49 protein-coding genes and 4 tRNA genes (1 of these 53 only partly in view) are annotated in these 56,652 nt (G+C 66.6%); 23 read left to right on the plus strand and 30 right to left on the minus strand.

Going from position 1 to position 56,652, the window contains the following annotated elements:
* From NGK62_RS31215 to NGK62_RS31225, 3 genes are all read right to left on the minus strand, one after another.
* On the minus strand, positions 1 to 413 hold the 5' portion of the coding sequence (locus NGK62_RS31215; RefSeq protein WP_059372039.1) for a UDP-2,3-diacylglucosamine diphosphatase. It extends 361 nt beyond the left edge of the window; only the first 413 of its 774 coding nucleotides appear in the window; it begins with the start codon at positions 411 to 413; the stop codon falls past the left edge of the window.
* Entirely contained in the window at positions 406 to 915 is a 510-nt protein-coding gene (locus tag NGK62_RS31220) for a peptidylprolyl isomerase (protein ID WP_059372043.1), read from the minus strand. Before NGK62_RS31220 ends, NGK62_RS31215 begins: the two co-directional genes overlap by 8 nt.
* 134 nt (positions 916 to 1,049) lie before the next feature.
* Entirely contained in the window at positions 1,050 to 1,733 is a 684-nt protein-coding gene (locus NGK62_RS31225; protein ID WP_059372045.1) for a tetratricopeptide repeat protein, read from the minus strand.
* A 351-nt stretch (positions 1,734 to 2,084) separates the two neighbouring features.
* On the opposite strand from NGK62_RS31225, the gene cysS reads away from it, so the two are divergent.
* The 9 genes from cysS to NGK62_RS31270 all read left to right on the plus strand — a co-directional run bounded on the left by cysS (position 2,085) and on the right by NGK62_RS31270 (position 9,526).
* Positions 2,085 to 3,539, plus strand: a complete 1,455-nt coding sequence (gene cysS, locus NGK62_RS31230) for a cysteine--tRNA ligase (protein ID WP_251881975.1) — start codon at positions 2,085 to 2,087, stop codon at positions 3,537 to 3,539.
* Between the two features lie 20 nt (positions 3,540 to 3,559).
* Positions 3,560 to 4,204: a DNA-3-methyladenine glycosylase family protein gene (locus tag NGK62_RS31235; RefSeq protein ID WP_059372813.1), complete on the plus strand. Its 645-nt coding sequence runs from the start codon at positions 3,560 to 3,562 to the stop codon at positions 4,202 to 4,204.
* A gap of 36 nt (positions 4,205 to 4,240) precedes the next feature.
* On the plus strand, positions 4,241 to 5,206 hold the full coding sequence (locus NGK62_RS31240) for an acetyl-CoA carboxylase carboxyltransferase subunit alpha (protein WP_059372051.1): 966 nt from the start codon (positions 4,241 to 4,243) through the stop codon (positions 5,204 to 5,206).
* A 151-nt stretch (positions 5,207 to 5,357) separates the two neighbouring features.
* Entirely contained in the window at positions 5,358 to 6,332 is a 975-nt protein-coding gene (gene tilS, locus NGK62_RS31245; protein ID WP_251882089.1) for a tRNA lysidine(34) synthetase TilS, read from the plus strand.
* Positions 6,333 to 6,473: 141 nt separating this feature from the next.
* Positions 6,474 to 7,739 (plus strand): aspartate kinase, encoded by a 1,266-nt coding sequence (locus NGK62_RS31250; RefSeq protein WP_059372055.1) that lies wholly within the window; start codon positions 6,474 to 6,476, stop codon positions 7,737 to 7,739.
* Positions 7,740 to 7,825: 86 nt separating this feature from the next.
* Positions 7,826 to 7,918, plus strand: a tRNA-Ser gene (locus NGK62_RS31255).
* Between the two features lie 152 nt (positions 7,919 to 8,070).
* The gene (gene mnmH, locus NGK62_RS31260) at positions 8,071 to 9,135 is read left to right on the plus strand and encodes a tRNA 2-selenouridine(34) synthase MnmH (RefSeq protein ID WP_251881977.1); all 1,065 of its coding nucleotides are present in this window, start codon (positions 8,071 to 8,073) and stop codon (positions 9,133 to 9,135) included.
* A gap of 100 nt (positions 9,136 to 9,235) precedes the next feature.
* Positions 9,236 to 9,312, plus strand: a tRNA-Arg gene (locus NGK62_RS31265).
* Between the two features lie 137 nt (positions 9,313 to 9,449).
* Positions 9,450 to 9,526, plus strand: a tRNA-Arg gene (locus tag NGK62_RS31270).
* 80 nt (positions 9,527 to 9,606) lie between these two features.
* Here the strand turns inward: NGK62_RS31270 and NGK62_RS31275 are convergent.
* From NGK62_RS31275 to NGK62_RS31285, 3 genes are all read right to left on the minus strand, one after another.
* A complete protein-coding gene (locus tag NGK62_RS31275) occupies positions 9,607 to 10,383 on the minus strand; it encodes a hypothetical protein (protein ID WP_059372074.1) in 777 nt (258 codons plus the stop codon).
* Between the two features lie 98 nt (positions 10,384 to 10,481).
* A complete protein-coding gene (locus tag NGK62_RS31280; protein ID WP_251881979.1) occupies positions 10,482 to 11,924 on the minus strand; it encodes a DUF1254 domain-containing protein in 1,443 nt (480 codons plus the stop codon).
* Between the two features lie 81 nt (positions 11,925 to 12,005).
* Positions 12,006 to 12,695, minus strand: a complete 690-nt coding sequence (locus NGK62_RS31285) for a DUF3313 domain-containing protein (protein ID WP_251881980.1) — start codon at positions 12,693 to 12,695, stop codon at positions 12,006 to 12,008.
* Between the two features lie 335 nt (positions 12,696 to 13,030).
* Between NGK62_RS31285 and NGK62_RS31290 the strand changes: the two genes are divergently transcribed.
* A tRNA-Arg gene (locus NGK62_RS31290) sits at positions 13,031 to 13,107 on the plus strand.
* A 102-nt stretch (positions 13,108 to 13,209) separates the two neighbouring features.
* Here NGK62_RS31290 and NGK62_RS31295 read toward each other — a convergent pair.
* From NGK62_RS31295 to NGK62_RS31310, 4 genes are all read right to left on the minus strand, one after another.
* Positions 13,210 to 13,440 carry a DUF3079 domain-containing protein gene (locus tag NGK62_RS31295; RefSeq protein ID WP_251881982.1) on the minus strand — a complete coding sequence of 77 codons (231 nt, stop codon included), beginning with the start codon at positions 13,438 to 13,440 and terminating at the stop codon, positions 13,210 to 13,212.
* 212 nt (positions 13,441 to 13,652) lie between these two features.
* Positions 13,653 to 13,880 carry a hypothetical protein gene (locus tag NGK62_RS31300; protein WP_054453154.1) on the minus strand — a complete coding sequence of 76 codons (228 nt, stop codon included), beginning with the start codon at positions 13,878 to 13,880 and terminating at the stop codon, positions 13,653 to 13,655.
* A 120-nt stretch (positions 13,881 to 14,000) separates the two neighbouring features.
* Complete coding sequence (locus NGK62_RS31305; protein WP_118933702.1) at positions 14,001 to 14,603, minus strand: helix-turn-helix domain-containing protein; 603 nt, start codon at positions 14,601 to 14,603, stop codon at positions 14,001 to 14,003.
* Positions 14,604 to 14,712: 109 nt separating this feature from the next.
* Positions 14,713 to 15,525, minus strand: a complete 813-nt coding sequence (locus NGK62_RS31310; protein WP_251881984.1) for an SIR2 family NAD-dependent protein deacylase — start codon at positions 15,523 to 15,525, stop codon at positions 14,713 to 14,715.
* A gap of 167 nt (positions 15,526 to 15,692) precedes the next feature.
* On the opposite strand from NGK62_RS31310, the gene NGK62_RS31315 reads away from it, so the two are divergent.
* On the plus strand, positions 15,693 to 16,319 hold the full coding sequence (locus tag NGK62_RS31315; protein ID WP_251881986.1) for a cysteine dioxygenase family protein: 627 nt from the start codon (positions 15,693 to 15,695) through the stop codon (positions 16,317 to 16,319).
* A gap of 61 nt (positions 16,320 to 16,380) precedes the next feature.
* The gene (locus NGK62_RS31320; RefSeq protein WP_118933688.1) at positions 16,381 to 17,145 is read left to right on the plus strand and encodes an IclR family transcriptional regulator; all 765 of its coding nucleotides are present in this window, start codon (positions 16,381 to 16,383) and stop codon (positions 17,143 to 17,145) included.
* Here the strand turns inward: NGK62_RS31320 and NGK62_RS31325 are convergent.
* Positions 17,054 to 18,694 (minus strand): FAD/NAD(P)-binding protein, encoded by a 1,641-nt coding sequence (locus tag NGK62_RS31325; RefSeq protein WP_251881988.1) that lies wholly within the window; start codon positions 18,692 to 18,694, stop codon positions 17,054 to 17,056. The two genes, NGK62_RS31320 and NGK62_RS31325, sit on opposite strands and share 92 nt — an antisense overlap.
* Complete coding sequence (locus tag NGK62_RS31330; RefSeq protein WP_118933703.1) at positions 18,691 to 19,659, minus strand: tripartite tricarboxylate transporter substrate binding protein; 969 nt, start codon at positions 19,657 to 19,659, stop codon at positions 18,691 to 18,693. Before NGK62_RS31330 ends, NGK62_RS31325 begins: the two co-directional genes overlap by 4 nt.
* A gap of 284 nt (positions 19,660 to 19,943) precedes the next feature.
* On the opposite strand from NGK62_RS31330, the gene NGK62_RS31335 reads away from it, so the two are divergent.
* Genes NGK62_RS31335 through NGK62_RS31355 form a run of 5 tightly spaced genes read left to right on the plus strand, consistent with a single transcriptional unit; the run spans position 19,944 to position 24,930 of the window.
* Positions 19,944 to 21,113 carry a CaiB/BaiF CoA transferase family protein gene (locus NGK62_RS31335; protein WP_059372117.1) on the plus strand — a complete coding sequence of 390 codons (1,170 nt, stop codon included), beginning with the start codon at positions 19,944 to 19,946 and terminating at the stop codon, positions 21,111 to 21,113.
* A complete protein-coding gene (locus NGK62_RS31340; RefSeq protein WP_251881990.1) occupies positions 21,110 to 21,832 on the plus strand; it encodes an enoyl-CoA hydratase/isomerase family protein in 723 nt (240 codons plus the stop codon). Before NGK62_RS31335 ends, NGK62_RS31340 begins: the two co-directional genes overlap by 4 nt.
* A gap of 31 nt (positions 21,833 to 21,863) precedes the next feature.
* Positions 21,864 to 22,697, plus strand: coding sequence for a CoA transferase subunit A (locus tag NGK62_RS31345; protein ID WP_251881992.1), 834 nt, complete (start codon positions 21,864 to 21,866; stop codon positions 22,695 to 22,697).
* Positions 22,690 to 23,424 (plus strand): CoA-transferase subunit beta, encoded by a 735-nt coding sequence (locus tag NGK62_RS31350; RefSeq protein WP_118933691.1) that lies wholly within the window; start codon positions 22,690 to 22,692, stop codon positions 23,422 to 23,424. Before NGK62_RS31345 ends, NGK62_RS31350 begins: the two co-directional genes overlap by 8 nt.
* A 9-nt stretch (positions 23,425 to 23,433) precedes the next feature.
* A complete protein-coding gene (locus tag NGK62_RS31355) occupies positions 23,434 to 24,930 on the plus strand; it encodes a class I adenylate-forming enzyme family protein (protein WP_251881994.1) in 1,497 nt (498 codons plus the stop codon).
* 39 nt (positions 24,931 to 24,969) lie between these two features.
* Here the strand turns inward: NGK62_RS31355 and NGK62_RS31360 are convergent, their stop codons facing one another.
* Both NGK62_RS31360 and NGK62_RS31365 read right to left on the minus strand, forming a co-directional pair.
* Positions 24,970 to 25,941 carry a tripartite tricarboxylate transporter substrate binding protein gene (locus tag NGK62_RS31360; RefSeq protein ID WP_251881996.1) on the minus strand — a complete coding sequence of 324 codons (972 nt, stop codon included), beginning with the start codon at positions 25,939 to 25,941 and terminating at the stop codon, positions 24,970 to 24,972.
* A gap of 59 nt (positions 25,942 to 26,000) precedes the next feature.
* Positions 26,001 to 26,870 (minus strand): fumarylacetoacetate hydrolase family protein, encoded by an 870-nt coding sequence (locus NGK62_RS31365; protein WP_059372132.1) that lies wholly within the window; start codon positions 26,868 to 26,870, stop codon positions 26,001 to 26,003.
* Between the two features lie 188 nt (positions 26,871 to 27,058).
* On the opposite strand from NGK62_RS31365, the gene NGK62_RS31370 reads away from it, so the two are divergent.
* Positions 27,059 to 27,727: a FadR/GntR family transcriptional regulator gene (locus tag NGK62_RS31370; RefSeq protein ID WP_059372134.1), complete on the plus strand. Its 669-nt coding sequence runs from the start codon at positions 27,059 to 27,061 to the stop codon at positions 27,725 to 27,727.
* A gap of 64 nt (positions 27,728 to 27,791) precedes the next feature.
* Here NGK62_RS31370 and NGK62_RS31375 read toward each other — a convergent pair whose 3' ends face one another.
* From NGK62_RS31375 to NGK62_RS31400, 6 genes are all read right to left on the minus strand, one after another.
* Positions 27,792 to 28,682, minus strand: coding sequence for a GntR family transcriptional regulator (locus NGK62_RS31375; protein WP_251881998.1), 891 nt, complete (start codon positions 28,680 to 28,682; stop codon positions 27,792 to 27,794).
* Between the two features lie 5 nt (positions 28,683 to 28,687).
* On the minus strand, positions 28,688 to 29,740 hold the full coding sequence (gene pdxA / locus NGK62_RS31380) for a 4-hydroxythreonine-4-phosphate dehydrogenase PdxA (protein WP_059372138.1): 1,053 nt from the start codon (positions 29,738 to 29,740) through the stop codon (positions 28,688 to 28,690).
* Positions 29,737 to 30,954, minus strand: coding sequence for a D-threonate kinase (gene dtnK / locus NGK62_RS31385; RefSeq protein WP_251882000.1), 1,218 nt, complete (start codon positions 30,952 to 30,954; stop codon positions 29,737 to 29,739). Before dtnK ends, pdxA begins: the two co-directional genes overlap by 4 nt.
* On the minus strand, positions 30,951 to 31,976 hold the full coding sequence (locus NGK62_RS31390; protein WP_082400881.1) for a 2-keto-3-deoxygluconate permease: 1,026 nt from the start codon (positions 31,974 to 31,976) through the stop codon (positions 30,951 to 30,953). The genes dtnK and NGK62_RS31390 overlap by 4 nt, the downstream gene beginning before the upstream one ends.
* A gap of 147 nt (positions 31,977 to 32,123) precedes the next feature.
* Positions 32,124 to 34,169 carry a TonB-dependent siderophore receptor gene (locus NGK62_RS31395; protein ID WP_223283453.1) on the minus strand — a complete coding sequence of 682 codons (2,046 nt, stop codon included), beginning with the start codon at positions 34,167 to 34,169 and terminating at the stop codon, positions 32,124 to 32,126.
* A 321-nt stretch (positions 34,170 to 34,490) separates the two neighbouring features.
* Positions 34,491 to 35,015, minus strand: a complete 525-nt coding sequence (locus NGK62_RS31400) for a MarR family winged helix-turn-helix transcriptional regulator (protein WP_059372141.1) — start codon at positions 35,013 to 35,015, stop codon at positions 34,491 to 34,493.
* A gap of 166 nt (positions 35,016 to 35,181) precedes the next feature.
* On the opposite strand from NGK62_RS31400, the gene NGK62_RS31405 reads away from it, so the two are divergent.
* Both NGK62_RS31405 and NGK62_RS31410 read left to right on the plus strand, forming a co-directional pair.
* Entirely contained in the window at positions 35,182 to 36,156 is a 975-nt protein-coding gene (locus tag NGK62_RS31405) for a Bug family tripartite tricarboxylate transporter substrate binding protein (RefSeq protein ID WP_251882002.1), read from the plus strand.
* A 10-nt stretch (positions 36,157 to 36,166) separates the two neighbouring features.
* Positions 36,167 to 37,735, plus strand: a complete 1,569-nt coding sequence (locus NGK62_RS31410; protein WP_059372145.1) for a sulfatase-like hydrolase/transferase — start codon at positions 36,167 to 36,169, stop codon at positions 37,733 to 37,735.
* Between the two features lie 57 nt (positions 37,736 to 37,792).
* On the opposite strand, the gene NGK62_RS31415 is transcribed toward NGK62_RS31410, so the two are convergent.
* The 10 genes from NGK62_RS31415 to NGK62_RS31460 all read right to left on the minus strand — a co-directional run bounded on the left by NGK62_RS31415 (position 37,793) and on the right by NGK62_RS31460 (position 52,179).
* A complete protein-coding gene (locus NGK62_RS31415; RefSeq protein WP_118933698.1) occupies positions 37,793 to 39,490 on the minus strand; it encodes an AMP-binding protein in 1,698 nt (565 codons plus the stop codon).
* Positions 39,491 to 39,537: 47 nt separating this feature from the next.
* Complete coding sequence (locus tag NGK62_RS31420) at positions 39,538 to 40,128, minus strand: chalcone isomerase family protein (RefSeq protein ID WP_251882004.1); 591 nt, start codon at positions 40,126 to 40,128, stop codon at positions 39,538 to 39,540.
* Positions 40,092 to 40,637 carry a PaaI family thioesterase gene (locus NGK62_RS31425; RefSeq protein WP_059372151.1) on the minus strand — a complete coding sequence of 182 codons (546 nt, stop codon included), beginning with the start codon at positions 40,635 to 40,637 and terminating at the stop codon, positions 40,092 to 40,094. Before NGK62_RS31425 ends, NGK62_RS31420 begins: the two co-directional genes overlap by 37 nt.
* A gap of 17 nt (positions 40,638 to 40,654) precedes the next feature.
* Positions 40,655 to 41,854, minus strand: coding sequence for an acetyl-CoA C-acyltransferase (locus tag NGK62_RS31430; RefSeq protein ID WP_059372152.1), 1,200 nt, complete (start codon positions 41,852 to 41,854; stop codon positions 40,655 to 40,657).
* 140 nt (positions 41,855 to 41,994) lie between these two features.
* Positions 41,995 to 44,385, minus strand: coding sequence for a 3-hydroxyacyl-CoA dehydrogenase/enoyl-CoA hydratase family protein (locus tag NGK62_RS31435; RefSeq protein WP_059372154.1), 2,391 nt, complete (start codon positions 44,383 to 44,385; stop codon positions 41,995 to 41,997).
* Between the two features lie 67 nt (positions 44,386 to 44,452).
* The gene (locus tag NGK62_RS31440; protein ID WP_059372156.1) at positions 44,453 to 45,775 is read right to left on the minus strand and encodes an OmpP1/FadL family transporter; all 1,323 of its coding nucleotides are present in this window, start codon (positions 45,773 to 45,775) and stop codon (positions 44,453 to 44,455) included.
* Between the two features lie 77 nt (positions 45,776 to 45,852).
* Positions 45,853 to 47,811, minus strand: a complete 1,959-nt coding sequence (locus NGK62_RS31445) for a 3-hydroxyacyl-CoA dehydrogenase NAD-binding domain-containing protein (protein ID WP_251882006.1) — start codon at positions 47,809 to 47,811, stop codon at positions 45,853 to 45,855.
* A complete protein-coding gene (locus NGK62_RS31450) occupies positions 47,808 to 49,103 on the minus strand; it encodes an acetyl-CoA C-acetyltransferase (protein ID WP_251882008.1) in 1,296 nt (431 codons plus the stop codon). Before NGK62_RS31450 ends, NGK62_RS31445 begins: the two co-directional genes overlap by 4 nt.
* Before the next feature lie 14 nt (positions 49,104 to 49,117).
* A complete protein-coding gene (locus NGK62_RS31455; protein WP_118933842.1) occupies positions 49,118 to 51,466 on the minus strand; it encodes an acyl-CoA dehydrogenase in 2,349 nt (782 codons plus the stop codon).
* A 47-nt stretch (positions 51,467 to 51,513) separates the two neighbouring features.
* Positions 51,514 to 52,179 carry a TetR/AcrR family transcriptional regulator gene (locus tag NGK62_RS31460; protein WP_059372165.1) on the minus strand — a complete coding sequence of 222 codons (666 nt, stop codon included), beginning with the start codon at positions 52,177 to 52,179 and terminating at the stop codon, positions 51,514 to 51,516.
* 381 nt (positions 52,180 to 52,560) lie between these two features.
* Between NGK62_RS31460 and NGK62_RS31465 the strand changes: the two genes are divergently transcribed.
* The 3 genes from NGK62_RS31465 to NGK62_RS31475 all read left to right on the plus strand — a co-directional run bounded on the left by NGK62_RS31465 (position 52,561) and on the right by NGK62_RS31475 (position 56,508).
* Complete coding sequence (locus NGK62_RS31465; protein ID WP_251882010.1) at positions 52,561 to 54,165, plus strand: glucosamine inositolphosphorylceramide transferase family protein; 1,605 nt, start codon at positions 52,561 to 52,563, stop codon at positions 54,163 to 54,165.
* Positions 54,166 to 54,729: 564 nt separating this feature from the next.
* Positions 54,730 to 55,482, plus strand: coding sequence for a response regulator transcription factor (locus tag NGK62_RS31470; RefSeq protein ID WP_059372168.1), 753 nt, complete (start codon positions 54,730 to 54,732; stop codon positions 55,480 to 55,482).
* A 360-nt stretch (positions 55,483 to 55,842) separates the two neighbouring features.
* Entirely contained in the window at positions 55,843 to 56,508 is a 666-nt protein-coding gene (locus tag NGK62_RS31475) for a response regulator transcription factor (protein ID WP_059372171.1), read from the plus strand.
* The last annotated feature ends 144 nt before the right edge of the window (positions 56,509 to 56,652 follow it).

Below are 56,652 nucleotides of genomic sequence, written 5' to 3' on the forward strand. Positions count from 1 at the left end.
CGGAACTGCTGGTAGGCGGCATCGTCCGTACAGAACTCGTCGCCGTGGGTCAGCAGGATTTGCCCATAGTCCGTTTCCAGCAGCGCCGGTTCGGGCAGCAGCTTGGCGCCCAGGGCCTGGGCCAGTTCTTCCCCGATGAGGAAGTCACGGTTGCCGCGGCCCAGCCAGACCGGAATCCGGCTGGCGGTGTCGCGCAGCGCCGTCAGCGCCGTGGCCAGCCACGGCGGCGCGGCGCGGATCACATCGTCGCCGATCCAGGCATCGAAGATGTCGCCCGGCAGCAGCAGGGCGCCGGCTTCCTCCCGCGCGGCCTCCAGGAAGGCCAGGAAGGCCTCCGAGGTGGCCGGCGTGGCCGGTCCCAGATGCAGGTCGGACGCCAGCCAGATGGGGCCGGACAGCGTGATCTTATTCAAGAACTTCGGCCTTCTCGATGATCACGTCGTCGTTCGGCACGTTCTGGTGGAAGCCCTTGTTGCCGGTCTTCACGCCCTTGATCTTGTCGACCACGTCCGTGCCTTCGGTCACGGTGCCGAACACGGCATAGCCCCAGCCATTGGGCGTGGGCGCGGTGAAGTTCAGGAAGTCATTGTTGGACACGTTGATGAAGAACTGCGCCGTGGCCGAGTGCGGATCGCTGGTGCGGGCCATGGCCAGGGTGTACTTGTCGTTCTTCAGGCCGTTGTTGGCCTCGTTTTCGATGGGGGCATGGGTCTGCTTCTGCTTCATGCCGGGCTCAAAGCCGCCGCCCTGGATCATGAAGCCATCGATCACGCGATGGAACACCGTGCCGTTGTAGAAACCTTCCTTGACGTAGGTCAGGAAGTTTTCGACGGTCTTGGGAGCCTTGGCGGCATCCAGGGTGATGACCATGTCGCCTTGGTTCGTTTGAAGCTTGACGCGGGGGTTGGTGCTCATGGCTTTTGTGCCTTCAGAGGTGGAGGTGGAGGAATTGGCCGCAGGGGCGGCGCTGACGAGCGCTGGGGCGAATGCAGCCAGCGCGAACGAGCACGCCGTCAGGCGCAGCAGGTGTAGGGGGGAGTAGCGGGACATCATTTGCCGTGTTTATCCTTCAGCATGGTTTCGACTTCTCGGACCTTTTCCTGCATGCCGGGCACGCCGTCGGCGGCGGCCTTCTTGTAGGTGTTCAAGGCCTGCAGAAGCTGCAAATCGCCCATATTGGCGCGGGCGGCGGCATAGTTGGGGTCGGCGCGCAGGGCCATCGACAGGGCGTCCTGTGCGCGGTCGAGTTCGCCGCGCCCTGCATATAGAGCGCCCAGGTTGTTCCAAGGTTCCGGCAGCTCCGGAAAGCGGTTGGTCATCTCGGTGTAGACGTCGATGGCTTCGCTGGTGCGGTTCAGGGCCGCCAGCGCGCGGGCGTGCTGGAACATCAGCTGCACGTCGGTGCCGCGCTGGTCCTTGATCTGCTCCTGGCGCTTTTCGATCATGGCAAGCGCTTCCGCGTTGTCGCCGTGGTTCAGCAGGCGCTCGATGTGCGTCGTGATCTGCGAGGCCGAGGGCGTCAGGCGGGTGTCGACGCTGGGCTTGGCGGCTTCCAGCAGCTTGGCCAGACTATCCCAGCCGCCCTCGGGCGGGATGGGATCCAGGGTGGTGCGGTTGGCGTTGGGGTTGGTTCCACCGCCGCCGGCCATCGACTGGGCCAGAGAGGCTCCAACCGGCGCGCCCGCAAGGGCCAGGGCGAGCAGGGCGACGCGAAAGCGCGGCTTGATAGTCACTTGGGCATCCGTTAAAAGTCTTGGCAGGCCGACGCTTACGCGCGCGACCGGGCCGCTTGCTATACTTGACGACCGCCATTTTAGCCCCGGTTGAGTTTTGGCTCGACATCGGGGACGAAGCCCCAGGATATCGTTGATGGAATGCGGGCTCGAAATGCGGGTTCGGAACGGCCGGCGCCAGTGAGATTATGGCCCGAAGCCGAGATCGGGATCGAAACCGCGGGATCGAAATCGCAGGATCGAAATCGGCGGGATCGACATCCGACCCGGCGGCACGCGCCGAAGGTATTTTCCTTCGGCAGCAACTTTCCGCAACCGCCACGGAAAACTTAGATAAAGCCTATAAGCGCCATGCTGCAAATCTACAACACGTTGTCGCGTACCAAAGAACCGTTCAAGCCGGCCCAGGCTGGTCAGGTGCGCATGTACGTGTGTGGCATGACCGTCTATGACTTCTGCCATCTGGGCCACGCCCGCATGCTGGTGTCGTTCGACATCGTGCAGCGCTGGCTGCGCGCCAGCGGCCTGGCGGTCGATTATGTGCGCAATATCACGGACATCGACGACAAGATCATCCGCCGCGCCGTCGAGACCGGCCGCCGCATCGGCGAAGTCACCGAGTTCTACATCGACGCCATGCACGCCGACGAGCGCGCGCTGGGCGTCCAGACGCCGGACCGCGAACCGCGCGCGACCGAGTACGTCGGCGAGATGCTGGACATCATCGGCAAGCTCGAGCAGAACGGCCTGGCCTACCAGGCCGACGATGGCGATGTGAACTACGCTGTGCGCGGCTTTCCCGGCTACGGCAAGCTGTCCGGCAAGACGCTGGACGACCTGCGCGCCGGCGAGCGCGTGGCGGTGGGTTCGGCCAAGCGCGATCCGCTGGATTTCGTGCTGTGGAAGTCCGCCAAGGCGGACGAGCCGGCCGACACCAAGTGGGAATCGCCGTACGGCCTGGGCCGTCCGGGCTGGCACATCGAGTGCTCGGCCATGAGCAAGTCGCTGCTGGGCCTGCCGCTGGACATCCACGGCGGTGGTCCGGACCTGAAGTTCCCGCACCATGAAAACGAGATCGCCCAGACCGAGGGTGCTTTCGGCGGCGTGCTGGCCAACATCTGGATGCATTGCGGCCCGCTCATGGTCGACTCGGACAAGATGTCCAAGTCCCTGGGCAATTTCCGCACCATCCGCCAGACCATCGCCCGGCAAGAGCCGACCGCCGACCAGGCCGTCTATGACGTCAACCCGCGCGAAGCGGAAATGGTGCGTTTCTTCATTGTGCGCAACCATTACCGCAGCCCGCAGAACTACACGCCGGACAATCTGATCGACGCGCAGAACGCGCTCGACCGCCTGTACCAGGCGCTGCAGAACGTGCCTGCCGACACCCAGGGCATCGATTGGAGCGAGCCGCAGGCCCAGGCCTTCAAGGCGGCCATGGATGACGACTTCAACAGCTCGGGCGCGGTCGCGGCCTTGTTCGAGCTGGCCTCCGACGCCAATCGCAACAAGAGCGCGCGCAGCGCCGGCCAGTTGAAGGCGCTGGCGTCCCTGTTGGGCCTGCTGCAGCAGGATCCCGCAGCCTATTTCCAATCGCCCACCCGCTATTCGGCGGCAGCCATGGAGCAGGGCGAGCGCCGCGCGCTGGACGCCGAGGCGATCCAGTCCCTGATCGACGCGCGTGCGGCCGCCAAGGCGGCCCGCAACTTCGCCGAAGCCGACCGCATCCGCGTGGAGCTGCGCGAAGCCGGCATCGAGCTCGACGACAAGCCGGGCGGCGTGACGCAATGGCGTCGCGCTTGAACCCGCAGGACCCGCCCGCCATGTCCACCGCCGACCTCGACATTCCCAAGCCCGAGTATTGGGAAGCCGCCGTAGCCCATCTGATGCGGCGCGACCGCATCCTGAAGAAGGTCATCCCCCAGCATCCCGAAGTCTGGCTGACTTCGCGCGGCACGCCATTCGTGACGCTGGCGCGGGCGATCATCGGGCAGCAGGTGTCCAGCAAGGCGGCCGACACCGTCTGGACCCAGTTCATCGAGGCCGTGGGCAAGCGCCCCACGCCCGTCGCCGTGCTGCGCGTCGGCCTGGAAGGCTTGCGCGCGGCCGGGCTGTCGCAGCGCAAGGCCGAGTACGTGCTGGACCTGGCCGTGCATTTCGGCGAGCGCCGGGTCCATCCCGAGAAATGGGCGGCAATGGACGACGAAGCCGTCATTTCCGAATTGACCGCCATCCGGGGCATAGGCCGCTGGACGGCGGAGATGTTTTTGATTTTCAATCTGCAGCGGCCTGATGTTCTGCCGCTGGATGATCCTGGGTTGCTCAAGGCAATCTCGCTACACTATTTCAGCGGCGAGCCTGTCTCTCGCTTCGAGGCTCGCGAAGTCTCGTTGGCGTGGCAACCCTGGCGTACCGTGGCCACCTGGTATCTGTGGCGCAGTCTGGATCCGACTCCGGTCCAATACTGACGCAAGCCAGGCAGCCCATCTACGGAACCACACTACATGCGCAATACATTTCTGGAATTCGAACAACCGCTCGCCGAGCTTGAGAACAAGATCGAGCAGCTGCGCTACGTGCAGGCCGATTCGGCGGTAGACATCTCCGACGAGATCGGACGTCTGCAGCAGAAGAGCCAGACCTTGGCCAAGGAAATCTACGCCAAGCTCACGCCCTGGCAGACGGCCCTGGTCGCCCGCCATCCCCAGCGTCCCTACACGCTGGACTACGTGCGCGAAATGTTCACCGACTTCCATGAGCTGCACGGCGACCGCATGTACGCCGATGACCAGTCCATCATCGGTGGCCTGGCGCGCTTCAACGGCACGCCCTGCATGGTCATCGGCCACCAGAAGGGACGCGACACCAAGGAACGCGCCGCCCGCAATTTCGGCATGCCGCGTCCGGAAGGCTATCGCAAGGCCCTGCGCCTGATGCGCCTGGCCGAGAAGTTCGGCATTCCCGTGTTCACGTTCGTGGACACTCCGGGCGCCTATCCCGGCATCGGCGCCGAAGAGCGCGGCCAGTCCGAAGCCATCGGCCACAACCTCTATGCCATGGCCGAGCTCAAGGTCCCCGTGATCTGCACCATCATCGGCGAAGGCGGCTCGGGCGGCGCCCTGGCCATCGCCGTGGGCAATGCCGTGCTGATGCTGCAATACGCGACCTACGCCGTGATTTCCCCGGAAGGCTGCGCCTCGATCCTGTGGCGCAGCGCCGACAAGGCGCCTGAAGCCGCCGAGGCCCTGGCCATCATCGCGCCGCGCCTGAAGGACCTGGGCCTGGTGGACCGCGTGGTCAACGAACCCGTGGGCGGCGCCCATCGCGATCCGCGCGTCATGGCCCGCCTGCTGCGCCGCGCGCTGGGCGACGCCCTGCGCCAGCTCCAGGGCATGACGCCCGAGCAGCTCGTGGAGCAGCGCGTCCAGCGCCTGCTGTCCTACGGCGCCTACCAGGAAGTGCGCGCCTGAAGCAGGCAGGGCGCCGGCGTGCCTGCCGGCGCCGCGGCCTAGCGCCACGCGCCATCCCGCCATGAACGCCCGCCCAGCGTCCGATACTCCGCATCGGGCCGTGGCGGGCGTAGTTCATTCCCTTCCCGTGTCGGCCGAGCTGGCCGCGGCCTTGCGCCGCGCCTTGCAGGCCTTGCCCGAACGTCCGGCGCGCATCGCCGTGGCGTTGAGCGGCGGCGCCGATTCGGCCATGCTGGCCGTGCACGCGGCCGCCGTGGCGCGCGAGCTGGGCATGGATCTGGCGCTGTTCCATGTGCACCACGGCTTGCAGGACGCGGCCGACGCATGGACGCAGCATGCGCGTGCGCTGGCGGACATGCTCGCGCTGCCTCTGTCGGTCGCGCGCGTGCAGGTGGCGCAGGCGGCGGGCAAGGGCATCGAGGCGGCCGCGCGCGACGCCCGCTACGCGGCGCTGGCGCAATTGGCGCAAGAGCAGGGCGTGACGCATATCCTGTTGGCCCATCATCGCAACGACCAGGCGGAAACGGTCCTGCTGCGTCTGCTGCGCGGCACCGGGCTGGTTGGCATGGCTGCCATGGCGCCGCTGTCCCGGCGCGATGGACTGGTCTACCTGCGACCCTGGCTGGAAATCGGCCGCGAGGCGATCCTGCATGCGGCGGACGCGGTGGCGCAAGCCAGCGGCTGGCGTCCGGTGCAGGACCCCACCAACACCGATCCCCACTACACCCGCGCCGCCCTGCGCGAATTGCTGGCGCCGGCGCTCGATGCCCGCTGGCCCGGGTGGCGCGCCATCGTCGCGCGCCATGCGCGGCACATGGGCGAGGCGGCCGAGATCCTGGACGAGGTGGCGCGCGACGACTTCGCCACGCTCGATCCTTCCGCGGACGGCGCCAGCTTTTCGCTGCAGGCGTGGCGCGGGCTGTCCGAGGCGCGCCAGGCGCACGTGCTGCGCCATTGGCTGGAACGAAATGGCGCCCGCATGCCGACGGATGCCAGGATGCGCGATCTGCTGCGGCAGCTGCGCGGGCTGCATAGCCTGGGCCATGACCGCCAGTTGCGGGTGGAGCAGGCCGGCCACGTCATCCGCTGCCACCGGGGCAGGGTCTGGGTCGAACCCCGGGAATAGGCGGATCAGCGCCGCCGATGTCCCCAAAAAATCGCGGCGTGGACAGAATTTTGCGCAAGCTGCGCAAATTTTTACCGCCGCGCTAGAATATACGGCTTTGCCCGTCAACCTTTTGCGGCGGGTTCCCAGCCAGAGTACGAGATGTCCCTGATCGTTCACAAATATGGCGGTACTTCGATGGGCTCGGTCGAGCGCATCAAGAACGTGGCGCGTCGCGTCGCGAAGTGGCACGCTGCCGGCCACCAGGTTGTCGTTGTTCCGTCGGCGATGGCGGGCGAGACCAATCGCCTGCTCGGCTTGGCGCGCGAGATTACGCCGCAGCCCGACAGCCGCGAGCTCGACATGATCGCCGCCACCGGCGAACAGGCCAGCAGCGGCCTGCTGGCCATCGCGCTGCAGGCCGAAGGCGTGCCGGCGCGCAGCTATGCCGGTTGGCAAGTGCCCGTGCGCACCGATTCGTCGTTCACCAAGGCGCGCATCACGTCGATCGACGACGAGCGCATCCGCGGCGATCTGGACGCCGGCCGCGTGGTCATCGTTACGGGCTTCCAGGGCGTCGACCCGGAAGGCCACATCACCACGCTGGGCCGCGGCGGTTCCGATACCTCGGCCGTGGCCGTGGCGGCCGCCATCAAGGCCGACGAGTGCCTGATCTACACCGACGTGGACGGCGTCTATACGACCGATCCGCGCGTGGTGCCCGAAGCGCGCCGCATGGCCGTCGTTTCCTTCGAGGAAATGCTGGAAATGGCATCGCTGGGCTCCAAGGTCCTGCAGATCCGTTCGGTTGAATTCGCCGGCAAATACCGTGTGCCGGTCCGGGTCCTGTCCTCGCTGACCGACCCGCTTATCCCGCTCGCAGAAGAAATGGTCTCGGGCACGCTGATTACTTTTGAGGAAGACGAAAAAATGGAAGCCGCCGTTGTCTCCGGCATCGCCTTCAGCCGCGACGAAGCCAAAATCACCTTGCTGGCCGTTCCGGACAAGCCCGGCATCGCCTTCTCCATCCTGGGTCCGGTCGCCGCCGCCAACATCGACGTCGACATGATCGTGCAGAACCAGTCCGTGGCTGGCACGACCGACTTCTCGTTCACGGTCAACCGCAACGAGTTCGCCCGCGCCGTCGATCTGCTCAAGCGCGAAGTCATCCCCGCCGTGGGCGCGCGTGAACTGTCCACCGACGAGAAGGTCGCCAAGGTCTCCATCGTCGGCATCGGCATGCGCTCGCACGTGGGCGTGGCCAGCCTGATGTTCCAGACGCTTTCGCAAGAAGGCATCAACATCCAGATGATCAGCACCAGCGAGATCAAGACCTCGGTGATCATCGACGACAAGTACATGGAACTGGGCGTGCGCGCGCTGCACAAGGCCTTCGGCCTGGACCAGGCGCCTGCCGAAAAGGCCTGATTCAAGACTCCGGCACGATTTTTTTTCAATAAGTGCCCGATAACGGGCAAGAGTGAAAAAAGTCGTGCTAGAATCTCGTTCTCTTCGGAGATGTGCCCGAGAGGCTGAAGGGGCTCCCCTGCTAAGGGAGTATGTGGCTAAAAACTGCATCGTGGGTTCGAATCCCACCATCTCCGCCAGATTCTCTCCGATCTGGCTTCGGTCAGCACCGGAGATAAAAAACCCGCAATCACGCAAGTGATTGCGGGTTTTTTCATGGGCGCCAAGCGCGCTCGTGAGCGAGCCTGCGTCGCATGAGAAAATTCCCGATTCCCTTTGTGGCGCAGATCCCTTGAAGCACCTGCTTGCTCCCCTTGACCGGCTGAACGACTTCGATGAAGTCATCGACGTGCGCACGCCGCTCGAATTCGCCGATGACCACATTCCCGGCGCGATCAACGCGCCTGTGCTGAGCAATGAAGAGCGCGTGGTGGTGGGTACGCTGTACAAGCAGGTCTCGCCCTTCGAGGCTTCGCGCGTCGGCGCGGCGCTGGTGGCGCGCAACATCGCAGCGCATCTGGACACGACCTTCGCCGACCGGCGCCAGGGTTGGCGGCCGTTGATCTATTGCTGGCGCGGCGGCACGCGCTCCGGCTCCATGACGACGATGTTCAACATGATAGGGTGGCGCGCGCGGCAGCTGGACGGCGGCTACAAGACCTATCGCCAGGCCACGCTGGACGCGCTGGATAGCCTGCCGGCGGGCTTGCGCTACATCGTGCTGGCCGGGCCCACCGGCAGCGGCAAGACGCGCTTGTTGAACGCGTTGGAGCAGGCCGGCGCGCAGACGCTGGACCTGGAGCGACTGGCCGCGCATCGCGGGTCATTGCTGGGCGCCTGGGCTGGTGTCGCGCAGCCCTCGCAAAAGGGCTTCGACACGCGGCTGGCGCAGCGCCTGCGCGCGTTCGACGCGTCGCGGCCTGTGTTTGTTGAAGCGGAGAGCCGCAAGATCGGCGCGGTCGCCTTGCCCGCCGCGTTATTGGCTGCTGTGCACGCCAGTCCGTGTGTCGAGGTCCGCTCCAGTCGCGAGGATCGCGCTGCCTTTCTGCAGCAGGATTACGCGCATCTGTTCGACGATCCCGAATCGCTCAAGGCGCAGCTGCAGCGCATGATAGGCCTGCACAGCCGCGAGCGCGTGAACGGCTGGCTGGCCTTGGTCGACAGCGGCGCGCGCGCCGAGCTGGCGCAGGAGCTCATAGACCGGCACTACGATCCGGCCTACGCGCGCAGCTGCCATGCGCACTTCACGCAACTGCCGCAGGCGCTGCGCTTGGAATTCAGGCCCAATGACGGCGACGTGGTGGAGCAGGCGAGGGCGTTGCTGGCGAGGCTGGGTGCGAGCGATGGCGCGGCCTGAGCATTCTTCATCGTGAATGCTGTGATCGCATGAATCAGTGCTTCACTTGCACGCTTCGCGAAATAACGCTATTATTCAAGGCTTGCTTTTAAACGCAAATGCGCCCGTAGCTCAGCTGGATAGAGTACCTGGCTACGAACCAGGGGGTCGTAGGTTCGAATCCTGCCGGGCGCGCCAAGTTTGATTCCGCATTGGTTTTAATCAACCGGTGTTGAGTTGAACAACGAGACTGAATGTCCCGTCTGAATTGCAAAAGCAGCAAGAGTAGTAAAAACGGCAAGATTTTTCTGATATAATTTTGCCTCTTTGCCGGAGCGCCCGTAGCTCAGCTGGATAGAGTACCTGGCTACGAACCAGGGGGTCGTAGGTTCGAATCCTGCCGGGCGCGCCAAGTTCACTTGGCCAATACAGCAAAGAAAATGGAAAGGCCTTTGATCTTCGATCGAAGGCCTTTTTGTTTTGCGCCGCCATCTAGAAGCGGATCGTCAGGCCCGCCATGGGGCCTTGCAGCACGGCGTCGAACTTGAAGCCGCCGCTGCTGTAGTCCACGCCCAGTGCGCGATAGCCTATCGCCGCCGAGACATTCTTGCTGAAGTTGTAGCCGAGGCCCAGGCCCACATCCCAATCCGCCTCGGCGCCGCCCGCGCCGATCAGGCCCCAGCCGGTGATGTAGTACTTCGAACTCAGCATGTAGTTTCCGCGCACGCCCACCAGGCCGTCGACCCACGTGGCGCCGTCGCTGCGCGTTCTGCCGTCCAGGTGCGCGCCCTTGAGCGTGATGTCGGTGTCGACTGACCAGACGCGCAAGCCTGCGACGACGTCGAGTTGATGCGGTGAGTTTTCCAGCAAGGAATAACCGACCCCGAGCAGTCCCGCGAACGTGGAGGCTTTCACGTCCGCGCTGGAGGCCAGGATGCCGCGCGGCGTATCCCCCTGCGTGCCGATCTTGGTGTAGATCAGGTCGCCGAACACGCTGTAGCGTCCTTTGCGCGCATCGCCGATGAGCATGGCGCCGAAGTCGAGGTTGTCGAACAATTTGTCGAAGCCCGCGTGGATATCGATGACGGGCGACCGTGATTGGGATGTCTTGCCGGACAGACCGGCAGCCCAGAAGTAGGGCGTGACCGAGAACTGCCATTCGTTCGAAGGCAGGGTCCCCGCTGCGGGAGCAGGCTCCGCTTCGGCGCCCAGCGCGGTCCCGGCTTGCAGCAGTCCGCAGACCAGGCAGCCCGTGATTTTCTTTTTCATTGCAAACCCTCCCCAAACTGCAGGCGTGACGAAGCGCATCCATCACGCCTGCGGTGAGCGCAAAGCCGGCCAGGGGCCGGTGCGACGCAACCCAGGTGTCAGGTGACCCGCCTTACCGGAGGGATGGTCCAGGAGCCGTCGATGATGGACGGGTTGCTTTCGTTGGGCCAGTAAAGACGCATCATCAGGATGAATGGGCCCTTGGGCGCAGGCAGCCAGTTCGACTCCATGTCGGCGCCGGGCGATTCATTCTGTATGAGCAGGTCGATCGAGCCGTCGGGCTTGGCCTTCAGGGGCTGGCGCGCGCTGATCGAGTAGCGGTTCAGCGGGTTGTCGACGAAGAAGTAGCGCGCGTCATACATCGTCAGCGACCAGAAGCCGGAGACTGGCGGCGTAAGCCCTTTCTTGAAGGTCAGCACGTACTTCTCCGAGCCGTTGTAGGTGCGTCTGACGGCGCCGGTGTCTGACTTCAGGGATGTGGGATAAATGGCGTCCTGCGGGCGGTTGGCGCCCAGGCCGATCGCGGTGATCAGGGCGCGCTGGACGTAGTTGATGCCGTAGATGCCCGTCTTGGTCGTGTAGCCCCAGCCATCGACGTCCTGGATGTCGCCGCCGCTGGACTTGAAGTGCGTCATGATGCGTCCGAAGCCCACCTGCGGGATCCGCTTCGCGATGTCGGGGTCGAGCTGGCTCTTGTCGAAGTCCTGCCCCGGCACGATGCCTATCGCGGCCATCTTCGCGACGATGGCTGCGTCGGCGGCGTTGGGCGGATTGCGCTTGAGCAACTGCGCGAACAAGGTGAAGTACTCGACCGCGTCCATGTTGTTGACCTGCTCGCGTACCGCGGTCTTCATGTCTATGGCGGGGTCGACCTTGCCCGCGGGCGGGGTCCAGTCCTTGCCCCAAGCGCTCAAGGGACAGAGCTTCACTTCGTCCTGCAGCTTGTGCACTTGCGCATAATCTTCCGGCGTGCCGGTGCAGTAGATGCGGCCCAGCAGCCAGACGATGCTGGTGGGGGATTTGTACTGGACCATGCCTTGCGGAATCGAGCCCTCCCATCCGGGGCCGCTGACCATGAAGGTTTGCGCTCCCGTGCCGGTGGTGCGCTTGCCGGGCACGTCGAACACCGTCGTCCAGCCGTCCAGCATCGGAAACAGGGCATAGCGTCCGTTCATGTCGGGCAGGCTGACGACCCAGGGCTCGTCGCCAACATCAAAGAAGGACGTGGTGTAGAGCGTGTCGGCGTTAGGCGCGGTCACGTCGCGGAACTTGGCGTCGGGGTACTGGCGCAGCTTGATGAGATTCCCCATTGGCGCCCGCGTGCCCTTGGGTTCCGCGACGTTGGTGATGACTCTTCTGGTCATCTCCATGGTCACCAGGGGGTAGGCGTAGATGTAGACATCGGTTGCCAAGCCGAACTGCTCGTCGCCTTCGGGCAGATCGGCGATCAGGCCATCGGCGGCCCGGGCGACTGCGCCCAGGGCGCTGGTGGCGAGCAGAGCAAGGCCACCTGCGTTCAATGTGCGGCGTGTTAGCTTCATGGGATCGCTCCAACGGACTCATGGGTTGAAAAGCACGAAGTGCCGCGGCACAGGCCAGGCCGTGCCGCGTGATGCCTTGCTCTAGCGTGGTCGGACGTACTTGCCGATTTCCCGGGCCGCGCCGGCGGTCCATTCATCGATCAGGGGTTGCAGCTTGGACAGGCGAACGCCGCCCGCGCCTTGGGTGGCGTTGGCGACTTTCTCGCCCGTGCCGCCCCGCACGGACGCATGTAGCAATTCGTCCGACATGCTGTCCGTGACCCGGGACTCGATGGCGACGCTGGCGTTGCGCGCCATGCCTCCTTCCAGGGCGGCGCGGGCTTCGGTCATTACCAACGCGACGGGGATGTATTGATAGGCCCGCAGCGCCTGCTCCGAGGTTCCCACCGCGGTGATGGCGATGCGTATATGGGCGACGCCAGGCCCGGCGCGATCGACCAGCCTCACCTGTTCGCCGACCTTGCGCCGCAGCGTTTCGTCGACCGCTACGCGTATCTCCGTGAGGGTTTCCATGGAAACGTCCGCGGTTGGCCGAGGTTCCGGGTAATACTCGATGGGATCGAGCCAGACTGCCGTATAGCGCGATGGGTTGAAGTCGGGATTCAGGTAGACCAGGCGGGTCCCGCCATCGGGGGCGGGGGCCTGGTGCAGCATCGAGTAATCCGGCAGAAAACCGGACTCTGTCGTTTTGGGAGCGGTGGAACAGCCTGTGGCCAGGATCGCGGCAGCGAGGCTCAGAACAAGCGCGCCCGAGGAATTCTTGATGTCCATGCAAGTTCCTTCTGACAGACAGGGGGCAGGAGAGCCCCGACTGCAGGCGTCGGCGAGAGGTCCCGTGCAAGAGCTGCTTTCCGCTCGTGGGCGCATTTTTTGACCTATATGCACAGGAAACCAATTATTTTTCCAAGCGTGAAATTTCGCAACGCGGACGAGTGAACCGGGTTTTCTGAACTATTCCCTTTGTGCGCGTTTTGTGGAAGGAATCGCGTGGCCGAGGTGGGGCACGCGGCCCGGGATCGCGATTCGGGCGCAGCGCGGGTGCGGGCTTCGGGCGGCCTGATTTGCGCACCCTTTATTTTTCATGGTATAAACACGCCTCTTTCGGAGCGCCCGTAGCTCAGCTGGATAGAGTACCTGGCTACGAACCAGGGGGTCGTAGGTTCGAATCCTGCCGGGCGCGCCAAGCTTCTTGCTTGGATGAAATCGAAAGAAAACGGAAAGGCCTTTGATCTTCGATCGAAGGCCTTTTTGTTTTGCGGCGCGGATTGCGCCGGTGCGTCGCGCTTCAGTGCGTCGGGGCTGGCTCCGCGGCTCGGACCTGGTCCCGGGTCTTGTCATCTTCGTCGTCGAATCCCCAGTCTCCGACCGTGTACCAATCGTCTCCCAGCGTCTCTGCGGGGTGCATGGTGCGGCCGGAGCCGTTGCCGCAGGCCATCGAGTCGGTGGCGCAATAGCGGTCGCAGCCCCAGCATATGCGTTCGGGGTGCTTCGGGTGCAAGGGAAACTTCTTGGCCATGCTGGATGCCTGCTGACGGAGGACGCCGCGACGGCAGCGCCATTCTTTTCAGATATGTGTCCAGCGTACTGCCGGGCGCGCGCGGAATTCCTTGATCTGGCGCAAGCGCCACGCCCGCGGCCCGACGCGCGCAGTGTCGCGCGTCGGGCCGCGGCTTTGAGGAATGCGGGAGGAGAGAGCGCCGCCCGGCCAGGCGCGGCGGCCCCGTGCGCCTAGTGGCGTCGTCGGTCCACCGCCGTCAAGGAGGTGCCGCTCTTGAGCAGCTGGTAGGTCTGTCCGCCCAGCCACGCGACTTTTTCGCCTGTGCTGGTGCGGCATACGCAATGCGTCTTCGGATCGAAGCGCGAGGTACCCAGCGCGGAATACGCGTCGGGGTCCGAGACGAAGCGTTCAATGCGGTAGAGCGTGCCGTCCGGCGCGGTGGCGAGGACGTCGGTCAATCGTCTTGCGGTGCCGAGCATATGCGATACCTCCATGCGCGGGCCATTGGATATACGGCGCCAAAGTCGTTCGGGCATTTCAGTATGCCAGGGCGGGAAGCTTGATGTTCCCGCGTCAGGCTAGTGAAGGTGCCCTCCAAACAATGAATCGTCGAGCTGGTCGGGAGTGACGCCCAGGGCTTCGGATACGCGGTCCAGGATAACCTGCCTGGGCCGCGGGCGCGGCCGTTCCAGTTCGATATAGATGGAGTGGTCCACTCCTAGCCGTGCAGCCATATCAGCGGTGCTGATATTGAGATGCTCGCGCCAGGCGCGTATCAGGCTCCAGTCGTTGCCGGTTTTTAGATTGACGACAGCTAATGGTAAATGACTCTGCCCCTGCGCGGGTGTTCTGCGCGGGGCGGATTTTCTGCGGGGGTCGTGCAGGCTGCTCTTGGCGGCAGCGCTCTTGCGGGAATCGGCCCGAGGCGTGGTGGTGGCGGCTTCGGCGGTGAAAATGGCGCCGCCATTCAATTGGCGATATTGGTTGTCGCCGATCCAGTGCAGGGCTTCGCCGTTGTCGAGCATGCACTCGCAGTCCAGGTGATAGTTGCTGGGCATGCTCTCGAGTTGGGCGATGGTTTCCGCGGTCGTGGCGTGGCGCACCACACGGTGCAAGACACCGTCCGGCGAGCGCACAAAGACGTCGGGAAGTCTCCAGGAAAACGGAATGATAATCTCCACGGCCAAACCTATCCCGCCAATGTATCCCGGGGTGCGGGTGGTGGGATTTGGGGTTTCCCCTCGCCTGACTTGAGTCGATGATTGTGCGCCACATCAGCCCCCGACATCTTCACGAATCTTCACTGCGCGCAGGGCTGTAATCGGTGGGGCCGAAGCCCGCGTCCGCAAGCAACCTGGGCATGATCGCTGCGGCCGCGCCGCGCACGTTGTGGTGTGCGTGCGCGTCCAGCGGCGTGGCGGCCGGATTGATCTGCGCCACGGTTGCGCCGTGGCGCAGTGCGCGTTGCGGCAGTTCTGCCGCGGGGTAGACCAGCGCCGATGTGCCTATGCTCAGCAGCAGGTCGCATTGCTCGACGGCCCGCATGGCTTTGTCCCACTCATCATGCGGCAGGCTTTCTCCGAACCACACGACGCCGGGCCGTACCGGCGCACCGCAATGCGTGCACGCTGGCGGATCGATGCGCCTTCCTTGCCCGGGTTCGTCGGGGAACGCCTGCGCAAAGGCATGAGCGGCGCCGCAGGCCGAGCAGCGCGGCGCGTGCAGGCTGCCGTGCAGGTGCGCGACATGGAGGCTGCCGGCGCGTTCATGCAGATCGTCGACGTTCTGCGTGACCACGAGCAGCTCGGGCACGTGCCGCGCCAGTTCCGCGATGGCGCGATGCGCGGCGTTCGGCGCGGCGCGCAGGGCCTGCGCGCGGCGCCATTCGTACCAGCCCCAAACGAGGTCGGGGTGGGAGCGGAACGCTTCGGGCGTGGCGAGAGCCTGTGCGTCGAAGCGCGACCACAGGCCTGTCAGCGCATCTCGGAAGGTGGCGATGCCGCTTTCGGCGGAGACGCCGGCGCCCGTGAAGACGACGACGCGCCGCGCCTGGCGCAGCGTCTGCGCCAGCGCGGGGGGAATATCGTGATGCGTGTTTTTCATTTTCAATCTTGAAGCCAGTCCGATACGCTGTACGCGCGGGCCTGGGCCTGTCAAGAAAAGCCAGGCGCGATTACCCGGGCGGAAGCAGGGGCAAGGATGCGTGTCCATCCTGAATCGTGGGTACTGTTTTTTCAATCTGGGATTTCCAGAGTTCACGGAGAGACGCAATGCCCGAATCTCAAGGCGGCCTGGACAGGCTGCGCCGCTTCATCGCCGCCGCGACCCGGCTGGCCACGCCCACGGGCCTGGCGCAGACGCCGGAGCTGCAGGCCGCATTCACAGACCTGGTGCGCCATGACGATTGGCTGCCCGAGGCCTGTACCGCGCCCCATCCTCAGTACTACCAGCAATATCTGCTGCACTGCGATCCGCTGGAGCGCTTTTCGCTGGTGAGTTTCGTGTGGGGGCCGGGCCAGTTCACGCCGGTGCATGATCACGAGGTCTGGGGTTATGTGGGCATGCTGCGCGGGGCGGAGGTCAACCAGCGCTATGTTCGCGGCGAGGACGGCAGCGTTACGCCGGCGGGCGCCCCGAGCACCTTGCAGCCGGGCGACGTGGAGCGCCTGTCGCCGGCCGAAGGCGACATCCACCGCGTGTCCAACGCCCACGCCGACCGCGTATCGATCAGCGTGCATCTCTACGGCGGCAACATCGGCGCCGTGTCGCGCCACGTATATGACCCGGCGACGGGGCAGGCCAAGCCTTTCGTGTCCGGCTATTCATCGCCCAGCCTGCCCAACCTGTGGGACCGCTCGGAAGCCGTGCGCGCGGCCATTGCCGGGGGCGCACGCTAGGGTCTGTTCGCGCGCGGCGTCCCATGCTATTTTCTTGTCCTAAATATTAGGAAAATAAACAATGGACAAGACGCTGCTCAAAGGTCTGATGGTGCTGGAGGCGGTGACCGACGTGGATAATCCGCCGCGCACCATCGACGCGCTCGCCGCCCGCGTCGGGCTGACCCGCAGCAACACGCACCGCACCTTGCAGACGCTGATCCATGCGGGCTACGTGACCAAGGACGATGACGGCGGCGGCTATCGCGGCGCGGTACGGCTGTTCGAGCTGGCGGCGCGTCAGCTGGCCCAGCTGGACGTGCGCAAGCTGGCCGCGCCCTACATGCGCACGCTGGCCGACCAGACCGGCGAAACCGTGCACCTGTCGGTGCTCGACGGCTTCGACGTGGTCTACGTGGACAAGATCGACAGCCCCCAGCCCATACGCGCCTATTCCATGGTGGGCGGACGCGCGCCGGCCTATGCCGTCGCCACCGGCAAGGCCTTGCTCGCCTACCAGGCGGAAGGCTATGTCGAGCGCTATGCCGACAAGCTCGTGCGCCACACGTCCTCGACCATCGTGTCCATGCCGCTTTTGAAGGACGAACTGCGCAAGATCGCCCGCACCGGCTACGCGGTCAACCGGGGCGAATGGCGCGAAGGCGTGGGCGGGCTGGCCGTGACCTTGTTCAACAGCCTGGACCAGCCTGTGGCCGCGATAGGCATCTCCGGCCCGCTGGACCGCCTGAGCGCCGCTAGGATGAAGCAGCTGGCGCCGGACGTGGCTGCCTGTGCCCAGTCCATCTCGCAAGGGATGGGCTATCGCCGGGGCTATCTGGATCAGTAGCGGACCGCGCCAGCGCCGCGCCGATGCGCTGCGCCTGGCCGCGAGCCAGCCGCGCATTCACGTCCATGGACGTGGTCCAGAAATACGTGCCGCCCGCCAAGCTGCCCAGCACCGAGATATCCGGCTCGATCCCGCCTGCGGCGTTCTTGAGGCATCCCGTGGCATAGTCCAGCGCCAGGCCGCCATGGGGATCGGGCTGCGCGTGGCCCTCGCGCAATAGCGCGGACACCAGCGGATCTTGCGTGCTTGCGGTGTCCACCGAGAAGCTGGTGGCATTGATCAGATAGCGGCTGGCGTGGGTGGACACGGCGCCCGCCGCGTCGCGCAAGCGCGTGTGGAACAGGCCGCTGGCGCTGTCGTGGCGGCTGTCCAGATAACCGCCGCTGACCTGCAACTGGCCGTTCTGGAGCAGGGCTTGCAGCTTCAGCGCGTTGCGCATCGGAAAGGTGGCGCGCCGCGCCATCCATAGCGAACGCCATTGCGACTGGAAGCGGCCGCGTTCGGCGTCCGGCATGAGATGCCAGATCAGGTCCACGGCGGCATTGGTTGCGGCCGCCACCGCCTGCCAGGGGCGCGCGGCTTGTTCGGACCGCCGTATCTCGTCGTCCAGCGCGGCGCGGGCCTCGCCGTCCAGCCCGAACACGTCTGCGGCTGCCAGACTGCCGTCCAGCGCCTGCACTTCTTCCCGCAGCGCCGCGGCAATGACCTCGAGCGAGAGGGCCCCGCCGTGCGTGGCGGCCAGGCGCGCAACGCCCTCCGGACTCAAGCGGCGCAGTGCGTCCGGAGCGCGATTGTGCGGACTGCGCACCGACGGCAGCCGGCCATTGCGCGACGCGCACAGGATGGGGCCGCGATGCGCCGCTTGCCGCAAGGCTGCGATGGCGTCCACGGCGCTCAGGCTGGTGCCGATGATGCAGACCGGGGCGTCGGCGGCGATACCGCGCGTCAGCGCCTGGACCGGGTAAGGGCTGTTGAAGTAGCCGGGCGCATCGCGCAATTCCGGAAAGGCCTGCGAGGGCAGGTTGCCGTTGCACAGCACGGCGTAACGCGCCAGGCAGGGCTGACCCGATTCCGGTTCGACCCGCGCGCCGCAGCCAGGCAGCGGCGCCACGCGTCGGACACGGCTGCGCACGTGTGTGAGCGTGACGCCCTGTGCGCGCGCGAGCTCGCAAGCTCGCGCATAGACTGCGCGCATGTAGGCGCCGAACAATGGCCGCGGCAGGAAGTCCGCCGGCGATATCGAGTCCGCGCCTTGCGCGCGCAGCCAGGCGGGATCCTGGGCGCGCAGCCAGTCCACGAAATCCATCCTGTGGTCGGCCCGCGCCGACATGTTGCCGGCGGGGATATTGAGCAGGTTGCTGGGCAGATCCTCCTGGTAGGCCTCGCCCGCGCCCGGCTCGGCCTGCGGCTCGAACAGCGCGATCGTCAGCGCCCGGCCGCCGCCCGGTTCCAGGGATAGCAGGAATTGATACAGGAAGCTGACGGCCACCGAGCCGCCGCCGACGATGGCCAGGTCCGCCGCGGGCGGTGTCGTGCCGGGCGCCGTCATTTGGCCGCCGACAAACGCACGACGTCGGCCCAGCGGGCGACTTCCTGTTTGAGCACGCGGCTGGTGTCGGCAGGAGTGGTGGCCACGGCGTCGGCGCCCAGCTTCTGCGCGGCTTGCTGCACGGAAGCCATGGCAGCCGCCTTCTGCATGCCGGCCGAGAGCTTGTCCACCACGGCGGGCGGCGTGCCCGCGGGAGCCAGCAGCGCGTAGGTGGTCGCGACCGAGTAGTCCTTTACGCCCTGCTCGGCGAGCGTGGGGAGGTCTGGCAGCGCCGTGGCGCGCGTGGCGGTGGTGACGCCGAGCAGACGGATCTTGCCGGTTGCGACCTGCGGCAGCAGCGCCGGCAGCGTTTCGATCACCATGTCGATCTGGCCGCCCAGCAGATCGGTGATGGCGGGCCCGCTGCCACGGTACGGCACATGCATGAGCCGCGTGCCGGTCACGACCTGGAAGAGTTCGCCCGCCATGTGTTGGGACGTGCCGGGGCCGGCCGAGCCGAAGGTGATGGTGCCGGGCTTGCTCTTGGCCAGGGCGATCAGCTCCTGCACGTTCTTCGCGGGAATCTTGTTGCTGTTCACCGCCACGGCCATGGGCATGCTGGTCGCCATGGACACGCCGACGAAGGCGGTGCCGAAGTCGTAGCCGGGCTTGTCCGGCATGGCCGCGTGGATCGCGTGGCTACCCACGGCGCCCATCAGCAGGGTGTAGCCGTCGGCGGCCGACTTGGCCACATACTCAGCGCCGATTTCGCCGCCCGCACCCGCCTTGTTTTCCACCACCACGCTCTGCCCCAGGTAGTCGCCCAGGTGCTGCGCGTAGATGCGCGCGGCCGCGTCCGTCGCGCCGCCGGGCGGGAAGGGGACCACCATGCGCACGGGTTTCGCCGGCCAGTTGTCGGCCGCGGCCGCGCCGCCTGCCAAAGCCAGCACCATGCCTGTCAGGGCAATGCGCCACATTTTCTTCATGGAAGTCTCCTTGGTGTCGGTGCGGGCCGTCATATGCCGCGTCGCGGCCCTTTATAAAAATCCTAAAATATAGGACTAGAGTTTCAATAAATGGTTTACTTAGAATTCCACACGGTGCTATGCTGGTCAACAATTAAGCACGCTACTTAGGGAATGCACTAGGATTCGCGCTAAAAATCGCAAACAAACGCTAGAGATGGGCTGGATGATGCCAGTCTTGAAGGCCAACTCTTATAATGTTTTCTTTGTCCCAAATATTGAATTTTCATAACGAGAGGTCAGACATGACACCCAGTTCGGCGCTGGCCGGCATCACGGTGCTGGAGATTTGCAATGTTGCGGCGGGGCCTTTTTGCGGCATGCTGTTGGCGGACATGGGCGCCGACGTGATCAAGATCGAGAACCCCGAAGGCGGCGATACGCTGCGCAGCTGGCCGCCCATTTCCGACGGCTACAGCGAGAACTTCGCGTCCCTCAACCGCAACAAGCGTTCGGTGACGTTGAACCTGAAGGACCCCGGCGACCTGGCTCTGGCGCGCGAACTCGCGCTGTCCGCCGACGTGCTGATCGAGAACAACCGGCCGGGCGTGATGGACCGCCTGGGCCTGGGCTATGCGCAGCTGCGCGAGGCCAATCCCAGACTGGTCTATTGCTCGATCTCGGCCTACGGCCAGTCGGGGCCCCGTTCGCAGGAAGGCGGCTTCGACCTGACCATCCAGGCCATGAGCGGCATCATGAGCGTGACCGGCGAAGCGGGCGGCGAACCCGTGAAGTGCGGCGTGCCGGTGGCGGACTTTTCGGCCGGCCTGTACGGCGCCTTCGCCATTGCGTCGGCCTTGCGCGCGGCCCAGGCCAGCGGGCAGGGTACGCATATCGACGTACCCATGCTGGGCGCCACCCTGGGCATCGCGGCTCTGCAGACTTCGGAGTTCTTCGGCAGCGGCAAGGATCCCGTCAAGCTGGGATCGGCCCATCCGCGCAATGCGCCCTACCAGGCGTTCCGCTGCAAGGGCGGCTACTTCGGCATGGCGGCGGGCAACCAGGCCTTGTGGAAGGGCGTATGCGCAACGGTAGGCCGCGAGGATCTGTTGGCCGACCCGCGCTTCACCGACACCAGCGCCCGCGCCCGCAACCAGACAGCGCTGCGCGAGATCCTGGAAGCGATCTTCGAAGCCGAGGACGCGCAGACCTGGCTGGCGCGTTTCCGTGCGGCCGGCGTGCCGTGCGCGCCCATCAACACCTATTCAGAGGTGCTGGCCGACCCGCAGGTTGAGCACATGGGCTGGGTGCAGCCCGTGGACCTGCCCAACGGCGTGCGCACGCGCACGTTCGGCCTGCCGGTGCGCTTCGACGGCCAGACCACGGCCTTGCGCCGCCGTCCGCCCGCCCTGGGCGAACACAACGATGAAGTACTGGGCGCGCTGCGCGCCGCCAGGAAGGGGACGGCGGCATGAGCGAGGTCCTGCGCATCGACAAACAGGGCGCGGCGCACGTGTTGACGCTGGCGCGGCCCGACAAGATGAATGCGCTGTCGGCGCCGCTGGTGGAGGCGCTGATTGCCGCATTGGATGCGGCCGAGGCTGGCGGCGCCCAGCTCATCGTCTTGAAGGGCGAGGGCAGGAACTTCAGCGCGGGCTTCGACTTCGGCGGCTGGCAGGAGCAGAGCGAAGGCGATCTGCTGCTGCGCTTCGTGCGCATCGAGATGCTGCTGCAGCGGCTGGCGGCCTCGCCGTGCCTCACGCTGGGGCTGGCGCATGGCCGTAACTTCGGCGCGGGCGTGGACCTGTTCGGCGCCTGCAAGTGGCGCGTCAGCGCGCCTGACGCCACGTTCCGCATGCCAGGTCTGAAGTTCGGCCTGGTGCTGGGCACGCGCCGTTACGCAGCCCTGGTGGGCGCGGAGCGGGCGCGCGCGGTATTGGAGCAGGCGGCCACGTTCAGCGCGCAAGAGGCCTTGAGCGACGGCTTTGCGAGCCGCCTTGCCGACGCGCAGGACTGGCCGGCCATCGAGCGCGAGGCGCTGGACGCCGCATCGGCGCTCAGCGGCGCGAGCCGCGTCCAGCTATATGCGGCGCTGTCGTCAGAGGCGCCGGATACCGATCTTGCCCGCCTGGTGCGTTCTGCCGCACTGCCGGGCCTGAAGGACCGGGTAGCGGCCTATCTGCAGGCGCGTTGATCGAAGAAGAACACGCAGGGAAGGAGACATCATGGCATCGGGTTTCAATCAGAAGAACAAGCAGTGCTCGCTGGCGGAGCTGGCGGCGCTGGTGCCCAACGGCGCGTCGATCGCATTGGGCGGCAGCTTCCTGCACCGCGGACCGTTCGCCTTCGTGCGCGAACTGATCCGGCAGGGCCGGCGCGACCTGGAACTGGTCAAGCAGTCGCCGGGCTACGACGTGGACATCCTGTGCCGCGCGGGCGCGCTGCGCCGCGTGCGCGCGGGCATCGTCGCCATGGAAGGGAACTTCGGCCTGGCGCCCTGGTACCGCAAGGCGGTCGAGCGGCGCGAGATCGAGCTGGAAGAACACGCCTGCGCCAGCCTCACGGCCGGCCTGCGGGCGGCGGCGTTTGGCGTGCCGTTCCAGCCTTGCGGCGGCCTGCATGGTAGCGGCCTGCCGGAGCTGAACGGCTGGAAGTGCCTGGACGATCCGTATGGCAGCGGGCAGAAGACCTGGGTGGTGCCGGCGATCCGGCCGGACTTCGCCGTGATTCATGCTTCGGAGGTGGACGCGCTGGGCAATGTGCGCGTGCACGGCACGGCGCATTGGGACCGCATCATGTCGCGCGCCGCGGGCAGCGTGCTGGTGGTGGCCGAGAAGGTGGTCGACAGCGCGGTGTTCGAGGCCAATCCGGAATCCACGCTGGTGCCGTTCTTCATGGTGCAGGCCTATGCCGTCGCGCCGCAGGGCGCATGGCCGGGATCCTGCTGGCCGGACTACGCCATCGATTATCCGGCGGTGGAAGCGTACATGGACAAACACAGCGATCTGCAGGCGCACCTGGCTGCGGCGCCCGAAGCGCGGGAGGTGCAGCATGGCTGAGCAATGGTCGGGCTTTTCGTACATCGTCACCAATCTGGCGCGCTTCATCCGGCCGGACGAGATCACTTTCAGTGGCGTGAATTCCACCCTGCCGATGCTGGCCTGCCTGCTGGCCAAGCGCGCCTACGATTGGGACTTCGTCTACATCAACGTCGCCGGCGGCGTGAACCCGCTGCCCTCGCATGTGCCGATCTCCAGTTCCGATCCGGTGCTGGCCGAGCGCACCGCGTCGATCTTCTCCAACGAAGACTTCTACGATCTGTGCACGCGCGGCCGCATGGACCTGACCTTCCTGGGCGCGGCGCAGATCGACGGCGAAGGCTGCGCCAACAATTCCTGCATCGGCGACTGGCACGAGCCCAAGGTGCGTTTGCCGGGCGGCGGGGGCGGCGCGGTGATGCTGCCCACCGCCAGGCGCGCCTGCACCTGGCGCACCGAGCACTCGCGGCGCACCTTCGTGCCCAAGCTGGACTTCATGACGTCCTGGGGCGGATTTCATGGCGTGGTCACGCCGATCGCCGTGTTCGTCAAGCGCGACGGACGGCTGGCTTTGCAGTCATGGCACCCGGAATCCAGCCTGTCTGAAGTGCGCGAGCGCACGGGTTTCGAATTCGACGCCAGCGGCGCCGAGCCGTCCGCGCTGCCGACGGCGGCCGAGATGCGCGCCTTGCGCGAGCTGGATCCCGATGGGCAGTTTGAACGCGACGCTGCCGTCGCGCTGCGCTAGGAGCTTGCCATGACGCTTGTCGACGCCACCTTGGTGGCTGCCTTCGCGCGCCTGTGGGCCCTGCCGCAATGGGCCGAACGGCCGGCTATCCTGACCGCGGACGGCATGCTGACGTATGCCGGCCTGCGCCAGGAGGTCGGGCGCATCGCGGGCGGCCTGCGCGCCGCCGGGGTGCGGCGCGGCAGTCATGTGGCCATCGCGATGGAGCGGTCGCAGGCCCAGGTGCTGGCGATCCTGGGCGTGATGGCGGCGGGCGCCTGCCCATGTCCGTTGGAGCCGCGCCTGTCGGATGCCGAGACTGCCAGGCGCGTGGCGGCGGTGGGGCTGGGCTGGATACTGCACGATGCGGCGAACGCGGCGACGGCCCGTGCCAGCGGCTTGGCGCCGCAATGCCTGCTGGACGCCGCTGCCGTGGCCCAAGGCCCGCTGGACTGGACGGGCAGCGGCGAGGCCGCGCCCGGCGACGCGGGCCTGCTGCTGTTCACCTCCGGCAGCACCGGCAATCCCAAGGGCGTGCTGTTGAGCCACCGCGGGCTGACGAACAATGCGCGCGGGGTGCTGGCGCACACCGGCTTGACGCCGGCAGACCGGCTCTTGCACGTGATGCCGCTGCATCACACCAATGCGCTCAACAACCAGATTTTCGCGCCGCTGCTGGCGGGGGCCTGCGTGGCGCTGGCGGGGCGCTTCCGGGCCGAAGACATGCCGGGCTTGCTGCGTGAGTTCCGGCCCAGCCTGATCACGGGCGTGCCGACCATGTACGCGCGCATGCTGGAACTGGAGTTCGATCCGGCCAGCCTGGCTGCGTTGCGCTTTGCGCGCTGCGGCTCGGCGCCGATCACCGAAGCGCTGCACCGGCGCATCGAAGCCTTCCTGGGCTGCCCGCTGGTGGTGTCCTATGGCCTGTCGGAAGCCACTTGCACCTCGACCATGAACCCGCCTGCCGCGCGCCGCGTGGGGTCTGTGGGTACCGTGCTGGCCGGCCAGAGCGTGACCTTGCGCCTGCCGGACGGCAGCGAGGCCGCGCCGGGCGGCGAAGGCGAGATCTGCATCGCGGGCGACAGCCTGATGCTGGGCTATGTGGGCGTGGACAGCGCCGACACCGGCGCGCCGCAGCTGTTGCGCACTGGGGACCTGGGGCGTTTCGACGAGCAGGGCTATCTGAGCATCACCGGCCGCATCAAGGACGTGATCATCCGCGGCGGCGAGAACATCTCGCCAGCGCTGATCGAGGGGGTGGTGACGGGCCTGCCGGGCGTGGCCGCCTGCTGCGTGGTGGGCGCGCCCGACGAGGACCTGGGCGAAGTGCCGGTGATCTTCGTGCAGCGCGCGGGCGCGGCCGCGCCGGATGCGTCCGGCATACAGGCGGAGGTGCTGGCGCGCCTGGGCCGCATCTACGTGCCGCGCGAGGTGTTGTGGATCGAGCGCCTGCCCGAGAACGCGGTGGGCAAGGTCGACCGCAAGGCGCTGGCGCGGCAGTTTGCGCCCGCCAGCCTGCGTTCATGAACCGGCGGGACGCCTCGGAATCCCGGGCGTCCCGTTGGGCTATTCGACCTTGCCGATCCGGTTGACCGCGACCTCCAGCGAGGCCGAGTCCTTCTTCCAGTACTCGTCGAAGGCCGGCGCGTCCAGGTATTGCACCGGACTGCCGGTGCCGGCGATGCGGGCCTGGACCTCGGGGTTGGTGGCGACGTCCTTGACTGCCTGGCGCAGCTTCTCCACGACAGCCGGCGGCGTGCCGGCCAGGGCGAATACGCCCGACCACTGCACGAAGGTGATGTCATAGCCTTGCGATTTGAAGGACGGCACGTCCGGCAGGCTGTCGAGCTTGCCGTCGCCCCAATGCGCCAGCGCCTTGACGCGCCCCGCCTGGATCAGCTGCATGACGCTGGACGGCCCGGTGGCAAGGGCATCGACCTGGCCGCCCACCAGCGCCTGCACCGCGGGGCCGGCGCCGGTGAAGGGCACGTGCATCATCTTGATGCCAGCGGCGTTCTGCAGCATTTCCATCGGCACGTGCATGGTGCCGTAGATGCCGGAAGAGCCGTAGCTGAACTTGCCGGACTGCTTCTTCGCCGCGTCGACGAATTCCTGCAGCGTCTTGTACGGCGCGTCGGCGCGCACCACCAGCACGGTCGGATCGGCGGTGATGCGCGCGATCGGCACGAACTGGTCCAGCTGATAGGCCGGCTTGCGTTCCAGCAGGCGGTCGGCTGCGGGCAGGATGGAAATCGACGACAGGCTCATCAGCAGCGTATAGCCGTCGGGTTTGGCGCGGCCGGCCTGGCCGATGCCGATGGCGCCGCCCGCGCCGCCCTTGTTTTCGATGACGACGGCCTGGCCCAGCTTGTCGCCCATGGCCTGGGCCAGCGGCCGCGCGATCGTGTCGGCGACGCCGCCAGGCGGGAAGGGCACCACCATGGTCACGGGGCGTTCAGGGTAGCCGGCGGCCAGCGCATTCGCGGCTCCCAGCCATAGCAAGGCAGCCGCGGCCGCCCGGTAGCAACGCAGATTCATGTCTCACTCCTTGTGCTTCTTATTGCCGAGCCGCCCCGTGTTCATTCCGGGGCTTGTCCTCAGACGAAGCGGTTTTCTATGTGGCCGATGCCGTCGATCTCCACCCGCACCACGTCGCCGTGCTTGAGGAATTGCGGCGGGTTCAGGCCCTGGCCGACGCCGGCCGGCGTGCCGGTGGCGATGACGTCGCCCGGATACAGCGTGATGCCGCGCGAGCAGGTTTCGATCAGCGTGGGGATGTCGAAGATCAGGTCTTCGGTGTTGCCGTCCTGGCGCAGCTCGCCGTTGACCCAGCAGCGCACGCGCGTCTTCTGGCCGTCCAGCTCGTCGGCCGTCACCAGCCAGGGGCCCATGGGGCAGAAGGTGTCGAAGGACTTGCCCAGGTCCCACTGCTGGTGGCGCATCTGCACGTCGCGCGCGGTAACGTCGTTGACCACCGTGTAGCCAATCACGTGGCTCATGGCCTCGGCGCGGGAAATGTTGCGGCCGCCCTTGCCGATCACCACCGCCAGCTCGGCTTCGTAGTCGATCTTGTCGGAGACGCCCACGGGCAGATGCACGTCGGCCCAGGGGCCGACCACGGTCTGCGGCACCTTGGTGAACACGATGGGCCAGGATTCGGGATTGGCGTCGTTGTCCTTGAAGACGGAGTCGCGCAGTTCTTTGGCATGGGCGTGGTAGTTGCGGCCCACGCAGAACAGGTTGCGCCGCTGCGCTGGCAGGGGCGCCTCATGCTCGACCTGGTCCCAGCGGTAGGACGAGCCGACCTTGGCCGGCAGGGCGCGGCCCTCGGCCAGCCATTCCACGGCGGTCAGCGCGCCCGCGGCCGCGAGTTCGCGCGGGAAGTCCAGGGCGGTCACGCTGCCACCGTCGTCGGACACCACGCCGATGCGGCGCTCGCCCTGGATCCGGAATACTGCAATCTTCATGCTTGCTCCCTGAGCGGTCCGGCCGCTCTTGTTTAATACCAAAAAATACCAATTGGGCGAATATCAAGGCCCAATTTCGGGAGAGGATATACCAAATAAATCAACTTTCCTAACGGAATCTCCAGGTTTTTCTTGGTTTATTGGTCTGTTTTGGTATCATCTGGCCGCTAGCTATTCTGGGACGGTCCATGGACAAAGCTTCCGCCTTGCGCGCGGTCATCATCGAGAATCTGCAATCCGGCGCCTGGCCTGCTGGCCATCGCCTGCCCACGGAACGCGCCCTGAGCGAACAATTCGGCATCAGCCGTTCAACGGTGCGCCGCACCCTGGCCGACTTGAAGAACGAAGGCCTGATTTCGCAGCGCGTGGGCAGCGGCACCTACGCCAATCCCTCCTCGGCGCTGGCGCAAACGGAAGGGCTGCTGCGCACCGAAGTGCTGTCCACCAGCCCGGCCGAACTGATGGCGGCGCGGCTGGTGCTGGAGCCGGCCATCGCGGCCCTGGTGGTGCAGCATGGCAGCCCTGCCGATTTCGCCGCGATGCAGGACGCCTGCGCGCGCGCAGAGGCCGCCGACAGCTTCGAAGCGTTCGAGATCTGGGACGCTAAATTGCACGAATTGATGGCGACGGCCACGCACAATCTCTTCATCGAAAAAGTGTTCGCGCTGATGACGGCGGCGCGCTCGCAAGCGACCTGGGGCGCCTTGAAGCGCAGGAGCCTGACGCCCGAGCGGCGCCAGGCCTATCAGGTGGAGCATCGCGAGATCGTTGATGCGCTGCATGACCGGGACGCGGAACGGGCCATGGAGGCCGTGCGGCGGCATCTGCTGCACGTGAGGGACAACCTGCTGGGCTAGGGGCTGCCGCGTCCGCAGGCTGCGGCGCGGCCGGGGCAAGATCGGCCGCCGCGGGAAGCGCGCCTCAGGGCTGCGCGCGCAGCCTGGCCAGTTCGGCGGAAAGCTCGGCCACCAGGGCTTGGGCGCGCGCCAGCGGGTCGTGGCCCTCGGGCGAGGGCTCTGCGGGCGCGTCGGGCGTCTGCAGCCGTGGCTGCACGCTTTCATGGCCCATGCTGACGTCCACGTCGAACACCAGTTGCTCGGCGCGGTGCCAGGTGGTGAACCACTCCAGGGGGCGGCCATGCTGGTCCATGCCTTGGCCTTGCAGCATGAGCAACGGCGTGCCGGCTTGCGTGTCCAGCAGTTCCGCCAGCGTCTTGTCGGCCGCCACCGCCCGGATCTGGTTGCGCCCGGCGCCGGGGCGCAGGCCGAAGCGCCGTGTCAGCACGCCGTGCAGGGATGCGTCGGCGAGATCTTCGGCGCGCAGGCCGGGTACCGCGCCGGCGGGCAGCCATGTGCGCACATAGGCCAGCGGCGCATCGGCCACATGGCGCAGGCGTTCCAGCATCAGCAATTGCGTGGTGCCGAAGAAGGCCGCCACATCGGCGGGCGGCTCGGCGCGCGCGAACGCCAGCACGCGGGTTTGCAAGGCCACGCCGGACTGCGCGAACTGCTCGTACAGGCCGGTGGATCGCTGCACCAGCCGGCGGTGTTCCTGGGGCGCCGCCACGGTGGCAGGACGCCCGGTTTCGCGCTGGATCAGGCCTTCGGTGGCCAGGGCCGCCAGCGCCTGGCGCACCACGCTGCGCGCCACGCCGAAGCGTTCGCACAGCGCGGCCTCGCTGGGCAGCACGGCGCCGGCCGCGAGCTTGTTCGTGCGGATGTATCCGCGCAGCAGGGTCGCCACCTGGGCGTGCAGCGGGATATCGCCGGAGCGATCAAGTACGGGCAATGCGTCGTGCGTGGCGGGCGCCATGGGAATCAACCTCCGGTTTGTGCCCGCGCAGTTTCCCACACATGCGTCCAGCCCGGGGCCAGATGCGCGGCGCGCTCGGCGGCCAGGATCAGGCTGTCTTCGCGGGCGATGCCGCGGCCGGCGATGTCGAAGGCGGTGCCGTGGTCCACGGACACGCGCACGACCGGCAGGCCCACCGTGATGTTGACGCCGTCGTCGCCGTAGACCGCCTTGAAGGGCGCGTGGCCCTGGTCGTGGTAACAGGCGATCACGAACTTCCACTTGCCGCGCACGGCTTGCGGGAACAGCGCGTCGGCCGGAATCGGGCCCGCGGCCAGGATGCCGGCGGCATTGGCTTCGGCCACCGCGGGCGCCAGGATGTCGGCGTCTTCGGTGCCGAAGATGCCGTTTTCGCCGGCATGCGGATTCAGGCCCGACACCGCCACCGGCTGGTCGCCGCGGCCCAGCGCCTTGGCGAAGGAACCGGCCAGGCGCAGCACCGCGCGCATGCGCGCCGGGGTCAGGTCTTCGATGGCCTGGCGCAGCGACACGTGGGTGGTGGCGTGGAAAATGTAGAGGTCGCCGGCCGACAGCACCAGCGAGAAGGTCTTGACGCCGAACTCGTGCGCCAGCAGTTCGGTATGGCCGGGCCACTTGTGGCCGGCCGCGTGCATGGCGGCCTTGTTCAGCGGGGCGGTGACGATGCCGTCGACCTCGCCGGCGCGCGCCAGGGCGCAGGCCGTGGTGACAAAGCGCACCGAGCCGTCGCCCGCGTCCGCGCTGATCTCGCCCAGCTTCACGTGGGCCAGCGACGGGCCTGCCTGCAGCACTTCGATGGTGCCGGGCGTGTTGGCGCAGTCGGCGGCGCGGTCCAGCTTGCGCACGATGGCGGGGTCGCCGCCCAGGCTGCGCACGGCGTTGGCCATCACGTCCACGTCGCCGACCACCAGCAGGCGGGCCTTCTGGCGCAGTTCGTCATGGCCCATCAGCATCTTGGCCGTGATTTCCGGCCCGATGCCCGCCACGTCGCCCAGGGTTACGGCCAGCAGGGGCAGCTTGCCCGGTTGGGGTTGTGTCATCGCTTGAATCTCCTATCGCGGATCGCGCGCACCGCGCGAACCAGTACATCTTCGGTGCCAAAGCCGCCGGCCTTGGTCACCACGGGCAGGCCGGCGGCCGTGCCTCCGGTCAGCGTGCCCAGGGGCACGCCGCCCATCACTTCATCCACCAGCGAAATGCCGCGGGCGCCCAGCGCCACCAGCACGCTGCGCGCGCCGTCACCGCCCGTGGCGACCACGCCGGCCGCGTTGGCGCTGGCGATCAATTGCGCGGCCAGGCCGCCCAGGCGTTCCGCGACGGTCTCGGAATCCAGGCCGTCCAGCTGGCCTTCGGGCGCCAGCAGCAGCACCGTGCCGGCTTGCGCCGGCGATTGGCCATGCGCTTGCAGCAGCGGCTGGCTCCAGGCCTGCCATGCGGCGTCGTCGGCCAATTGAGCCAGCGAGGGTGTCCAGGTGTCGGCGCCCGAGGCTTGCAGGGCGGCGGCTTGCGCGCGCGCCGCGCTGTGCTGCGAGGTCACCACCACCACGACCGGCGCGGTCTGGTCGGCGCCGGCCCAAACCCGAGCCAGCGGCACGGCCAGGCCGCCCGCGCCCACGGGCAGGGCGTGCACACCCAACAAGCCGATGGCGCGCGCCAGGCGCTCCAGGTCGGCTTCGGTAGCCGCGTCGACCACCACGGTGTTGCCGGCCGCGCGGATGCGGGCCGCCAGCGCTTGCGGCGTGTCGCCTTGCTGCGCCGCCACATGGGCGCAACCCAGCAGGGTGGGGATATGGCTTTCGGTCACGGGCGTGACCGGATCTGTGGCCGCCGAGGTCTCGGTGACCGGCTTGCCGTTGACGTAGAGCACGCCTTGTTCGACGGTGCGGCCGGTGGCCGGGAAGGCCGGACAGATCACCGCAATGGTGTCCGGACCCCAAGCCTCGCGCGCCGCGTCGATCTCGGCCTTGAAGGCGCCGCGCAAGGTGGAGTCCACCTTCTTGTACAGGCGCGTGACGCCGGCCGCACGCAGGCGGCGCACGTTCTGCCAGACGGCCTCGGCCGCGTCGGCGGCCGACAGGGGACGGCTGTTGGTCGTGACCGCCAGCACTTCCACGCCGGCGGCGCCGGAACCCGACAGCGCCTCGTCGGCGCCGCCGATGGACAGATGGGTGTTCCAGCCGGCGCGCACGAACTGCACCGCCGTGTCGCCCGAACCGGTCAGGTCATCGGCGACGATGGCGATGGCGGGATTCAAAGCGCCTCTCCACGCGCTTCACGCAGGGCGGGGGCGACCGTGGGGTCGGCGTCCTCGGACTTGAGCTCGCCCGCGCGCTTGAGGAAATACGAGGCCAGCATGGGCGCCAGGATCGAGCTGATCAGCACGCAGGCGGCGACCTGGGCGGTGGCGGTCGACACGTATTGCTGGAAGTTGGGATCGGCGGCCGCTACCACTGCAGGGGTGGCAATGGCGTTGCCGGCGGTGGTGCCAGCGGCGAAGCCCAGGCCGCTCTTGCCGCCGCGGCGCAGGATGTAGCGATAGCCCAGATAGACCAGGCCGCCGGTGATGGGGCTGATGATCAGGCCCAGGATCAGGCCGCTGACGCCGCCGGAAACCACGGCGCCCAGGTTGATGCCGGTGCCCAGGGCGAAGGCGAAGAACGGGATGACGATGTTGGGCACGGGCTTAAGCACGTCGCGCCACTTGGGGTCCAGGTTGCCGACCACCACGCCGAGCAGGAACGGCACCAGCGCCGCCACCAGGGCGATCATGGGGATGTCGGCCAGGCCCGAGGCGCCCAGGAATAGCAGGCTGAAGAAGGGGCCGTCATTGACCGCGCTGGCCACATAGGCGCCGCGGTCGCGGGCATCGCCGTACTGGCCGGTATAGGCCAGCCACAGGCCGCCGTTGCTGTTGTCGAAGGCGGCCAGCAGCGCCAGGATGGACACGCCCAGCACGCCGTCCAGGCCGACGTAGCTGCCCAGAATGATGATGAGGGTGGCGGGCACCAGGGTCTTCATCAACAGGATGGTGCCGGCGGTGGCCAGGATCGGGCCACCGGTGCGCGCATTGACCTGCGTGCCGGTGGCGAAGATCAGCAGCGCGATCAGGGGCAGGGCGCTGTTCTTGAACAGCGCCGTGGTGAAGCCGCCGATCGCCAACGCGTCGGGAGCGAAGGTGCCGATCAAGGAACCCAGGATCAGCGGCACCAGCATCAATCCACCGGGGATTTTCTGCATCGTGCCAAAAAAGGGCGAGCGGGAAGTTTCGGTCGACACTATCGGAGTCTCCAAGACGGTTTTTATGGGTTGCAGACGTTCGAGCGCGCGTCTGTCACACGGTTGATCAGGGATGAAAAACCGTAGTGTACACCTGTACGTACAGCATGTACGTACAGGTTGCCGGACCCGGAGGCAGTTCCGATTTTAGAAGCGGTAGGCGCCGCTCAGCATGACGGTGCGGCGTGCGCCATAGAAGCAGTCGCCGCGATCCAGGCAGACCACCTCATAAGTGCGGTCCGCGATGTTGTTCACGTTCAGCGCATAGCGCCAGGGACCGTTGTCGTAGCTGAGCATGGCGTCGAACAGCGTGACCGCCGGCGTTTCCGGAGCGCCGCCGTCGCGGAAGGCCGACAGGTAGCGCACGCCCGCGCCCACCGCGAAGCCGGGCTGGCCGGCCAGCGCGAAGCGGTACTTGCCCCACATGGAGGCCATGTGCTTGGGCTGGGCCTCAAGCTGCGGGTCCAGGTCGGTGTAGATGTAGTTGGCGATGACGTCCAGTTCCTTGGTGACGCGGCCGCGCAGCTCCAGCTCCACGCCGCGCGTGCGGGTCTTGCCGGCCTGGATCTGGTTGTTCGGATTGTCCGGGTCGTTGGTCTGGCGGTTCTTCTCGCGCAGGTCGTAGGCGGCCGCGGTGAATTCGATGTCGGCGTCCTTCGGCATGTACTTGATGCCGGCCTCCACCTGCTTGCCGCGCATGGGTTTCCAGCGCTGGTTGTAGAAGTCGGCGCCGGCGATGGGCGTGAACGACTCGCTGTAGCTGAGATAGGGCGACCAGCCGTTGTCCGCGGCATACATCAGGCCGAAGCGCTTGGTGGTGGCCATGTCGGTTTCCCGGTCCTGGCCTTCGGTGGTGCTGTCGGCGCGGTCGCGGCGGATGCCGGCGAGGAAGATCCAGTTCTTGTCGAACTTGATCTGGTCCTGCGCGTAGAAGCCGATCTGCTGCTGATTGATCTTGGGGGTGTCCGACAGTTCGTACTCGGGCGCGTTGCCGTATACGGGGTGGTACAGGTTCAACGGCGAACCCGCGCCGCTGGCCGTCTGGCTGGTCTCGCGGTAGCGCGAATAGTCCATGCCGAAGATCACCGTGTGTTCCGTGCGGCCCCAGTTCAGCTTGCCTTCCAGGTTCTGGTCCGCCAGCAGCGTGCGCATGCGCGGCTTGTTGACATAGAAAATGCGGTCGACGGTGGTCTGTTCCGGATCGATGTAGGAATCGCCGCGGCGCGCGCCGTAGACGTTGGGATAGAGCGTCTTGTAGTCGACGCTGCTGACCGTATTGCGGAAGTTCTGGCGCACTTTCCAGGTGTCGTTGAATTGATGCTCGAACAGCCAGCCCACGCTGAACTGCTCGGTGTCATAGGCGTCGAAACCGGGCTCGCTGGCGAAGCGCCGGGTGGGGATGCGGCCGTTGGGATTTTCCTGCACCGAGCCGCTCCACGGCAGGAAGGACTGCGTGGTGCCCGCGCGGTCCTTCTGCCAGGTGGCCTGCAGCGTCAGCGAGGTGGCTGCGCTGGGGCGCCAGGTGAGGGACGGCGCCAGCATCAGCCGGTCGTCCGGCGCGTATTGAACTTGGGTATCGCTGTCGCGTCCCACGGCGATGACGCGGTACAGCCATTGGCCGTCCTCGCTGGCCGGGCCCGTGAGGTCGGCCTGGATCTCGCGCCGGTTGTGGTTGCCCAGCACCACGCCGATTTCGCGTTGCGTTTCCTCCAGCGGGCGCTTGCTGACCAGGTTGACGATGCCGCCCGTGCTGCCCTGTCCGTACAGCATGGAGGAGGGGCCGCGCAGCACTTCCACGCGCTCCATCGCATAGACCTCGGTGCGCGGGTTGTTGAAACTGAAATACTGGCGCAGGCCGTCCAGGTACTGCACCGGCTCCACGCCGCGGATGCGCACGTAGTCGGCGCGGTTGTCCACGCCATAGGCGTTGGGGCGCACGCCTGCCGCGTAGTTCATGGTGTCCTGGATGTTCTGCGCGCCCTGGTCCACGATCTGTTCACGCGGGATCACGGTGATGGCCTGCGGCGTTTCGGACAAGGGCGTGTCGGTCTTGGTCGCGGTGGCGCTGCGCGTGGCGACATAGCCTTCTACCGGGCCGGTCGCGGTTTCGCCGGTGCCGGTGACCTGCACGGCGGGCAGGATGGTGGCCGGCTCGCCGGATGCGGCGGGCTGGGCCTGCGCTGCGCCGCCCATGCAGGCGGCAAGCGCGGCGGCGACAGGCAACAGGACCAGCGGCCGCGCGCGCCGGGCGGCGGGATCAGGGTGGTGTTTCAACGGATTTCCCCCTCGGCCTGAATTCGGCCGATTCTGGATGCAAATGACAACGATAACTATTATTAATTTACTGCATCGAGAATGTCAGGAAATCCGCGGCCCGCAGATGTAAAAAAGCCGTGCAAAGCTTGCCGGGCGGTAAGGCCGACGACGAAAAGCGCCGTCCTATCAGTGGCTTGGCGACGTTTGGGGCAGGGGCGCGGGAGCCGCGCGCCTGTTGGCGAGGCGCTACAGAACGGCTCAGGCGTGGCGCGGCCGGCGGGTGCCGCCGTCGCGTCGGCTGGCCTTTTCCGAGACGATGTTGCCCTCGGCCATGCGGCGGCCGCGCTGTTCGATGCGGCCCAGAAGGTCGCGCAGCAAGGCGACCTCGTCGGCGCTCAGGTCCTGCACCAGCAGGTCGTTCAGGTGCGAGACTTCGGGCAGCAAGGCGTCGTACAGGGTGCAGCCTTCTACCGTGGCTTCCACACGCACCACGCGGCGGTCGGCGCTGTCGTGCAGGCGGCGCAGCCAGCCTTTTTCGCATAGCGCGCCCAGGGTGCGCGAGGTACGCGCCAGATCCAGTTTTGCAGCGGCCGCCAGTTCAGCCGAACTCATGATGCCGCCCTCGATGGCACAGGCCAGTACTCGCCATTCGCGCCGCGTGATGCCGAAGCGTCCTTCGCACAGGCGCAGGAATACCGGATTCGATTGCGACCATGCCTGGTACAGCCGGTACATCAGCATGTCCGAAAGCTGGCGTTGTCCGGACGCGGGATCGGTCGGCATGGCTTTTCCTCCTGGTGGCGTTGCAGTTCGCGCTGCATATCGTTATGGGAAGTCCTGGATTAGATCAACAAATATGCGCGTTGCTAAATTCAATTTCCCTATTTGGGTATCGGCCAGGCAGTGACAACCATCATCGACAGCGGGCCGCTGTCTCCAGGAGTTGACCATGCGTAAATGGATATCGGGCGCTGCCGCGGCGGCAATACTTGTGGGGGCCGCGCCGCTGGCCGGTGCGCAGCAGGCCCCGCTGGACGGGACCTTGACGGTGGTGGTGGGCTATCCGCCAGGCGGTAGTTCGGACCGCATTGCGCGGCTGGTCGCGGACCGGCTCAAGGACCGGGTGGGCGTACCCGTGGTGGTCGAAAACAGGACCGGAGCGGGCGGCCGCATCGCGGCGCAAGCCCTGCATGCGGCGCCGGCCGGCCAGAACGTGCTGATGCTGGCGAACCCGGCCGTGATGGTGGTGGCGCCGCTGGTCTATGCCCAACCCGGCTATGACGCGCAGCGCGACTTCAAGCCCGTGTCGCTGGTCAGCAGCTACAAGTTTGCGATGGCGGTGGCGGCGAATTCGCCGATCCAGGACCTGGCCGGCCTGCGGCAGTGGCTGAAGGCGAACCCGAAGCAGTTCGCCGTGGGCGTGCCGGCCACCGGCAGCCTGCCGCACTTCTTCGCGCTGATGCTGGGGCGCGAAATCGGCCTGGAGCCCGAAGTCGTGGGCTACCGCGGATCGAGTCCGCTGATCTCCGAGCTGATAGGCGGCATCCTGCCGCAAGGCATAGACACGCTGGATACGTTGCTGCCGCAGCACCGCGCCGGCAAGATCCGCATCCTCGCCGTGTCTGGCGAGGCGCGCGATACCGAACTCAAGGACGTGCCCACCTTCAAGGAAGGCGGGGTGAACCTCGCGGCCGACGGCTGGAACGCCTTCTTCGCGCCGGCAGCGATGCCGCAGGCCAAGGCCGACAGACTGGGCGCGGAAATCGCGGCGGTGTTGCGCGAGCCCGCCATGCAGGAGGCCGTGCGTGCCGCGTACCTGGAGCCGGTGTCGCTGGACGCGCGCGGCACGGCCGACGCCCTGGCCGCCTACCGCAAGCAGTGGGAGCCCGTGGTGCGCGCATCCGGCTTCACGGCCACGCAATAGGAGGGCGGCGATGAGCGATGTACAGAACGTGCTGTTCATCATGGCCGACCAGCTGCGGGCGGACCACCTGAGCTGTTATGGCCATCCCTACCTGCAGACGCCCAGCCTGGATGCGCTGGCGGCGCGCGGCGTGCGCTTTGACCGCGCCTTCGTGAACTCGGGCGTGTGCGGACCTTCGCGCATGAGCTACTACACCGGCCGCTATCCCTCCAGCCATGGCGCCACCTGGAACCGCGTGCCGCTGTCGGTCAACGAAATCACGCTGGGCGAATACCTGGCGGGGCAGGGCCGCGAACTGGCGCTGGCCGGCAAGACCCACATCATCCCCGACAAGGCCGGCATGGAGCGGCTGTCGATCGATGGTTCCTCGGAGCTGGGCGCGCTGCTAGGACGCGGCGGCTTCACCGAACTGGACCGCTACGACGGCCACCACACGCCGGGCGACGAAAGCGGCTATCCCGCCTTTCTTCGGCGCCACGGCTACGACAGCGCAGACCCCTGGACCGATTACGTGATCGCCGCGGTGGACGCAGCGGGCCAGGCGGTCAGCGGCTGGAACATGCGCAATGCGCACTTGCCCGCGCGCGTGGCCGAGCCGCATTCCGAGACCGCCTACATGACGGACCAGGCGCTGGATTTCATGAAGCGGCGCGGCAGCCAGCCCTGGGTGCTGCACCTGAGCTATGTGAAGCCGCATTGGCCCTACATGGCGCCGGATCCCTACCACAAGCGCTACACCCCGGACCAATGCCTGCCGGTGCGGCGCAACCGGGAAGAACTGGAGAACGCGCATCCGGTGGTGGCGGCCTACCGGCAGCACGAAGAGAGCGTCAGCTTTTCCTCGGACGAGTGCGTGCGCGTGGTGCGTCCGGCCTACCAGGGCCTGATCCGGCAACTGGACGATCATCTGGGCCGGCTGTTCGACTACATGGAAGGCGCGGGCCTGATGAAGAACACGCTCATCGTGTTCACCGCGGACCACGGCGATTTCCTTGGCGACCATTGGCTGGGCGAAAAGGAACTGTTCTACGACACTGTGCAGCGCGTACCCTTCATCGTCATGGACCCGTCGGCCGCGGCCGACGCCACGCGCGGCCGCGCGCTGGACGACATGGTGGAAAGCGTGGACCTGGCGCCCACGGTGCTGCGCGCGCTGGGCAAGTCCGGTCCCGGCCATCGGCTGGAGGGCCGCGAATTGCAGGCCTTGCTGCACGGCCGCGATGCCGCCACGCCCTGGCGTGATTGCGTGTACTCGGAGCTGGACTACAGCTTCCGCCAGGCTCGCCTGTTGTGCGGCAAGACGCCGCAGAACGCGCGCGCGTGGTCGGTGCGCACGGACCGCTGGCGCTACGTGTACTGGCTGGACGAGCGCGAGCAGCTCTTCGACCTGCACGCCGATCCCGAGGAGTTCCAGGACCTGGGCGCAAGCAGCGCGCATGCGCAAACGCGCCAGGCGCTGCGCCAGCGGCTGCTGGAATGGATGCTGCGCGGCAAGCGCCGCACCACCATCAGCGACGAGGCCGTGGAGAAGGGGACCAACGCCCACAAGCGGGCAGGAGTGTATTTCGGGCAGTGGTAGCCGGACCCGGAGACAGCCGCCGGCCCGCGTCCGTTGCGGGCCGGCGGGTCTTCAGGCTTAACCCGGCTGCCGGGCTTGCGCCTGAGCGGCTTCCTGCGCCGCCGGTTTCAGCTCGCGGCGCAGGATCTTGCCGACGTTGGTGCGCGGCAGGTCGTCGCGGAACTCGATGTAGCGCGGCACCTTGTAGCCCGTCAGCTGCTTGCGGCAATGCGCGATCAGGGTCTCGGCGTCCAGCGCCGGGTCCTTGCGGATCACATACAGCTTCACGGCCTCGCCCGAGCGCTCGTCGGGCACGCCCACCGCCGCCACTTCACGCACGCCGGGATGCAGGGCGGCCACGTCCTCGACCTCGTTGGGATAGACGTTGAAGCCGGACACCAGGATCATGTCCTTCTTGCGGTCCACCAGGAACACGTAGCCCTTTTCGTCCACGTAGCCCACGTCTCCGGTACGCAGGAATCCGTCCGCATACAGCACCAGCGCGGTTTCGTCGGGCCGCTGCCAGTAGCCCTGCGTGACCTGGGGGCCGCGTACGCAGATCTCGCCGGTCTCGCCCACGCCCAGTTCCCGGCCCGCGTCGTCGCGGATGGAAATGTCGGTGGATGGCACGGGCAGGCCGATCGAGCCGGTGAACTCCTGCACATCCAGCGGATTGATCGTGACCGCGGGCGAGGTCTCGGTCAGGCCATAGGCCTGCGCCAGCGAGCGGCCGGTGACGGCGCGCCAGCGGTCGGCCACCGAGCGCTGCACCGCCATGCCGCCGCCCATGGTCAGGCGCAGCCGCGAGAAATCCAGGCGCGCGAAATCCGGATTGTTGAGCAAGGCGTTGAACAGCGTATTTACGCCCGTGAAGGCCGAGAACGGCACCTTGCGCATTTCCTTGACCAGCCCGGGAATGTCGCGCGGGTTGATGATGAGCAGGTTGCTGGCGCCCATCTTCATGAAGGTCAGGCAGTTCGCCGTCAGCGCGAAGATGTGATACAGCGGCAGCGCCGTTACGATGCATTCCTCGCCTTCGGTCACCAGCGGCCGGACCCAGGCATAGGCCTGGCTCAGGTTGGCGACCAGGTTGCCGTGGGTGAGCATGGCGGCCTTGGCCACGCCGGTGGTGCCGCCGGTGTATTGCAGGCAGGCCAGGTCGCGCTGGTCCAGCTTCACTTCGTCAAAGGGCGCGCTGCTTCCGGCGCGCAGCGCAGCGCCCAGCCGCAAGGCGCCGGGCAGGGACCACGGGGGCACCATGCGCTTGACGCGGCGGACCACGAAATCCACCAGGCGGCCCTTGAACGGCCCCAGCAGCTCGCCGATGGACGTCACCACCACCCGTTCTATCGCGGTGCCTTCCAGGGCCTTTTGCACGGTGGCGGCGAAGTTGTCGGCGACCACGATGACGCGCGCGCCCGAATCGGCCAGCTGGTGCTGGAGTTCATGCGGGGTATAGAGCGGGTTGCAGTTGACCACCACGCAGCCGGCGCGCAAGGCGCCGAACAGGCATACGGGGTACTGCAGCAGGTTGGGCATCATGAGCGCGACGCGGTCGCCGGGGCCCAGGCCGTTGGCGTGCAGCCAGGCCGCGAAGTCGCGCGTCAAGCGGTCGAGCTCGGCATAGCTGAGCGACTTGCCCATGCTGATGTACGAGGTCTTGCCGGCGTAGCGCTCGCAACTGTCGCGCACCACCGATACCAGCGTGGTCACGCCGTCCATCTCGATGTCCGCGGGTACGCCCGCGGGATAGCTTTTCTGCCAGATTCGTTCCATGTGCCGGATTTCCGTGTGGGGCCTGTACAGCAAGAGAGCCTTGGGCCCTAGCCGCCCAGCAGGGCTTTTTTCAGGGAGGCTTGCGCGGGTTTGTCGCCCAGCCAGACCCGCAGCAGGGCGCGCGCAAACGCGGGGCTGTCGATGCGTCCGCGCAGTTTGCCGTTATCGGTGACCGCAACGCCGCGGGCGTCGAAATCCAGGTCGACCACGTCGCCTTCGCGCACCGCGCCGATTTCCGCCATCAGGGCGGACAGGCGGGCGGCCGGCGCCTTCAACTCGGCCAGCTCCTGCGCGGACGTATTGTCGCGCAATCCGTCCTGCAGGGCCTCGTCCAGGCTTTTGCTGTCGACGTTGCGCAGCAGCAAGAGGCGCATGCGGCGCGGTTCGTCGCTATTGACCAGCGCGGCCGCGTCGCCGCTTTGCGCGGCGGTGTACAACGCGGCCACGTAGACCTTGACCACGAACTTGGTGCGCACGCCGGCGCCATTGAGCACCAGGGCGCGGCCGCCTTCCGACAGGCTGTCCGGCACGCGCACGCCAGCCACTTCGACGTCGGCGGACTGCGCGGGGGCGCCGGCCAGGCAGGCGGCAAGCATGAGGCTCAGGGCGGCGATTCGCCCTCCGGGGATGCGACGCATGATTCTCCTCCAGTGTTCTTCTGCTTGTAGAACTTCTTGTCTGCGATATAGATCGTGCGTTCCACGACGGCGTAGACCACGCCGTCGCGGTCCTTGAGTTCCACCGTATAAGTCCGGGTGGTTTCATGGTCGCGCGCGAGGATCGCGCGGATTTCCGCGATCTCGTCGGGCGGGAGCCGGAAGTCCACATACAGCGTGGCGTACGCCGGCTTGCGGTAGCGTATGGTGGCCGCCTTGTCCCACACGATGTGGTCCGCACCCAGCGCGGACATCAGCATCGTGGGGTGGGCGCCGTCGGTCACCGCGAACAGCGAGCCGCCGTACATCGAGCCGACGATATTGCGCGTGCGCCGCAGCAGCGGCAGCTTGATGCGGATATGGTGGAAGTCCGCGGACACATGCACCACTTTGCCGCCGGTGGCGCGGAACGCCGGATGCAGATTGAAGCCCACCCGCATCAGGCGCGCCCGCCATGTCGGCGACAAGTTCTTGAACCAATAGGGCTTCATGTCCCGCGCCGCTCCGCCTACATCGCCTCGAACAGGCCGGCCGCGCCCATGCCGGTGCCGATGCACATGGTCACCAGGCCGTACTTGCCGCCGGTGCGGCGCAGGCCGTGGGTGAGGGTGGCCGTGCGGATCGCGCCCGTGGCGCCCAGCGGGTGGCCCAGCGCGATCGCGCCTCCCAGCGGATTCACCTTGGAGGGATCCAGCTTCAGTTCGCGGATCACCGCCAGCGATTGGGCGGCGAAGGCCTCGTTCAGTTCGATCCAGTCCAGCGCGTCCTGACCGATGCCGGCGCGTTGCAGCACCTTGGGGATGGCTGCGACCGGGCCGATGCCCATGACTTCGGGCGGCACGCCGGCCACGGCGAAGCCGGCAAAGCGCGCCAGCGGACTCAGATTGAATTCGCGCAGGATGCGGTCGGACACCAGGATCACGGCGGCGGCGCCATCGGACATCTGCGAACTGTTGCCGGCCGTGACGCTGCCGCGCACGGCGAATACGGGCTTCAGGCGGGCCAGCGCCTCGGCGCTGCTGTCCGGCCGGGGGCCTTCGTCCGTCTCGACCAGGCGGCGCGCGGTGCGCACCGTGCCGCTGGCGTCGCCGGGCTGGCGCGACACCGTTTCATAGGGCGTGATCTCGGCGCGGAAGTGGCCGGCGGCGATGGCCGCGCAAGCCTTCTGGTGCGAGGCCAGGGCGAAGGCGTCCTGGTCCTCGCGCGAGACCTTCCAGCGTTCGGCGACCTTCTCGCCGGTCAGGCCCATGCCGAAGGCCATGCCGATGTTTTCCTGGTGCTCGAAGATGGCCGGGTTCATCGACACCTTGTTGCCCATGATCTGCGGCATGGCGCTCATGGATTCGGTGCCGGCGCCGATCATGATGTCGGCCTCGCCGGTGCGGATGCGGGCCGCGGCATCGGCCACTGCCTGCAGGCCGGATGCGCAGAAGCGGTTCACGGTGACACCAGCCACGCTTTGCGGCAGACCGGCGAGCAACAGGCCGATGCGGGCCACGTTCATGCCTTGCTCGGCTTCCGGCATGGCGCAGCCGGCGATGACGTCGTCGATGCGCGCGGCGTCCAGGCCCGGGACCTGCGCCAGCGCGCCATTGAGCGCGGCGGCCAGCATGTCGTCGGGGCGGGTGGTGATGTAGGCGCCGTTGCGCTTGCCTACCGGCAGGCGCGTGGCGGCGACGATGTAGGCGTCTTGAATCTGCTTGCTCATAGTGATTCCTTGTGTGTCCATGGCGCTGGCCGTTGCTGTCCGCTGGCTTGCCCTGTCGGGGCCGCGCGGATCCGGCTTCGCCGGTCCGCAGTCGGCGCCCCCTTGAAGGGGGAAGCGCCGTAGGCGCTGCGGGGGTGGGCCTAGTTCCTCAGGGGCTTGCCGGTGTCGAGGGTGTGGCGGATGCGGGCTTGCGTCTCGGGCGTGCGCAGCAGCGCCACGAACTCCTTGCGCTCCACGGCCAGCAGCCATTCCTCGTCCACCTTGGCGCCGGTGTCGACCTCGCCGCCGCACAGGGCCACGGCGGCGCTGCGCGCCACGCGGTAGTCGTGCGCGCTGATCATGCCGCCTTCGCGCATGTTGACCAGCACCATTTCGAAGTTGGCAATGCCGTTGCGGCCCGCGACCGGAATGTCGCGCAGGCGGGGAGGCGGCGTGTAGCCGGCCTCGGCCGCGGCGCGCGCCTGGCCGATGGCGACATACAGCAGCTCGTCCGGATGGAACACGACGATGTCGTGTTCGCGGGCGAAACCCGTGGCGATGGCTTCCAGCGCGCTCTTGGCGACCTGTGCCGTGGCAATGGTCTGGAACACCGGCTGCAGATACGGGAAGACCTCGCCCGGCGTGGCGGTCCTGGCGGCCAGCGCGGCGGCGCGGCCGGCGAATTCCTTGCTGCCGCCACCGGCCGGAATCAGCCCGACGCCGGCCTCGACCAGCCCGACATAGCTTTCCAGCGCCAGCACCCGGTGCGAGGCGTGCATCAGGAATTCGCAGCCGCCGCCCAGCGCCATGCCCTGCACGGCCGCCACGGTGGGAATCTGCGCGTACTTGAACGACTGCGAGGTGCGCTGGAATTTTTCAACCGTGGCTTCCAGCATGTCCCATAGACCCGCGGCGCAGGCCTCGGAAACTTGCTGCAGATTGGCGCCCACGGCGAAGGGCGCGTCGTGCCAGATGACCAGGCCGTCGTATTCGCGCTCGGCGCGCGCCACCGCCTGCAGGATGCCGTCGAGCACTTCCGCGCCCAGGGTGTGGTTCTTCGAGGTGACGGACAGGATGGCCACGCCGGCGTCGATCTGCGGCAGGTTCCACAGGCGTACGCCTTCGTTTTCCCAGATCGTGACGCCGCGCGCGCTGGCGCCTTCGCCGAATACGCGCTCGGGGAACAGCTGGCGGCGGTACACCGGCAGCGTCGAGCGCGCGCGCAGCTGGCCGGTGCGCGCGGAGTAGGAGCCTTCGGGCGCATGCACGCCGTTGCGGCCGGGCTCCAGCGCCCATGCCGGCAGCGGCGTGTCGCTCATGGCCTGGCCGGCGGCGATGTCCTCGGCCACCGCGGCGGCGATGGCCTGCCAGCCGGCGGCCTGCCAGGTTTCGAACGGGCCTTGGGCCCAGCCGAAGCCCCAGCGCATGGCCAGGTCCAGGTCGCGCGCGTTGTCGGCCACGTGTTCGAGCTGCACGGCGCTGTAGTGGAAGATGTCGCGGAACAGGCTCCAGAGGAACTGGGCCTGGGGATGGCTGCTTGCGCGCAGCGCGGCGAAGCGCTTGCCCGGGTCGCGCTCCTTGAGCAGGGCGGCGACTTCGTCGGCCAGCTTGCCCGCGCTGGGCACGTAGTCCTGCGCTTTCAGGTCCAGCACCAGGATTTCGCGGCCTTGCTTGCGGTAGACGCCGGCGCCGGTCTTCTGCCCCAATGCGCCCTTGGCGATCAGGGCGGAGAGCCACTCGGGCAGCTTGAAGTAGCGGTGCCAGGGATCGTCCGGCAGATTCTTGTCCATGGTGCCGACCACGTGGGCCAGCGTGTCCAGGCCGACCACGTCGGCGGTGCGGTAGGTGGCGCTCTTGGGACGGCCGATCTTCGGGCCGGTCAGGGCGTCGACCTCATCGAATGCCAGGCCTAGGCGGGCCGTGTGGTGCATGGCCGCCAGGATCGAGAACACGCCGATGCGGTTGGCCACGAAGTTGGGCGTGTCCAGCGCGCGGATCACGCCCTTGCCCAGGGTCGAGGTCAGCCAGGTTTCAAGCTGGTCCAGCACGACGGGCTGGGTGTGCGAGGTGGCGATGATCTCCACCAGCCGCATGTAGCGGGGCGGATTGAAAAAGTGGATGCCGCAGAAACGGTCGCGCAGGCCCGCCGGCAGGGCATTGGCCAGCGCGTCGATCGACAGGCCCGAGGTATTGGAGGCGATGATGGCGCCAGGGGCCACGTGCGGCGCGATGCGCTCGTACAGCGCGGTCTTCCAGTCCATGCGTTCGGCGATGGCCTCGATGACCAGGTCGCAGCCGCGCAGCTGTTCCAGGTCGTCGTCGTAGTTGGCGGGCGTGATGTACGCCAGGCGCGCGGCGCCGGCCAGGGGCGCGGGCTCGAGCTTCTTCAGGCCGGCGATCGCCTTCTTGACCGTGCCGTTGCGGTCGCCTTCGGCGGCGGCCAGGTCGAACAGCGTGACGGGCACGCCGGCATTGGCCAGATGGGCGGCGATCTGCGCGCCCATGACGCCGGCCCCCAGGACGGCGACGTGTTTGACGACGAACTTGCTCAAGGCAGTCTCCTGAAAAAAGCGGAAGGCGGGGCCGGCCGGACCGGGCCGGGCCGCCATCCGGTGCGGGTTAGAAGCGGGACGATAGCTGTACGCCCAGGATGTGGGCATTGCTGTCATAGGTGCCCGCCACGCGGCCCTTGGTCAGCTGGTTGCCGGACGTGGTGTCGATGTCCGTCTTGCGCAGGTAGAGATAGGTATAGCCTACGTCCAGCGTGGTGTCCTTGGTGGCCTGCCACTGAATACCGGTCGAGAGCCAGTAGCGGTCATTGTCCGGCAGCGAGGTCGGACGGTCGGCTTCCTTGTACACGGGCGATTGGTCGAAGGCGACGCCGACTTTCCACTTCCAGTTGGGCGCGAACTTGTAGTTGGCGCCCAGGGCGACGCGCCAGCTGTCGCGGAAGTTCAGCGGCAGGTCGTCGTCGCGTGCACCGACGCCCGAGTTGCGGATCTTCAGATCGGGAATGCTGCTCCAGCCCGTCCACGAGATGTCGCCCAGCAGCTCCCAGCGTTCGTTCAGCTGGTGTGCCGCGCTCAGGATCAGGGTGTCGGGCAGGGTCACGGACGCCTTGGCGTCGAACGACACCGAGTTGCCGCGCGGATAGATGCTGGTGATGTCGGTGTCGCCCTTGGCCGTGTGCTTGATCTGCGAACGGTAGGACAGGCCGATGCGGGTGTCGTCCGTGGGTTGCAGCATGAAGCCCACGTTCCAGCCCCAGGCGTCGCCCTTGAGGTTCAGGTCGGCGTCGCCGGTGGTGCCCAGCGGCATGCCGGGAACCGGCAGTACCGCCTTCTTCTTGTAGTTGGCGTCGATGTGCTGCCAGTTCACGCCAAAGCCCATGGAGAACTTTTCGTTGACCTTGTAGGCGATCGAGGGGTTGACGTTGATCGTCTTGATCTCGAATTTGTTGGAGTGGTACTGGCCCACCCAGCCGTCGTCGTATTCGGTCATGAGGCCGAACGGGGCGCCTACGCCCAGGCCGATGAACCACTGCTCGTTCAACTGCCAGGAGGCGTACATGTTGGGCACCACGCCCAGGTTGCCGGCGTCGCCGCCGTTGCCGCCGGTCGGACGCGATCCGCCCAGGCCGGTGCCCGGCAGGCCGGGAATGCTGGGATTGCGGCTGTCGCCGTTGTCGGAAAACTTGAACGACGGCTTGATCAGGTTGACGCCGCCGGACACATTGAAGCCGGGCAGGTAGGTCATGCCGGCCGGGTTGTAATAGATGATGCTGGCGTTCTCCGGATTCGCCGCAGAGCCTGCATAGGCGTTGCCCAGGCCGCTGGCGTTCTGCTCCAGGAGCTGAAAGCCGGCCGAGTGCGTTGCCGTGGATGCGCCCAGGCCGACCACGAGGGCCGACAAGGTGCTCAGGGACAATGAACGTCTGCTCATGGTACTGCCTCCTCGTGATGGATAGATGTCTCTATGGCACTGCCGGTCTTGTCGTTCCGGTTTAGGGTGTACAGGTCCTAATCGGCCTCAGCCGGTCTTATACTTTGCAACGCGTTACTGCTTTGGTAATGCAAGGGGCCGCCCGTGAATGGCGCGAACCCCGTTCCGAAAATCACGCCCGCGTCGGCCAGGTCGGCGTCGGCGACGATGCCTGCGTCCACGCGCTGGCGCGTGGCGTCGATCAGCGGTTGTATCAGGCGCTGCGCCAGGCCGGCGGGCGCGCCGGACTGGCTGGCGCCCTTGACCGGCTTGCCGTCGCGCCAGACGTAGAAGCCGCGGCCGCTCTTCTTGCCCAGGTCGCCGCGCGCCAGGCGCTCGGCCAGGCAGCGCGGCGGCTCGGCGTCGCCAGCAAGTTCCGCGCCTGCCGCGCGAGCGATGTCCAACCCCACGGTATCGGCCAGCTCCAGCGGCCCCATCGGCATGCCGAATGCCACCATGGCCGCGTCCACGGCTTCGGGCGCCAAGCCCTCGTCCACGCTGCGCATGGCCTGCAGCATGTAGGGCGCCAGCACGGCGTTGACCAGGAAGCCCGGCGCGCTCTTGACCGGCAGCGCCAGCTTGTCGATCTGGCCGACGAAGGCGCAGGCTCGGGCCCGCGTCTCGCCCGCGTCGCCGTCGGCGTGCACGACCTCCACCAGCGGCATCTTGGCCACGGGATTGAAGAAGTGGATGCCGACCAGCCGTTGGGGCTGCGCCAGGTCCGCGCGCAAGGTTTCCAGCGACAGGCTGGAGGTGTTGGTGGCGAGCAGCGCATCGGGCTTCATGCGCGGCTCCAGCGAGCGGTAGAGCGCGCGTTTGGCTTCGGGCTGTTCGCTGATGGCTTCGATGACGATGTCGGCCAGCGGCACGCCGCCGCCTGCGGGATCCGGCACCAGGCGGTCGAACGCCGCGCGCGCGAGCCGCGGATCCTTCAGGCGGCGCGAGAACAGCTGGGCAGCGCGCTTGATGGCGGGCGCGATGCGCGCCATGTCCTGGTCCTGCAAGGTGACCGTCATGCCCTTGAGCGCACACCAAGCCGCGATGTCGCCGCCCATCACGCCGGCGCCGACCACGTGCACGTGGCGCGCGGGCGCAATGCCGGCCTGCTTGCCGTTGGCCTTCAGCCGTTCCTGCAGGCGGAACACCCGCAGCAGATTGCGGGCGGTGTCGGAGGAAATGATGCGCTCGATCAGCGAGGGCGCCTGCAAGGCGTTGCCGCCGTGCTTTTCCCAGATCTCGACGATGGCGGGCGCGGCCGGATAGTGGCCCAGGGGATCCTTGGCCGCGATCTGCTTACGGGCGCGGTTGGCGACGATGGCCTTGAGCGGCCAGCGGTTGGCCCAGGCCCCGAAGCCGCGCGCGCGCCGGGGCGCCTTGCGCGACAGCACGGTCTGGCGCGCGGCCGCCAGCAGCAGGCGAGGCGGCACGCGCGCGTCCGCCAGGCCCAGCGCGGCGGCGCGGCGCGCGTCGGCGCCGCGGCCGGTCAGCATCATGTCCAGCGCGGCAGGCGCGCCGATCAGCCGCGGCAGGCGCAGCATGCCGCCCCAGCCGGGAAAGATGCCGAGCATGACCTCGGGCAAGGCCAGTGAAGTCCCCGGTTGGTCCGCCACCAGGCGGTAGCGGCAGGCCAGCGCCAGTTCGAGGCCGCCACCCAGGCAGTGGCCCTGGATCAGGGCCAGCGTGGGGTAGCGCACCGCGGCCAGGCGGTTGAACAGGTCCCAGCCGCGCGCCACCAGCGCGCGCGCCTGTTCGGGCGTGTCCAGGCTGGCGAACTCGTTGACGTCGGCGCCCACGACGAAGCCCGTGGCCTTGCCGGAGCGGATGACCAGGCCCGTGGGCGGGGCCGCGTCCAGCGCGTCCAGCACCACCGCAAGTTCGCTCATGGCGTCGGCGGACAAGGCGTTGACCGCGCTGCCGGCGCGGTCGAAGGTCAGCCAGGTCAGGCCGTCGGCATCGCGCTCCAGGCGCCAGTGCGCCAGCGTGTCGATAGTCGTCATGAGCGGTCCTCGTCCAGGGTTTCGACCAGCATCGCGCCGCCTTGGCCGCCGCCGATGCAGATGGCCGCCATGCCGCGCCTGGCGCCGCGGCGCTTCAGGGCCGCCAGCAGGTGCAGCACGATGCGGGCGCCGGAAGCGCCCACGGGATGGCCGATGGCGATCGCGCCGCCGTCGACGTTGAGCCGGGCCGGGTCGAGGTCGCCCCAGGCCGGCGTGCCGAAGTGCTCCTGGCAATAGGCATCGTCGCGCCAGGCCGCCAGGCAGCCTAACACCTGGGCGGCGAAGGCCTCGTTGATTTCCCACAAGTCCAGGTCATTGAGGCCCAGGCCGTGGCGCTGCATGATCGGCGTGGCCGCGTGCACCGGCCCCAGGCCCATCTGCGCGGGATCGAGGCCGGCCCATTGGCTGTCGACGATGCGGCCCAGCGGCCGCAGGTTCCATTTGCGCACCGCTTCCTCGGAAGCGAGGACCAGCATGGCGGCGCCGTCGGTCACTTGCGAGCTGTTGCCCGCGGTGATGTTGCCCCAGGGCTTGTCGAAAACGGGCTTGAGCTTGGCGAGCTTCTCGGGCGTGGAATCATCGCGCACGCCGTCGTCGTCGGGGTACAGCTTGCCCTGCGTGTCGATCAGCGGCGAGATCTCGCCCAGCGCGCCGGCCGCGCGGGCCGCCAGCGCGCGCGCGTGGCTTTGCGCAGCATAGGCGTCCATGGCGGCGCGGTCGATGCCGAAGCGGGTGGCGACGTTCTCGGCGGTCTGCCCCATGGACAGGCCGACCACCGGATCGGTCAGGCCCTTGAGCAGACCGATGACGGGGGCGAGGTTGCGCAGCCGGAAGCGGCCCAGCGCCGCGAGCTTGGCGCCTGCGCCGCGCGCGGCATACCAGCTGGCCAGCCAACGCACCATCTCGTCCGAATACAGCACCGGCGCGCGCGACAGCGCGTCCGTGCCGCCGGCCAGCACCAGTTCCGAACGGCCGGACTGGATGTTGGCCACTGCGGAATCCAGCGCCTGCATGCCCGAGGCGCAATTGCGCATGACGGTCCAGCCTGGCACCTTGTTGCCGCAGCCCAGGCGCAGCGCGATCACTCGGCCGATGTTCACTTCGTCAGGCGAAGGCGCGGCGCAGCCCACGATGACCTCGTCCAGGTCGGTGGGCGCATAAGGCTGGCGCAGCAGCAGCGCGCGGCCCGCCTGCACGGCCAGATCGCCGGCGGAGAAGGGACCCGGGCCGGTGCGCGCCTTCAGGAAAGGCGTGCGGGCGCCGTCGACGACGTAAACCGGTTTGAATGCCATCCGATTTCTCCTGTTCAGGCGGCCCTGCGTTCGGCTGCGGGGCTGCCCTGGTCCGCGGCGCGCAAGTCAAAGGCGAAATCATCCACTTTCACCACCGTGTCGCGCAAGCGGTTGCGGCGTTTCACCACTGCGTATTCTTCGGCGGTGATGCCGCCGATGGCGAAGGCGGCATCGGCGATGTCGCGCACGTTGGCCTGCGGATTGCCGTCAAGCGCGCCGCGCTTTTCAAGTTCGCGGATCTTGGCTTCGATGGGCTCGGCGTCCAGCGTGGCGGCCAGCGCCAGCTCGATTGCGCCCACCGGTTCGGCCTCGGTCGCGGGCAGGTGGCAGCCGGCGGTCAGGCGGTCGCGCGTCGCGCTTGGGTTGATCAGCAGCCGCGCAACGTCCTGGCCCAGCTGGTCCGAGGGCAGGGCTTGCGTGCGGCCCCAAGGCAAGACCAGGCGGCGCAGGCTCCAGGCGACGAAACGGTTGGGGTAGTTTTCCAGCACGCCTTCGATGGCTTCCTGCAGCTTGTACAACGCATCCTGGATGGACCAGTGCGCCAGCGGCGCGTCGGCCGCCTGGCGGCCTTCGTCTTCGAAGCGCTTGAGCGTGGCGCTGATCAGGTACATCTGCGACAGCACGTCGCCCAGGCGCGCCGACAGGCGCTCGCGGCGCTTGAGGCTGCCGCCCAGCACCAGCATCGAGGTGTCGGCCAGCAGCGCGAAGGCGGCGCTGTAGCGGCTGAGCAATTGGTAGTAGCGCTTCATTTCCGGCGCGACGTCGGCGTTGACGCCGACGAAACGCGCGCCGGTGAGGGCGGTGCCCAGGGCGCGCAGCTTGTTCTTTGCGACGAAGCCCACGTGGCCCCAGAAGGCGCGGTCGAAATCATCCAGGCCGCGCTTGCGGTCGGGCGATTGCGCGGCCTGCATTTCAGCCAGCACGTAGGGATGGCAGCGGATCGCGCCCTGGCCGAAGATGATCAGGCTGCGCGTGAGGATGTTGGCCCCTTCCACCGTGATGCCGATCGGAATCTGCTGGTAGGCGCGGCCCAGGAAGTTGGACGGCCCCAGGCAGATGCCCTTGCCGCCGATGACGTCCATGCCGTCGTTGACGACCTGGCGCGCCCGTTCGGTCACGTGGTACTTGACGATGGCGGACACGACCGAGGGTTTCTCGCCCAGGTCCACGGCGCCCGCCGTCATGCTGCGCGCGGCGTCCATCATGTAGGTGTTGCCGCCGATGCGCGCCAGCGCTTCCTCCACGCCTTCAAACTTGCCGACGGGCGTGCGGAACTGGCTGCGCACGCGCGCATAGCCGCCCACCGCCCGCGTCGTCAGCTTGGACATGCCGGTGTTGGAAGAGGGCAGCGAGATCGAGCGTCCCGCCGCCAGGCATTCCATCAGCATGCGCCAGCCCTGGCCCGCCATGGCCGGGCCGCCGATGATGAAATCCAGCGGCATGAAGACGTCCGCGCCGCGCGTGGGGCCATTCATGAACATGGCGTTCAGCGGGAAATGGCGGCGGCCGGTGTCCACGCCCGGATGGTCGTGCGGCACCAGCGCGCAGGTGATGCCCAGGTCTTTCGCGCCGCCCAGCAGGCCGTCGGGATCGTACAGGCGGAACGCCAGGCCCAGCAGGGTGCATACAGGCGCCAGGGTGATGTAGCGCTTGTCCCAGGTGACCCTCATGCCTATCACTTCGCGGCCTTGCCATTCGCCCTTGCAGACGATGCCGCTGTCGGGGATGGCCGCGGCATCGGAACCGGCCCAGGGGCTGGTCAGCGCGAAGGCGGGTACTTCCTCGCCGCGCGCCAGGCGCGGCAGGTAGTGGTTCTTCTGTTCGTCGGTGCCGTAATGCAGCAGCAGCTCGGCCGGGCCGAGCGAGTTGGGCACCATGACCGAGACCGCCAGCGCCGACGAGCGCGTGGACAGCTTGGTCACGATTTCGGAATGGGCATAGGCCGAGAACCCCAGGCCCCCATATTGCTTGGGAATGATCATGCCCAGGAAACCCTGGGTCTTCAGGTAGCTCCAGACCTCTGCCGGCAGGTCGTGGCTTTCCTGGGTGACGTGCCAGTCGTTGACCATGCGGCAGGCCTCTTCGGCCTGGACGTCGAGGAAACGCTGCTCGTCATCGCTCAGGCGCGGGCGGGGATAGGCCAGCAGGCGGCTCCAGTCGGGCCGGCCGCGGAACAGTTCGCCTTCCCACCACACCGTACCCGCCTCCAGCGCGTCGCGCTCGGTGTCCGACATCTGTGGCAGCACCTTGCGGTACAGATTGAAGATCGGCGCCGACAACAGGGCGCGGCGGATCGGACGCACGCCCAGCAAGACCGCCGCCAGGAGCGCGACGATGACCAGAGCGTAGATGACTGCGTGCATTTTCTTGTCTCCGTGGAGGTTCTGTTCCGTCTGCGGGCGCGTGGCGCTCAGGGCACGTGCGGCAGGGGCGAGCGCAGGCCGCCGAGCAGAAAGCTCATCAGGCGCGGCAGCAGCAGGTTGGGGTTATCCGGTTGTTCGGCGTCGTCTATGGTCCAGCCCGTGACCGAGCGCAACAGGTCGGTGCCGATGATGGCGTACGAGGTGGCGCCCAGCATGAACTGGAAGCGCCACATGATTTCCGCGCGGGGTACGTCGGGCAGGGCCGCGAACAGCGCGTTGCGGTAGCGCTCCAGCACGTCCGCGTACTCCTCCGCGAACAGCGCGCGGATGAAATCGGAGGGGTCGGTCATGGTGCGTTCGAGCAGCGGCAGGAAGGTGCTGCCCGCCTGCGCGGGATCCGCCGCCAGGCGCAGCAACGTGCCGAAAAAGGCATCCACGATCTGCGACGGCTTCAGGGGCCTGCCTTCGGCTTGCGTCTCCAGTTCATCCAAAAGTCGCAAGCGCTCGCGGTTCAGCACTTCCAGGCGGCGTTTGAGCACCGCCTGCACAAGTGACTCCTTGGAGCCGAAGTGGTAGTTCACCGACGCCAGATTGACGCCGGCGGCCGCGGTGATCTGGCGCATCGAGGTTCCATCGTGTCCCTGCTGGGCAAACAAGGCCTCGGCGGTGTCCAGGATGGATTCACGGGTGAGGGATGGTCTGATTTCTTGCATAAGGTTGAATTCAAACGTTTGTTTAAAAACAATTATGCGTGAGAGATGGTTGAGACGCGAGCCTCGGCTATCCCCAATAGGGTTTACCACTACCGGCGCGCGATTCCAGCGTTCAGGACCGACCGGATTTTCGCCAGCCTCCGCCAGAGGGATGACAAATCTCATGCGGAGGGAGTAACGATTTCCTAGTGTTTGCGCATGATCCTGAGCCATTCGTCCTCGGACTGCCGACCTAGGATGAATGTGGTCTGGAACGGAGGCGCAAAACCCCGCAGTATCAGCGCGAGGAGTTGATTCTGTCGCGCCCCTGAATACGCAATGGCTAGCCCGTTCGCCCTACCGGACGGAAGGCCGATCAGCCCTGGCACAGGAGCAGGAGAAATGAAAACCTACAGAGTGGGACTGCTGGTTGACGGGTACGAGCAACCCGGTTGGATGCATGAGATGGTGGATTGGCTCAGGCATAGCCAGGATTTTGAAGTCGCTGCTTTGCTGGTGATAAGCGAGGAGGGCGGCGAGAAAGCGCCCCGCCTGGGCGTGCGCGCCCTGTTTGGCGCCCTGTCGCGTCTGGAAGCGCGGCTGTTGCCGGCAAAGCAGCGGCAGGCGCTTGCGTGCCGCGACATGCGGGAAAGCGTGCCGCAGGATACGGCCGCCGTCCTGTCGCTGGCGCCTGGCATGTCCGCGGACGAGATGCAGGGGCAGGTCGCGGCGCTGGGCCTGGACCTGATCATCACGCTGGGCGCATCGCCGGCCACGCGTGAACAAATGGCGGGCTGGACGCGGCTGGGGGTATGGCAGCTGAGCTATTCGGATATTGCGGTGGCGACCAGCCGCTATGCCGGCTTCTGGGAGGTCTATCAGCGCGAAGATCACACCACGGTGAAACTCTGGCGCGTCGGACCGCGAGAGGACCAGGACGAACTGCTGGACCAGCGCAGTTTCAACACCGAAGTGTTCTGGTTGAAGAATCAGGCGCGCGCGTTCAGCCTGGGGAATTTCATGGTGTACGACGCGCTGCAGACGCTGGCGCGCGTCAAGCAAGGGGTTGCGCCGCCGAGCATGCAGATCATGAGCGGCTTGCGGCGCGATGATCCGGTGGAATGGGATAGCGCCGCATATATTGCGCGTCAGGCCTGGTTAATGTCGGATTTGATTGTGCGCCGCGTCATGAAACGCAATGTGCGCTGGCGGATCGGCATGTTTCCCTCTGCGCGGCAGCAGGCGGTGGTATCCGAGGCCATGGTGTTGCAGCCACCCAAGGGCAGATTTTTTGCGGATCCGTTCGTATATACCCAGGATAAAAAACCGTATATATTTTTCGAGGATTACGATTTTACTTCCCGCAAGGGCACGATCTCGGTCGCGACCTACTCCGACGGGGCTTTCCGCCTGTTGGGGACGGCCTTGAACCTGCCCTACCATCTGTCGTTTCCTTATATATTCGAGCACGAAGGCGTCACCTACATGGTGCCGGAGACTTGCGGAAATCGCAGTATTGAACTCTGGAAATGCACCGATTTTCCGCTCAAGTGGGAGCTTGATGTAAATTTGATGACGAATATATCCGCCGTCGATACCATTATTTTCAAGCACGGCGAATACTGGTGGTTATTAACTAATATTGACCGGACCGACGGTCAAAGCCATTGCGACGAATTATTCGCTTTCTTTTCGGATTCGCCGCGCTCGACCGAGTGGACGCCGCATGCCTGCAACCCCATCGTGCGCAACCCGATGCGGGCGCGCAACGCCGGAATCGTTGTGTCGCCTGGCGGAGAGGTGATCCGCTGTGCTCAGTACCAGGGCTTCTGCCACTACGGCAAGGGCGTGTCGCTGAACCGGATCGAGGAACTAACGCCATCCACCTACGTGGAAACGGATGGCGAAATCCACTACGCAAGTTTCCTGAGAAAACGCCATGCTTCGATGCACCATTGGCATCATCAGGGCGGGCATACGGTATTTGACTTCGCCTATATGGAGTAAATCGTTCCGGAAACGCAAAAATAAAAATGTTACCTATATTTCGATTACGAGAAAGACGCACGGGCTTGATGTGTCCGCGGAAACATATAGACAGTTATTGTCCTGGTTCCGGAACTTCCAGGCCGCGCCCGGCGGATGCCGCGGCGCGGCTTTTTTACGGCTGTAACATCGGCCTGCCTTAGCCTGGAAGCCACGTCCGTCCTGCATCTTCCATAGGGAAAGCGCAAGCTCCTCATGGGGAATTCCTGGTGAAAACCCTAGCGCCGGAATGGATGAGATGCGCGTCTCGTCCGGATTTACGATGATGATTAAGGCTAACGAATGATTTCTGTTTTTGTCGGATTATATCGAGCCGAAACGTCTTGATTTTGACAATTTCGAACCATAAGATGGGTCCATGCCATCCGTTATGTTGGCTACCAAAGTCTCCCAGCCCAAATGCTCCGGTTCAGCTTCATTAGATATTCCGGAATATTGCGGACTCGCACCGCGGGGTTGGAAAAAAAATAGTCTTCAGCACAGCGAAGATCCCTTCTAGGCCCGTCGAAAAACCGGGAGGACACCATGGCCAAGATGGTCCTGATTGAAGCCCATCCGCTCCTGCGGTTGGGGTTGTGGCAGATTCTGAGCAAGTTGGATGATGTGTGGGAAATCGAGGGGATGGGTTTGGCTGACATCTCCAAGGCGGACGGCGTGCACGCGGGCGCCGACCTGTTGATCTACGGATTGCCGGTGGATACCGACGAAGCATGGAGCGCGCTGCATGAAATCCAGCGCGTGCTCACGCCCAAGCGGATCCTGCTTCTGACGGACGTCATGCCCCTGCCCATGCCGGTGCAGGGCCTGCCCGGGGCAAGCGTCTACGGCTGCCTGATGAAGACGGCCTCGGTGGAGATCCTTGAAGCGGCCATCCGCCTGGTCATGGCGGGCGGGCAGTGCTTCCCCAGCGAACAGGCGTTGCAGGCTCCCGCGCAAACGGTCTGCGCCTTGCCGGCCCGGGAAGCCGACGATGCCGCCGCCAGCAAGGGCTCCATGCCCGTCAGCGCCGGCGCGCAGCTGCTGCAGATCACGCCGCGGCAATACGAGGTGCTGGTGTTGCTGGCGCGCGGTTATCCGATCAAGACCGTCAGCAGGATGTTGAACATTTCGGTGGCAACGGCCAAGACGCATGCATGCACGCTTTACCAGCGCTTGCATGTCAAGAACAAGGGCGAAGCCGTGTACGCGGCGCTGCAACGTGGCGCGACCTTGGAATGGCATGAGCCCAATGGCAGGGATGTGGACGCCGGGCAGCTCTATGGGCGCAAGCTCGGGTAGCGCGGCCGTGGTTGCGCTGCCTGCCCGGCAGCCTGGAACGCAAGCGTTCCATTGCTGCCGGGTATGCGCATAGCCATCATGGCTAATTCTTACACAGCAGTATCCGCGGTCGCAGTGCTGCTGCATTCCTCCACCAATCATCCTCCTGAACGAGATTCAGCGAACGTAGCCGCTGATAGCATGGGTTGTGTCCGCAAGACTGGATCGAGAGGGCGAACCACTCCGCCTCGCCATCGCGATTCCGTGCCGCGGACGAGATTCCCGTGAGGTCGGTGACGCCAGCAGCCTGCCGTTGCAGCAATGATGCGCCAGCGTCATGGGAACCGTGTATGGGCCATGCGTCACAAGGTTCCCCCCGGGATGACAACCGTACTGATCGAAGACTACGCTCTGCTCCGTGTCGCGATCCAGCATGTGCTGGAGCGTGCGCGGAACACCGACGACATTCTGGCCATCTCGCCAGCCCAATTGCTCACCATGTCCAGTTCGATCAATCGCCCAGTGGAACTGCTGGTGATGGGTTGCAGCGGCCTGGCCGAGCAGGACGTCGGGCTCCTGTCCCAATCGATGGCGTTCTTCATGCCGCGGCTGGTGCTGGTGCTTTATTCGGTACTGGACCCGGGCGTCATGGCGGCGTGCGCGCGGGCGGGCGTCGCGGGCTACATGCCCAAGGCCTCCAGCCCCGATGCGCTGGCGGCCGCGGTCAGCCTCGTCATGGCGGGCGGCGAGTGCTATCCGCAGCCCGCGGCCCGACCTCAGGGCGCCTCGCATCCGCCAACCCAGGAGCTGAGGGAACTGACCCAACGGCAGGAAGAGATCCTGCAGTTGCTGGTGCAGGGCAAGACCATGCGCGAGATCGGCCAGCAGGTCGGCATATCGGTGGCCACGGTGAAGAGCCACGCGCGCACGCTGTACTGGAAACTGAACGCGCGCAACCAGGCCGAGGCGGCCTATATCGCCGTGCAGATGGGACTGGTCAGAAGCGGCAACGGCGCAACGGCCGCCAAGCATGATCCCGATGCGTAGGATGGGTTAGGCGCGAGAGATCCGATGCAAGAGCGTCGGTCTCGAGCGCGCGTAACCCATCGCCAACCGTCTAAGGAAAATTGAACGCGTCGCAGCGTTGACGGCTTGCACGCGGCAGATGCGGAAGGCTTGTGCGGTCGTTCG

The sequence above is a fragment of the Achromobacter sp. Marseille-Q4954 genome, assembly GCF_943737025.1.
Classification (GTDB): domain Bacteria; phylum Pseudomonadota; class Gammaproteobacteria; order Burkholderiales; family Burkholderiaceae_B; genus Achromobacter; species Achromobacter bronchisepticus_A.

Coding starts and splice junctions, on each gene's coding strand:
- NGK62_RS31400 (WP_059372141.1), bottom strand. CDS start 35,015: ATGCCGACCGATCCCGCGTCCGGACAACGCCAGCTTTCGGACATGCTG.
- NGK62_RS31445 (WP_251882006.1), bottom strand. CDS start 47,811: ATGACGACTATCGACACGCTGGCGCACTGGCGCCTGGAGCGCGATGCC.
- NGK62_RS31430 (WP_059372152.1), bottom strand. CDS start 41,854: ATGAGCAAGCAGATTCAAGACGCCTACATCGTCGCCGCCACGCGCCTG.
- NGK62_RS31405 (WP_251882002.1), top strand. CDS start 35,182: ATGCGTAAATGGATATCGGGCGCTGCCGCGGCGGCAATACTTGTGGGG.
- NGK62_RS31425 (WP_059372151.1), bottom strand. CDS start 40,637: ATGAAGCCCTATTGGTTCAAGAACTTGTCGCCGACATGGCGGGCGCGC.
- NGK62_RS31375 (WP_251881998.1), bottom strand. CDS start 28,682: ATGGCGCCCGCCACGCACGACGCATTGCCCGTACTTGATCGCTCCGGC.
- NGK62_RS31250 (WP_059372055.1), top strand. CDS start 6,474: ATGTCCCTGATCGTTCACAAATATGGCGGTACTTCGATGGGCTCGGTC.
- NGK62_RS31235 (WP_059372813.1), top strand. CDS start 3,560: ATGTCCACCGCCGACCTCGACATTCCCAAGCCCGAGTATTGGGAAGCC.
- NGK62_RS31325 (WP_251881988.1), bottom strand. CDS start 18,694: ATGACGGCGCCCGGCACGACACCGCCCGCGGCGGACCTGGCCATCGTC.
- NGK62_RS31220 (WP_059372043.1), bottom strand. CDS start 915: ATGAGCACCAACCCCCGCGTCAAGCTTCAAACGAACCAAGGCGACATG.
- NGK62_RS31345 (WP_251881992.1), top strand. CDS start 21,864: ATGGCATCGGGTTTCAATCAGAAGAACAAGCAGTGCTCGCTGGCGGAG.
- NGK62_RS31470 (WP_059372168.1), top strand. CDS start 54,730: ATGGCCAAGATGGTCCTGATTGAAGCCCATCCGCTCCTGCGGTTGGGG.
- NGK62_RS31395 (WP_223283453.1), bottom strand. CDS start 34,169: ATGGGCGGCGCAGCGCAGGCCCAGCCCGCCGCATCCGGCGAGCCGGCC.
- NGK62_RS31310 (WP_251881984.1), bottom strand. CDS start 15,525: ATGAAAAACACGCATCACGATATTCCCCCCGCGCTGGCGCAGACGCTG.
- NGK62_RS31365 (WP_059372132.1), bottom strand. CDS start 26,870: ATGAAGATTGCAGTATTCCGGATCCAGGGCGAGCGCCGCATCGGCGTG.
- NGK62_RS31275 (WP_059372074.1), bottom strand. CDS start 10,383: ATGAAAAAGAAAATCACGGGCTGCCTGGTCTGCGGACTGCTGCAAGCC.
- NGK62_RS31450 (WP_251882008.1), bottom strand. CDS start 49,103: ATGGCATTCAAACCGGTTTACGTCGTCGACGGCGCCCGCACGCCTTTC.
- NGK62_RS31475 (WP_059372171.1), top strand. CDS start 55,843: ATGACAACCGTACTGATCGAAGACTACGCTCTGCTCCGTGTCGCGATC.
- NGK62_RS31240 (WP_059372051.1), top strand. CDS start 4,241: ATGCGCAATACATTTCTGGAATTCGAACAACCGCTCGCCGAGCTTGAG.
- NGK62_RS31350 (WP_118933691.1), top strand. CDS start 22,690: ATGGCTGAGCAATGGTCGGGCTTTTCGTACATCGTCACCAATCTGGCG.
- NGK62_RS31460 (WP_059372165.1), bottom strand. CDS start 52,179: ATGCAAGAAATCAGACCATCCCTCACCCGTGAATCCATCCTGGACACC.
- NGK62_RS31465 (WP_251882010.1), top strand. CDS start 52,561: ATGAAAACCTACAGAGTGGGACTGCTGGTTGACGGGTACGAGCAACCC.
- NGK62_RS31315 (WP_251881986.1), top strand. CDS start 15,693: ATGCCCGAATCTCAAGGCGGCCTGGACAGGCTGCGCCGCTTCATCGCC.
- NGK62_RS31360 (WP_251881996.1), bottom strand. CDS start 25,941: ATGAATCTGCGTTGCTACCGGGCGGCCGCGGCTGCCTTGCTATGGCTG.
- NGK62_RS31285 (WP_251881980.1), bottom strand. CDS start 12,695: ATGGACATCAAGAATTCCTCGGGCGCGCTTGTTCTGAGCCTCGCTGCC.
- NGK62_RS31295 (WP_251881982.1), bottom strand. CDS start 13,440: ATGGCCAAGAAGTTTCCCTTGCACCCGAAGCACCCCGAACGCATATGC.
- NGK62_RS31415 (WP_118933698.1), bottom strand. CDS start 39,490: ATGGAACGAATCTGGCAGAAAAGCTATCCCGCGGGCGTACCCGCGGAC.
- NGK62_RS31330 (WP_118933703.1), bottom strand. CDS start 19,659: ATGAAGAAAATGTGGCGCATTGCCCTGACAGGCATGGTGCTGGCTTTG.
- NGK62_RS31440 (WP_059372156.1), bottom strand. CDS start 45,775: ATGAGCAGACGTTCATTGTCCCTGAGCACCTTGTCGGCCCTCGTGGTC.
- NGK62_RS31410 (WP_059372145.1), top strand. CDS start 36,167: ATGAGCGATGTACAGAACGTGCTGTTCATCATGGCCGACCAGCTGCGG.
- NGK62_RS31420 (WP_251882004.1), bottom strand. CDS start 40,128: ATGCGTCGCATCCCCGGAGGGCGAATCGCCGCCCTGAGCCTCATGCTT.
- cysS (WP_251881975.1), top strand. CDS start 2,085: ATGCTGCAAATCTACAACACGTTGTCGCGTACCAAAGAACCGTTCAAG.
- NGK62_RS31320 (WP_118933688.1), top strand. CDS start 16,381: ATGGACAAGACGCTGCTCAAAGGTCTGATGGTGCTGGAGGCGGTGACC.
- pdxA (WP_059372138.1), bottom strand. CDS start 29,740: ATGACACAACCCCAACCGGGCAAGCTGCCCCTGCTGGCCGTAACCCTG.
- NGK62_RS31280 (WP_251881979.1), bottom strand. CDS start 11,924: ATGAAGCTAACACGCCGCACATTGAACGCAGGTGGCCTTGCTCTGCTC.
- NGK62_RS31340 (WP_251881990.1), top strand. CDS start 21,110: ATGAGCGAGGTCCTGCGCATCGACAAACAGGGCGCGGCGCACGTGTTG.
- NGK62_RS31355 (WP_251881994.1), top strand. CDS start 23,434: ATGACGCTTGTCGACGCCACCTTGGTGGCTGCCTTCGCGCGCCTGTGG.
- NGK62_RS31455 (WP_118933842.1), bottom strand. CDS start 51,466: ATGCACGCAGTCATCTACGCTCTGGTCATCGTCGCGCTCCTGGCGGCG.
- NGK62_RS31335 (WP_059372117.1), top strand. CDS start 19,944: ATGACACCCAGTTCGGCGCTGGCCGGCATCACGGTGCTGGAGATTTGC.
- NGK62_RS31370 (WP_059372134.1), top strand. CDS start 27,059: ATGGACAAAGCTTCCGCCTTGCGCGCGGTCATCATCGAGAATCTGCAA.